Here is a 55358-nt window from a genome sequence, read left to right on the forward strand (position 1 = left end):
CTCCCCCTCTCCCCCTCCTCACCGCACCACATACGGGTCCCACCCCCAACTCAGCGTGATGCAACACCCGCAGAAGCACTCGGCCTACGAGCGCGAGCGGTTCGACGACCGCTAGGCCGCTCTCTGCCTCTCGTCATCATTTCTCCCAAACCTCGACCTCGTCCACTGACCGTTAGTATTGGGGTCACCAAAGCGTCTCGCGAGCACGACGCCGAGGAGCGTGGCTTTTTATTGTCGCTGCGGGTAGCAACCCATCATGACCGAACGATCGCGTCGGGAGTGGCTGCGGGTGCTCGGTGCCGCGAGCACCGCGAGTGTCGCGGGACTGGCCGGCTGCTCCGCCCTCGACACCGGCGGATCCGGCGAAGACGACACGCCCGGGAACGGCGGTTCCGGAGGCGGGAGCGACGGGGGAGACGAAGATGGGAGCGACCGCCCGACCGAAGCGCCCGACGACGGCGTGAAGACACAGTTCCGGAACGGACTCCGCAACACCGGGTACATCGACGCGGCGATCCCCGACGCGGTCGAGACTGCGTGGGAGGTGCCGGCCAACCACGGCGATCACTCGGCCTCCAAGGGAAGTCCCGTGGAGGCGCCGAACGGGGCGATCGTCCTCGCCGACGACACCGGTCGGGTGCAGTCGATCGCGCCGGACGGGTCGGTGAACTGGGAGACCTCGATCAGCGACGACGACCGCGGCAGCCACGGGACGCCGGCGATCGCGGACGGGAGCCTGTACGTCGGTACCTACGACGGCGTGGTCTCGGCGGTGGCGCTCGACGACGGCGAGATCCTGTGGCAGACCGACGCCGGCGACGCGGCCGCCGCCAGCCCGACCTACCTCGACGGGAAGCTCTACGTCGCCATCGAACACGCCACTCCGAGCGGGAGCGTCGTCAAGATGGACGCGGAGAGCGGCGAGATCGAGTGGCGCGACGAGCGCCCCACCAACCACCCGCACTCGACGGTCGCGATCGACCGCGAGCACGGGCGCCTCATCTTCGGTTCCAACGACGGCAACTGCTACGCGTGGTCGTTCCCCGACCTGGAGCGCGAGTGGGCCTACGACACCGGCGGCGACGTGAAGCTCCCGCTCGCGATCAGCGACGGGATCGCGGTCGTCCCCTCGTGGGCGGGGACCGTCACCGGGCTCGACGTCGAGGACGGTTCCGTGCTGTGGGAGTTCGAGACCGACGGCGGCGAGACGTCGACGGGCGACCCCAGTCCGGCGGACACGGGCGGCGTCATGTGCGCCCCCGCGGTCCACGACGGCGAGGTGTACGTCGGGAGCCACGACAGCAACGCCTACGCGATCGACCTCGAGAGCGGCGAGAAACTGTGGTCGACCGAGACGGGCGGCTGGATCACCGGGAGCGCGGTGGCCACGAACGACCACGTGCTCGTCGGCTCGTACGACGCGAAGCTGTACGCGCTCGACCGCGACGACGGATCGGTCACCTGGACCGCCGAGGGCCGCGGCGACGTGACCAGCGCGCCCATCGTGACCGACGACGGGATCTACTACGCGGAACGCGCCCCGCAGGACTCCGACGAGGCCGGGATGTGCTACAAACTCGTGGCGAGCGACTGACGCCCGCCATCACCCTCCGCACCGCCCCGACCCCGCCGACTCACCGCTCCGGGTGGGTCTGGGCGTCGAACCCCCCGCGGACCAGCGGCTTCGCGACGTGTCGCCGGGCGCTCGGCGGGACCTCGTACCAGCCGGCCTCCAGTTCCCGGTCGATCGGCTGCTCGACCTTCCCGGGCGCGTCGGTGCCGCAGTCCCGGCAGCGGTACCCCTGTCCCCTTCCCGCCGAGGACATCGACCGCCCGCAGTCGGGACAGGTCGGCACGGCGGGCTCCGTCTGGACGAGACTGCGAACTGCGAGCTTCTCCACTTTCAGCGTCGCTGTCGGTTTGTCGCCATCGGATCCCCCATCTTCGGTGTCACCCTCAGCCGCCCGCACCTCGTGCTCGCCGCACACCGTCACCCGGTCGCCGGGGCGGAGAGCGCGCACGCGGTCGCGGAATCGCCCGGTCGGTTTAAATGCGACACACCGGAGGCGCGGGGAGGAGCCGTCGCCCGGCGCCGCCGCGTCGACGTGGACGTGTCCCCCGCGTTTCGTCTCCGGCTCGCCCTCGACGACGGCGTCGAGGCGGTAGCCCGCGCCGTCGCGGAGGCCGCCGATCGCGCCGGGAGCGAGGTGCGCGTCGGTGCCCTGATTCGTCAGGAACGTCGCGGCGCGCTCGATCGGCTCGGAGGCGATCGCCGCGGCGACCTCGCGGCACGCGTCGGCGTCGTCACCGCGGATTCCGTGGAGGATCGGGCCGGGGGCGTTCGGAACGCAGACCGCCTCGCCGGTCCCGCGGTCGACGGTGTCCCAGACCGTCGGGTACTCCCGATCCGCGGCCGCGAAGACGCTCTCGATGTCGACGTCGCGGGGGGTGCCACAGCGGTCCAGCTCGCGGTAGGAGATGCGCTCGACGGTCCAGTCGTCGAACGCGGCGGGGGCGCCGACCGCCGCGAGCGCGCCGATCCGGCCGCGACCGAGAACTGCCTCCGCGTCGGTCTCTCCGCCGGACCCGAACGCCGCGTGGTGGAAGCCGTGCTCGTCGGCCAACTTGAGCGCCTCGTCTAGCGAGAGGCGGTGCCGGAGCGCGCGGCGAGCGAAGTCGGCCACGTCGGCGGGAATCGATGTGGGGCTCGGATCGAACGGATCGCCGCCCGCGTCGACGTCGGCGACCACGACGCCGGGCGAGGTCCGGGGGTCGTCCGCCGCCGCGAACTCCCGGACGGTCTCCGCGGCGAGGTCGAACGCGGTCTCCGCGTCGACGCCGGAGACGTGGAGCGCGACCGCGGCGTTGCCCCGCGTTTTGTGTTTCACTGCGGGGTTGAGCCGGATCAGGAGTCGGCGGCGGACGCGCCCGCTAGCCGCGTCGAGCCGCTCCGCCAGCCGCGCGCCGACGTACGTCGTGCACATCCCGCGCTCGCGGGAGTCGGTGTCGTCGACGGCGACGATGGGCATACGCGCCCTTTCGCGCTCCCGGACAAACCGGTTTCGGGGCGGGACGGCGCGGGCAGAGGGGGGAGCGCCGATTAGCGAGTATATAACTGCTCCGGCACCTCGATCGAGAAAATCGCAAGCTGGCGCGGGTTTCGAACGTATTCGACTGACACAACGCATATATACGGCGAGCCGCTTATCTTGACTATGTCCCGGACTGCGCTGATCGAAAACGTCACCGCAATGCTGGAGGACGCGGGCTTCCTCGTCAGCGACCGGTGTGCGGTCCGGCCCAAGAGCTTCGACGTGGCGGCCCGGCGCGACGAGGACCTCGTCCTCCTGAAAATCCTCGGGAACGTCGACGCGCTCGACGCGGAGACCGGCGCCGAGATGCGTCGGCTCGGCGAGTACCTGCAGGCGACGCCGATGGTGATCGGGGTCCGGACCCGCGACGAGGAGCTGAAACCCGGAGTCGTCTACTTCCGACACGGCGTCCCGGTGATCAACCCCGACACGGGGTACGACCTGTTCGTCGAGGGGATGCCCCCGCTCATCTACGCGGCCCCCGGCGGGCTCTACGTGAGCCTCGACGGCGACCTGCTGGCCGACGAGCGCGAGGAGCGCGGCTGGTCGCTCGGCCGCCTCGCCACCGAGCTCGGCGTCTCGCGACGCACCGTCTCGAAGTACGAGGACGGGATGAACGCCTCCATCGAGGTGGCGATCCAGCTGGAGGAGTTGTTCAACGAGCCGTTCTCCAGCCCGGTCGACGTGCTGGAGGGTGCCGACGACGTCCGCGACTCGGATCCCACGCCCTCGGCGCCCGAGACCGACCCCGACGACGAGCACGTCCTCCATGTCCTCACGAACGCGGGGTTCACGGTGCACCCGACCGCACGTGCCCCGTTCAAGGCCGTCTCGGAGGACGAGGGGAGCGCCGTGGCGCGAGTGCTCACCGGCCACTCGGCGTTCACCCCGGCCGCCGAGAAGCGCGCCCGGATCATGTCCTCGATCGGCGAGGTGGCGCAGACCCGCTCGGTCTACTTCACCGAGGAGGACGAGAAGCGCGAGTCGGTCGACGGCACCGCCCTCGTCTCCTGTGAGGAGCTCGCCGGCATTACCGACCCCGAAGAGATCCGCGAGCTCATCCGCGACCGGGCCGAGGCGCCCTCAGAGGCCTGAGCGGCCCTTCGGCTCTCGTTCCGTATCGATACTTCACGAACTGACCGCCGGGAGCGACGCGCTCGCTACCGACCGAGCAGCCGGCTGAAGAAGCCGCCCTTCTCGTCTTCGTCGTCCTCCTTCTCTTCGGAGAGAGCGGTGTTCATCGTCCCCGTGTCGTCGTCGCGGAACGGGACGCTGCCGGCGAGTTCGTCGTCCGGATCGGGTTCCGGCTCCTCGTCTGGTTCCGCTTCCTCGCTCGGCTCCGGGTCCTCGCTTGGCTCCGGTTCTCCGTCTGACTCTGGCCCGTCGGCCGGCGACGGCTCTGCGGAACGCTCGGTGCCTGACGGCTCGTCGACAGTGACTACCTCGTCCGCTGGCTCGTCGTCCGCGGTCGGTTCAGCGGTCTCGTCGTCTTCTTCGTCGAACTGGTCAGATCCGATATCCGATTCGATCATTGCTTCGAGGTCGTCGCCGTCGACGTGGCCCTTTCCCACCGTCTCCGTCTCGCCATCGACGGCGTCGACCTCGGCCGCCTCCGGATCGCTCGCGGTGTCGGTCTCTGGATCGCCCGCGTCGCTTCCGGCGCTACCGGGGGCTTCGACCGCCGTATCGTCCCCGACAGGCTCGGTGTCCTCGACGGGCGATTCCGCCGCGACGATGATGTCCTCCTCGTCACCCGGCTCGCCGAGACCGGCTCGCTCGGAGTCGGCGACGATGATGTCTTCCTCGTCCAGTGCAACGTCTTTCCCCCCTGAATCCCCGGTCTCAGTCGCTTCGGCCGGCTCGACCGTCTCGTCCGTGCCCTCGGTGTCGGCGTCCGCGGGAGCGTCGTCCTCTCCCGCGTCCGTCTCCTCGTCGACCTCCGGATCGGTAGATGACGCCGCGTCGGGCGTCGTCTCTCCGGGTTCGGTATCGCCGGTCTCCGCGTCGTCTACCGCCGCGTCGCCGGCGGCGAGTCCCGGACCGTCGATCGGCGCGCCGGTCAGCGCCCGCGTCAGGTCCCGGTACGCGCGGGTCGCCGGGGCGTCCGGGGCGAAGGCGGGGAGCGGCTGACCCGACTCCACCGCGCGCAACACCGCGTCGTCCTCGGGGATGCGCCCGATCACGGGGGCGTCGAGTGTCTCCTCGACCGCGTCGATCGGGTCGTCGCCGGCGGCGGTCGCCGGGTCGAGGCGGGTGATCGCGGCGCCCGCGACGGAGCCGCCGAGCCGCTCGGTCAGCTGTCGGGTCTTCTCGGTGTCGCCGAGGGCGCTCCGCTCCGCCGTGGAGACGAGCAGGGTCTCCTCCGCGATCCCGAGCGGGAGCGTGGAGTCGTGCGAGAGCCCTGCGCCGGCGTCGACGAGCACGTAGTCGGCGTCGTCGAAGGCGGCGACGACCTCGCTGAGTCCGGAGGGATCGGCCGCCGCGTACGCCTCCAGATCGGCCGCGCCCGGGACCACACGGAGGCCTGACGGCCCCTCGTGAACCGCGTCAGTGGGGTCGGCCGCCCCCGCCAGCACGTCGTGGAGAGTGATCCCGCTGGCGGGCACGCCCACGGCCGCCGCGAGGTTCGCCATGCCGAGGTCGGCGTCGATCGCGACGACGTCGGCGCCCGAGTCGGCCAGGAGCGTCGCCACCGCCGCGGTCGTGGTGGTCTTCCCGACCCCACCTTTCGCCGACGCGACCGCATACACCGTTGCCATACGGTGAGGGTCCGGCGACTGGTACTTAAAGGTACGCGGCGACGGCGCGATCGCGAGGGCGTTTCGACGCGATCGGCCGCCTGAGTTTGCGGAACCCCGCGCGCACTTTCGCAAACACCTTATACGTCGCTTGTGGAGTTTCAGGCGATTAGTAGCATGGCGAGACCAGAGGTGCTCGACCGGATCAAAGAGGCTGAAACGGAGGCGGACGAGATCATCGCGGCGGCGGAATCGGACGCCGACGAGCGCCTCGCCGAGGCTCGACAACGCGCGGAAGAGATCCGCGCGGAGGCCGAGGAAGAGGCGGACTCCGAGGCCGACGACCGGCTGGCGGCGGCCCGCGAGGAGATCGAGGAACGCCGCGAGGAGATCCTCGAATCGGGTCGTGCCGACCGCGACGAGCTCGAACGCGAGGCCCGCGACCGCGTGGACTCGGCCGTCGACTACGCCGTCGAACGGTTCGAAGAAGCGGTGAACCAACAGGCCGAGGAGGCGGTGGATGCTCAGGCCTGAGCGGATGAGCAAGGTGTCGGTGACGGGCTCGAAGCGTGTCATCGACGACGTGATCGAGGCGACGTACGAACACCACTCCCTGCACGTTACGGACTACGACGAGCGCTACGAGGGCTTCTCGCCCGGCGAGTCGCTGGACGGCGCGGAGACCGTCAACGAGAAGCTCGTCACCGTGCGCTCGCTGGAGAGCATCCTCGACGTCGAGGGCGACGAGGTCGACGGGGCCCGCGCGCTCGACGACGAGGCGCTCGAAGCAGAGCTCGACGACGTGCGCGAGCGCGTCAACGATCTCAACGACCGGCGCGACGATCTCAAGGCCGAGATCCGCGACCGGGAGGAGGAGATCGACCGAATGGAGCCGTTCGCGGATCTGGGCATCGAACTCGACCTGCTCGGCGGCTACGACTCGCTCGAGGTCGTCGTCGGCGAGGCGAAGCCGGAAGCGGTCGAGGCGACGCTCGCCGACGCGGACGGGATCGACGCGTTCGAGGTGTTCGCCGGGAGCGACGTCGTGGCGATCTTCGCTCGCCCCGCCGACGGGGCCGACGAGGGTGTCCTGCAGGACTCGCTCGTCGGCGTCGACATCGCGCTGCTCGAGGTGCCTAGCGCGGACGCGAGCCCAAGCGAGTACGTCGCGGAGCTGGAGCGTGAACGCGAGGAGCTCCAGAACGACCTCGACGAAGTCGAGGCTGAGCTCGCGGCGGTGAAAGAGGAAGCGGCCGGCTTCCTGCTGCGCGCCGAAGAGCAGCTCACCATTGAGGCCGAAAAGAAGCAGGCGCCCCTCTCCTTCGCGACCACCGAGAACGCCTTCATCGCGGAGGGGTGGGTTCCGACCGAGACGTTCCCCGACCTGCAGGCGGCCGTCGCCGACGCGGTCGGCGACCACGCCGAGGTCGAGGAGCTGGAGCGCGCCTCGTTCACGCCCGACGGCGACCACCACACGGAGGCGGTCGCTGACGGCGGCGCTGAGGCCGCGACCGCGGCGGGCGACGATACCGAGCGCGAGGCGGCCACGGACGGCGGCCACGCGGCTCACGGGAGCGACGACCCGCCGGTCGTTCAGGACAACGGGGGCGCGGCCGGCCCCTTCGAAGTGCTCGTGCGAGGCTTCGGGCGGCCGAAGTACTCGGAGTTCGACCCAACGCTCCTCGTCTTCCTCACGTTCCCGCTCATGTTCGGCTTCATGATCGGCGACGTGGGGTACGGCGTGCTGTACGCTGCGATCGGTGCCTTCCTGTACCGCAACTACGAGGGGACGTTCCGCGAACTCGGCGCCGTCGCGCTGTGGGCCGGCGGCTTCACGATCCTGTTCGGGATCTACTTCGGGATCGACGTGTTCGGCTACCACGCCTACCAGCTGCTGCCGGGCGATGTCCACTGGCCCGTCTCCGGGAAGGGCCTCTCGCCCGCCGACATCGACTGGGCGCTGTCGTTCCTGGTCGCCAGCGTGCTGTTCGGACTCGTGCATCTGAACGCGGGGCATATCCTCTCGTTCGTGAGTAACTACCAGCAGCACGACCTGAAACACGCGATGTACGAGGGTGGCTCGTGGCTGCTGATCCTCAACGGCGCGTGGGTCTGGATCTTCAGCCAGCACCTCCCCGGTCCGAAGCCGGACTTCCTGTTCGAGTCGTTCTCGATCCTCACCTTCGGGGCGGTGTCGTTCGCCGGGTTCCCGATCGCCGTCGGGTACGCCGCCATCGCGGCCGTCGTGCTCGGCGTCGTCCTGCTCGCGATCGGCGAGCCGCCGGAGCTCGCCGAGGTGCTCGCGCCGATCGTCAACGTCATCTCGTACGCCCGGATCATGGCGGTGCTGCTCGCGAAGGGCGGGATGGCGCTCGCCGTGAACCTGCTGGCGTTCGGGGCGTACATCGGCGAAGGCGGTGAAGGGAGCTTCCACTTCATCTTCTCCGCCGAGTACCTCGAGTACATCCGGAGCCACCCCGAGGAGTACGAACTCGTCTTCGCCGGGATCACGACCGCGTTCGACCCGGCCTCGATCGGGGCGGTCGGCGTCCTCGCGCTCGTGGGCGGGATCGTCGTCGCGGTCGTCGGGCACATCGTCGTCCTCGCGCTCGGGGTCACCTCCGCCGGCATTCAGGCGGTGCGTCTCGAGTACGTGGAGTTCTTCGGGAACTTCTACGAGGGCGGCGGGAACGCGTACCTGCCGTTCGGCTACGACCGGCAGTACACCGCCGACGAGGAGTAACGGTCGCGGTCCGACCCGCGACCCGTCTCGCGGACGCCACGCGGAGTCCGAAAATTGCCGTCGTTAGTCGCACTTTTCTCCCGCGTCAGGGGCGCTCTATTCGGTCGTTTTGGGAAGCTTTATGACCACTGTGGCGGCAAATAGCAACTGTTCGGAGACGAGCAACCGCAACTACTACCAATGCTTGAAGCTACCAACGAACTCGGGAACGTCGCACTGCAGGCCGGTGGAACGCTGACTGACGCCAACGCCGCGGCAGCACTCGCTGTCGGGCTGGCGGCGCTCGGTGCGGGCTACGCCGAGCGGGGGATCGGTTCCGCGGCCGTCGGCGCGATGGCCGAGGACGACGATCTGTTCGTCAACGGGCTCATTCTGACGGTCCTCCCCGAGACGATTGTCATTCTCGCACTCGTCGTCGTCTTCATCGTCTAAGCGGCACCCCCTTTCCACACCAATGAGTTTGGACACTGTCGTTGAGGACGTTCGAGACGAAGCCCGCGCGCGTGCAGAGGAAATCCGTGAGGCGGCGGAGTCCGAGGCGGACGAGATCGTCGCCGAGGCGGAGGCCGATGCCGAGCGCATCCGCGAAGAGCGGCTCGCCGAGGTCGATCGACAGATCGACCAGGAGCGCGAGCAGACGCTCTCCTCGGCCAAACTCGAGGCCAAACAGGAGCGGCTCGGGGCCCGTCGTGACGTCTTAGAGGACGTCTACGACGACGTCGAGGCCGCCATCGAGGGGCTCGACGGCGACCGGCGCCGCGAGCTGACCGAGACGCTGCTCGACGCGACTCTCGCGGAGTTCGACGACGACGCAGATGTCGCCGTCTACACCCACGCCGAGGACGTCGAACTCGTCGAGGAGCTCGTCGCCGACCGCAACGCCGAGGTCGACGGCGAAGTTGACTGTCTCGGCGGCGTCGTCGCGGAGAGCGACACCTCTCGCGTTCGCGTGAACAACACGTTCGACTCGATCCTGGAGTCCGTCTGGGACGACGAGTTGAAGAACATCTCGGAGCAGCTGTTCGACCAATGAGCGCCGTCGGGAGCTCGAACCCAGAGTACGTCGTCGCGCGGGTTCGTGCCCGCCGCGGCAGCCTCTACGGCGACGAGGAGTACCGGAAGCTGACCCGGATGGGCCCGGCGGAGATCGCCCGGTTCATGGAGGAGTCGAGCTACGGCGCGGAGATCAACGCGCTCGGGAGTCGCCACGGCGGCGTGGACCTGATCGAGTACGCGTTGAACCGGAACCTCGCCGAGCAGTTCGACGACATCCTCGACTGGAGCGAGGGCGCGCTGTACGACCTGATCGCCCGGTACCTCCGGAAGTTCGACGCCTGGAACGTGAAGACGGTCATCCGCGGCGTCTACACCGACGCGGACCAGTCGGCGATCGAGGTCGATCTGATCCGCGCCGGCGAGTTCGACGACCGGCTGATCCGGCGGCTGCTCGAGGCCGACTCGATCGACGCGGTCGTCGAGGTGCTCGAAGACACCATCTACGGGGACCCGCTGCGGGAGGCGTACGCCGAGTACGAGGAGACGGACACGCTCGTGCCGCTGGAGAACGCCGTCGACCGCGCGTTCTACGAACGGCTCCTGTCGGGGCTCGGCGGCGACGAGCCGACCCGTCAGTACGAGGCGTTCCTCAGGGCGGAGGTCGACTTCCGGAACGCGATTAACGCCCTCCGGCTCGCCCGGTCGGGCGCGGACATCGACCCCGCGGCGTACTTCATCGAGGGCGGCGAGCTGTTCACTCGCGGGTCGCTCGCGCGGCTCGCGCGGAACCTCGACGAGCTCGTGGAGTACATCGCCGACAGCCAGTACGGTGAGGAGCTCGGTCCCGCGCTGCGCGAACTCGAGGAGGCGGACAGCCTCATCGCGTTCGAGCACGCGACCGACGCCGCCCTGCTGGCGTACGGTGATCAGCTCGGCACGATCCACCCGGTGTCGGTGACGCCGGTGATCTCGTACATCCTCGCGAAGGAGCGCGAGGTCGAGAACATCCGGGCGATCGCCCGCGGGAAGGAGGCCGGCCTGTCGGCCGACGAGATCGAATCGGAGCTGGTGATAACATGAGCCAGGAGATCGCCGTCGTCGGGAGCCCGGAGTTCACGACCGGATTCCGGCTCGCCGGCGTGCGGAAGTTCGAGAACGTACCGGACGACGAGAAGGACGAGCGGCTCGACGACGCCGTCGAACGGACCCTCGACGACGAGGGAACCGGCATCATCGTGATGCACACCGACGACCTCGACCACCTCTCGCGGGGGACCCGCGAGTCGGTGGAGGGGAGCATCGAGCCCGTGCTCGTGACGCTCGGCGGGTCCGGCGCCGGCAGCGGCGGGCTGCGCGACCAGATCAAACGAGCCATCGGGATCGACCTGATGGAGGAGGACGACTAATATGAGTAAAGCAGAATCCACGGAGACCACCATCAGCGAAGACGGTGTTATCCAAAGCGTGAGCGGTCCGGTCGTGAGCGCCCGCGACCTCGACGCCCGCATGAACGACGTCGTCTACGTCGGCGACGAAGGCCTCATGGGGGAAGTGATCGAGATCGAAGGCGACATCACGACCATTCAGGTGTACGAGGAGACCTCCGGGGTCGCCCCCGGCGAACCCGTCGAGAACACGGGCGAGCCGCTGTCGGTTGACCTTGGTCCGGGCATGCTGGACGCCATCTACGACGGCGTCCAGCGTCCCTTGGACGTGCTGGAGGGCAAGATGGGCAGTCCGTACCTCGACCGCGGGGTCGACGCGCCCGGCATCGACCTCGAGAAGGAGTGGGAGTTCGAACCCACCGTCGAGGTCGGCGACGAGGTCGGCCGCGGCGACGTGGTCGGCGTCGTCGAGGAGACGGTCACCATCGACCACAAGGTGATGGTGCCGCCGGACGCGCTCGAGGAGGGCGAGACCACCGAGGTCACCGCCGTCGAGTCGGGCTCGTTCGACGTCACCGAGACGGTTGCCGAGCTCGCCAACGGGACGGACGTCTCGATGCACCAGGAGTGGCCCGTCCGCGAGGCGCGCCCCTCCGAGAACAAGAAGACGCCCCGGACGCCGCTGGTGTCCGGCCAGCGCATCCTCGACGGCCTGTTCCCCATCGCGAAGGGCGGAACGGCCGCGATTCCGGGGCCGTTCGGCTCCGGGAAGACGGTCACGCAGCACCAGCTCGCGAAGTACGCCGACGCGGACATCATCGTCTACGTCGGGTGCGGCGAGCGCGGCAACGAGATGACCGAGGTCATCGAGGACTTCCCCGAGCTGGAGGACCCGGCCAACGGCAACCCGCTGATGGCCCGCACCTCGCTCATCGCGAACACCTCGAACATGCCCGTCGCGGCGCGTGAGTCCTGTATCTACACGGGGATCACGATCGCCGAGTACTACCGCGACATGGGGTACGACGTGGCGCTGATGGCCGACTCCACCTCGCGGTGGGCGGAGGCCATGCGCGAGATCTCCTCCCGGCTGGAGGAGATGCCCGGCGAGGAGGGGTACCCCGCGTACCTCGCCGCCCGGCTCGCGCAGTTCTACGAGCGCGCCGGCTACTTCGAGAACGTCAACGGGACGGAAGGGTCCGTCTCGGCGATCGGCGCGGTGTCGCCGCCCGGCGGCGACTTCTCCGAGCCGGTCACCCAGAACACGCTGCGTATCGTGAAGACGTTCTGGGCGCTCGACGCGGACTTGGCGGAGCGCCGCCACTTCCCGTCGATCAACTGGAACGAGTCGTACTCGCTGTACAAGGATCAGCTCGATCCCTGGTTCGAAGACGAGGTCGCCGACGACTGGTCCGAGAAACGCCAGTGGGCGGTCGACGTGCTCGACGAGGAGACCGAGCTGCAGGAGATTGTCCAGCTCGTCGGGAAGGACGCCCTGCCCGACGACCAGCAGCTCACCCTCGAGGTCGCGCGCTACCTGCGCGAGGCGTACCTCCAGCAGAACGCGTTCCACCCGGTGGACACGTTCTGTCCGCCGGAGAAGACGTACCTCATGCTGACGACGATCGAGACGTTCAACGACGAGGCGTTCAAGGCGCTCGAAGCGGGCGTCCCCGTCGAGGAGATCGTCGACACCGAGGCCGCCCCCCGGATCAACCGGATCGGCGTCCAAGAGGACTACGAGGAGTACATCGAGGAGCTCAAAGCGGACATCAGCGAAGAACTCCGGAGCCTCTACTAACATGAAAGAGTACCAAACTATCACCGAGATCAGCGGCCCCCTCGTGTACGCCGAGGTCGACGAGGCGATCGGGTACGACGAGATCGTCGAGATCGAGACGGCACAGGGCGAGACGCTGCGTGGACAGGTGCTCGAATCCTCGGAGGGCGTCGTCGCCATCCAGGTGTTCGAGGGCACCTCCGGTATCGACCAGAACGCGTCCGTTCGCTTCCTGGGCGAGACGATGAAGATGCCCGTCACCGAGGACCTGCTCGGGCGGGTCCTTGACGGCTCCGGCCGCCCCATCGACGACGGCCCGGAGATCGTCCCCGAGGAGCGACAGGACATCGTCGGCGCGGCGATCAACCCGTACTCCCGGGAGTACCCCGAGGAGTTCATCGAGACGGGCGTCTCCGCGATCGACGGCATGAACACGCTCGTCCGCGGCCAGAAGCTCCCGATCTTCTCCAGTTCCGGCCAGCCGCACAGCCAGCTGGCGATGCAGATCGCCCGGCAGGCCAGCGTGCCGGAAGAAGAGGAGGGCGACGACGAGGAGGGCTCCGAGTTCGCCGTCATCTTCGGCGCGATGGGGATCACCCAGGAGGAGGCCAACGAGTTCATGCAGGACTTCGAGCGCACCGGCGCGCTGGAGCGCTCCGTCGTCTTCATGAACCTCGCGGACGACCCCGCCGTCGAGCGGACGGTCACGCCGCGGATGGTGCTCACCACGGCCGAGTACCTCGCCTTCGAGAAGGACTACCACGTCCTCGTCATCCTGACGGACATGACCAACTACTGCGAGGCGCTCCGCGAGATCGGCGCGGCCCGCGAGGAGGTCCCGGGGCGACGCGGCTACCCCGGATACATGTACACCGACCTGGCGCAGCTGTACGAGCGTGCCGGTCGGATTCAGGGGCGTGAGGGGTCGGTGACGCAGATCCCGATCCTCACGATGCCGGGCGACGACGACACCCACCCGATCCCGGACCTGACTGGGTACATCACGGAGGGGCAGATCTACGTCGACCCCGATCTGAACAGTCAGGGGCTCCAGCCCCCGATCAACGTCCTCCCCAGCCTGTCGCGGCTGATGGACGACGGGATCGGCGAGGGGCTCACCCGCGAGGACCACGCCGACGTGAAAGACCAGATGTTCGCGGCGTACGCGGAGGGTGAAGACCTCCGCGACCTCGTGAACATCGTCGGTCGAGAGGCGCTCTCGGAGCTCGACAACAAGTACCTCGACTTCGCTGACGCCTTCGAGTCCGAGTTCGTCGACCAGGGCTTCGACCAGAACCGAGACATCGAGGAGACGCTCTCGATCGGCTGGGACCTGCTCTCGATGCTTCCGAAAGACGCCCTCAACCGGATCGACGAGGAGTTCATCGAGGAGTACTACCGCGAGGACGACTCCGAGCGCGAAGTCGTCGAAGCGGCCGACTGATCGCGGTTTTTCCTCTACTCTTTCGCAATACCGGCGAGCAGCCGCGCCGAGCGGCGACAGAAGACGGCACCAGCAGAGCGTCCGGCCGTCGGAAGCGATCGCCCGCCGCCGTCAGAGGCACACGATCTCTGTCCCCTCTTCCTGTTTGTCTACCCGACATGTTTTGGTCGTTCAACACGATACTACCGTATGGTACGGCCGGAGTTTTTGAAATCCGAGCCGAGAGCGGAACGGCCGACGCGCGGCCCCGGTTCGGGGACGTCGGCGAGCACCGACGCCGTCGGCGAGTCGCTGAAGACTCGCATGATGGACGAGGCACCAGTCGGGATCACGATCGCGGACGCGACCCAGCCGGACATGCCGTTGATCTACGTGAACGCCGCGTTCGAGCGCATGACCGGATACTCGCCGTCGTACGCGATCGGTCGCAACTGCCGGTTCCTGCAGGGCGAGGAGACTCGGGAGAAGCCGGTGCGTCAGATGCGCGTCGCCATCGAGGAGGGGGAAGCCGTGACCGTCGAACTCCGCAACTACCGCCGGAGCGGCGAACTGTTCTGGAACGAGGTGACGATCGCACCGCTCCGGGACGACACGGGGGATATCGCGTACTACGTCGGCTTCCAACAGGATGTCACGCGTCGCAAGCGGGCCGAACAGGCCGCTGCTGACCGCGCGGCGCGGATCGAGCACGAACGAACCGCACAGTCGCGTCTCTTGGAACGGTTGGACGGCGTCGTCGCCGACGTCACCGAAGCCGTAGCCCTGGCGTCGTCGCCGGGAGAGCTCCGACAGGAGGTCGTCCGGAGCATCGCGGACACCTACACCGGCGCGTGGATCGGGACGTACGATCCGGCGACTGAGACGGTCGAACTGCGAGTCGCGGACGGTAAGACCGGGTCCGAGATCGAAGCGATCCCCGTCGCAACCGGAAACACCGGCGCCCGATCGACGAACGCGGTTGTCGCGGCGGCGGTCGACGATCGGCATGTGCGGCTCGAATCGATCGGGCCGGACGAACCGAACGAGCCGGCGGAGGCGGCTGCGGTCGCCGGCGTCCCGCTCTACTTCGGCGAGGCGACCTACGGGGCCATCGCCGTCTACGCACAGACCGAGGAGCTTCGGCGGCACGAACGCGACGTACTGACGGCGCTCGGACGAACCGTCGCGATCGGCATCAACGCGCTCGAGAGCCAGCGGACGCTCCGCGGCGAGAGCGTTGTCGAGTTCCAACTGACGCTCGGCGATCATCCGTTAGGTTCGTTCGCCGAGGCGCTGTCCTGCTCGCTCCAGCACATCAGTACCGTCGGCGACCGCGGCGAACGGTCGTTGCTGTTCGAACTCGACGGAGCGCCGGCTGTCGATGCCGAACGCATCCACGCGGCCGCCGAGGCGACGGGCGTTACGGTCCACGCGGTCCTCGTCGCGGAGACCGACGTCCCCGTGGTCGAGGTGTCGGTCGACGAGACGCCGCTGGAGGAGTTGCTCAGGGAGTACAGCGGTGAGCTGTGCGGCTGGGCCGTCGAGGACGGCACCGCGATCGCGACGATCGAGGTCGGACGGGAGGCCTTGGCGCGCTCGCTCGCGGCCGACGCGATGGAGCAGCTGGCGAACGTAGACCTCCGCAGCTATCGTCGGCGGGAGCAGACGCACGAGACCCGCCGCGAGTTCGTCGCCGAGATCGAGTCGCGGTTGACGGAGCGACAGCGAGCTGCGCTGATCCGCGCGCACACGAGCGGGTACTTCGAGTGGCCGCACGAGACGAGCGGAGACGAGCTCGCCGACTCGATGGGTGTCACCCGATCTACGTTCCACCAGCACCTGCGAGCGGCACAACGCAAGATCGCGGCCGCGATCCTCGACCGCTGAGCGGACTCCCTCGACCGCGACGCCCTCCCTTCACGGAGATTCTTCCGGCTCTCGACGACGGACCACACCAGTTGTGTACGCCGTTTAGTATCGATCGTTCCGTATATTTACTTGCGTCATGATGGCACAACCCGGTAGCGAAGGGATTTGGCTCTGGATCGGGACGCTAGGCATGTTCCTCGGGATGCTGTACTTCATCGCGAGGGGTTGGGGAGAGACCGACAGACGGCGGCAGGAGTTCTACATCGTGACGATATTCATCACTGCCATCGCGTTCGTCAACTATCTCGCGATGGCGCTCGGGTTCGGGTTGACGACGGTGACGCTCGGCGGCGAAGAGGTGCCGATCTACTGGGCCCGGTACACTGACTGGCTGTTCACGACGCCGCTCCTGCTCGTCGACCTCGGGCTGCTCGTCGGGGCGACACGGAACCAGCTCGCCTCGCTGGTCGGGCTCGACGTGTTGATGATCGGCACCGGCGCGATCGCGACGCTGTCGACGAGCGCGGCCGTGCTCTCCGCGGGCGGGACCCGGCTCGTCTGGTGGGGCGTCTCCACCGGCTTCCTGCTCGTGCTCCTGTACATGCTGTACGGCTCGCTCGACGAGAAGGCGTCGCAGCTGTCCGGCTCCGCCGCGTCGACGTTCAGCACCCTCCGGACGCTGATCGTCGTCGTCTGGCTGGTGTATCCCGTCTGGTGGCTCCTCGGGACCGAGGGGTTACAGATCGTCTCGCTCAACATCGAGACGGCGGGGTTCATGGTGCTCGATCTGGTCGCGAAGGTCGGATTCGGGTTTATCCTGTTGTCGAGCCGAGAGGTGCTCGACGCCGCCGGCTCGGCGATGGCGGAGCCCGGAGCGGCCGACTAGCCGGGACAGCGGACGAGCCGAGACCGACGGACGCGGGAGTCCGTCGAGAACAATAAAAGGTTAACAGGCTCGGTTCGTTACCTCCTTCCAATAGATGGCCAAGGACGTCAAACCGACGCGCAAGAACCTGATGGCGATCGAGGACCGCATCGAGCTCTCCGAGCGCGGTCACGACACGCTTGAACAGAAGCGTGACGGCCTCATCATGGAGTTCATGGACATCCTCGATCAGGCGCAGGACGTCCGCTCGGACGTCTCCGAGAACTACGAGACGGCCCAGCGCAAGATCGACATGGCCCGCGCGATGGAGGGCGACGTGGCGGTTCGCGGCGCGGCCGCGGCGCTGAAAGAGCACCCCGAGATCACGACTCAGTCGAAGAACATCATGGGCGTCGTGGTCCCGCAGATCGAGTCCTCGAAGGTGAAGAAGAGCCTCGACGAGCGGGGATACGGGCTGCTCGGCTCTTCCGCGCGGATCGACGAGGCCGCGGACGCCTACGAAGAGCTGTTGGAGAAGATCATCCTCGCCGCTGAGGTCGAGACGGCGATGAAGAAGATGCTCACGGAGATCGAGACGACCAAGCGCCGCGTGAACGCCTTGGAGTTCACGCTCCTTCCGACCCTGTACGAGAACCAGGAGTACATCGAGCAGAAGCTCGAAGAGCAGGAGCGCGAGGAGATCTTCCGGATGAAGAAGATCAAGGCCAAGAAGGAGGAAGAGGAAAAGGCGGAAGCCGAGGCCGAAGCCGCCGAGGCCGCCGCGACCGAAGAGCCGGAGCCCGCGGACTGACGCCCCCGAACCGATTCGTTCTCGCGTCTCTCAATCTCATCTTCGGTTTCATGTCCTGTCCCCACTGCGACGCCGCCGTCGTCGCGTTCGTCGTCCCGCCCGCGCTCCGCGAGCACGCGCCGGACTCCCTGACTGCGATCTGCACTCGCTGTCTCCGGACGTTTCCGGCCAGTGAGGCCGGTGTCGCGCCCGAGAGGCGTTCCGGCGACGAGCCTCCTACCGACGCCGACACTGATCCCGACTTTTCGGCGGTCGACCCCGCGTTTCCCGCCGGCGAGGCCGGCGTCGCCCTCGCGCTCGCCTGCGGCCGGTTGGAGTCGCTCGCGCTCAACCGGGCGTCGATCGCGGCGCTCGTCGAGCACGCGGAGCGGTCGGGGGCAGACGCCTTCGCCTTCTTCGAGCGGCTCGACGCCCCCGACGCCGCGTTCGACCTCGAACGGCGGCGGTCGGCGCTGCTCGATATGGTGTAGCGGCTCCGTTGCAATCTTCAGCGAGTGACACTCCGATCCCGTGGCGATCAGTGCGGACACAGCGGTGATCGATAGCGGGAGTATGTGTGTCAGTGCGGTTGATCGGCTATTTATAAGTGATCGAGTGGTGTTGCTGTCGGCTGTTTATACGTGGTTGGTGGTGCTGTGGTGACGGCTTTCAAAGCCCCAGTCGGCGAGGCCGGCGCACGCTCGCTGCGCTCCTCACTCGGTCACGTTGCTCCCTCGTTGCGGTGCTTGCGTCGCCTGCGCCGGCCTCGCCGACTGCCCCTTTGAGTCCCGCCCGCCCCGCACAGCACCGCACCTCACGCCTCCCCAGCCTCGTCGCTGGCGGCTGTCGCCGCCAGCGACTCCCTCGCGCGACGCTCCTCGTAGCCGCCGATGGCGGCTACTCGGAGGCGCGCGCCACCGCACATCTCTTTATAAATAATCGTCGCTGTCACTTATGTACTTTTAAATAGCGTCTTGCCACCATCGATCTGCAATACCCACTCCCGACATCGATCGAGAAGAGCCGTTCAGTGGCCAGCCGTTTCAGCCGGCTCTGTTCTCGTCTCGGTCGTCGTCGATATCGATCCCGTCGGGATCGTTCCACTCGTTCGTCTCGTCGGCGTCGTCCGCCTCGGTCCCGGCCGGCCCGAGCCCCTTCTCCCCGCGCCGTCGCTCGTGGACGGCGAGGCCGGCCTTGCGCGCGTCGCTCTCCGGCGCGTACGGGTCCTCGGACGGGTCGTAGTCGCGCTCGCCGCGTTCGAACACGTACGCGAAGAAGCCGAACAGCGGGACGAAAAAGCAGATGAGCGCCCACTTCCGCCGGTCCATTCCGTGGTTCGGCGCGTCGAGGTAGGCGTAGGCCGCGAACGCGACGAGCCACGCGAGCGGGACGCCGACGAGGATGACGGCGACGAGCGGTTGCATACCCTCGCTTCGACCTCGACGACATAAACGCACGGGTGGGATCATCGACTCTGTGCCGATCGACCGCCGAAGGACACTATCCGGCGGAGCCCGTACCGGTCCCATGCAGCTGTTCTGGCACCGGCGCGATCCGCGGACTCGTGACAACGCGGGGCTCGCGGCGGCCGCGGAGAGAAAGGGAGAGGCCGTCGTTCCCGTCTTCGTCTACGACACCGACCTGTTCGGGGCGACGGGCGCGCGCAAGCGGGCCTTCTTCCTTCGACACGTCAAGCGACTGAAGGCGCGCTACCGTGAGCTCGACAGCGACCTGATCGTTCGGGCGGGCGACCCCGAAGATGTCCTCGTCGAACTCGCCGACGAGTACGACGTCGAGACCGTGTTCCACAACGAGTACTACCGACCGGCTCGCCGGAACCGCCAGCGAGCCGTCGAGGAGGCGCTCGCGAACGCCGGCGTCGCGACCGAGGCCCGCACCGACGCCGTGCTGGTCGATCCCGGCCGGCTGGAAGAGCGCTACGCGAACCACAGTCGGTTTCACAGCGACTGGGAGGCCGTTCCCACGCCCGAGCCGTACCCGGAGCCGGACGCGGACGCGCTGGTCGACGTGCGGGATGGGACGGCCGTCGCTGAGCCTAACGCCGACACGGACGTCGACCTCGGGAGCGACATCGACCTCCCGGAAGCCGGCTACCGGGCCGCCCGCAAGCGATTCGACGACTTCCTCGCTCACGGGATCCGGTCGTACGCCGACACGCGAGACGACCTCGCCCGCGCGGTCGAGGCGCCGACTCACGCGGTCTCGCGTATGTCGCCGTATCTCGCGGTCGGGGCGATCGGGATCCGAGAGGTGTGGACGGGCGCGAGCGACGCGTTCGAGGCGGCGACGGGCGAGGAGCGCCGCAACGTCGACAAGTATCGGTACGAGCTGTCGTGGCGCGAGCAGATGTACCACCTGCTCTACTACAACCCCGACCTTGCCGTGGCGAACTACAAGTCGTTCCCCAACCGAATCGCGTGGCGCGATAACGACGAGGACTTCGAGGCGTGGACGCGCGGCGAGACCGGCTACCCGCTCGTCGACGCCGGGATGCGCCAGCTGAACGCGGAGGGGTACGTCCACAACCGCCCGCGACAGGTGGTCGCGAGCTTCCTCGCCAAACACCTCCTGATCGATTGGCGACGCGGGGCGCGCTACTTCGCGAAACGGTTGATCGACCACGACCACGCCTCGAACCACGGGGCGTGGCAGTGGACCGCCTCTACCGGCACCGACTCGGTGGACGTGCGCATCTTCGATCCGGTGGCTCAGATGGCGAAGTACGACGCGAACGCGACGTTCGTGAAGGCGTACGTCCCCGAGCTGCGCGACGTACCGGCCGAGAGAATCGTCGACTGGCCGACCCTCTCGCGAGGCGAGCGCGAGGACCTCGCGCCCGACTACCACCACCCGATCGTCGACCGGGACGAGGGGTACGAGCGCGCACAACGGGTCTTCGAGGAGGCGCTCGGGAAGCGGTGAGGGGCGGTTACGCGACCCCTACGCCAACATCGCGGCCGCAAGGAACATCCCTCCGGCCGCGACGGGTGGGATGGTGAGGTTGTCGTCGACGGCAACGCCGCGGACGATCGGCGGGAGCCCGTCGGCAATCGCGGCGGGGATCGCGCCAGAGAGCGCGACGGCGACGCCGGCGCCGCCCCCGAACGCCGGGACGGTGAAGGGAAGTGCCAACGCGAAACTGACGAGGAACATCGCGATCCACGCGACGGGCCGCTTCGACTCGGTCGCGTCGTTGTCTCCGAGTGCGCCGCTGACGGGGTCACCGACCGACAGCATCCACATCGCGGGGATCGCGAGCGTCGGCTGCAACAGGAGGACCACGCCGGTCATACTCACCTGGTAGAGCGCGTAGCCGGCGACGCTGTCGGACTCGTACTCCCGGGTGAGGTGCCGGTAGACGGCGTGATCGAGCCCGACGACGAGCCGGAGGAACTCCAAGAAGCAGACGACGGCGAGCGCGGCCACGAGGAAGTACCGGGTCTCCGTCCACGTGAGCCAGCCGAGCAGGAACGGTGCGGGGTACAGCGTCCCGCCAAAGTGGACCAGCCGCCGCTCGAACTCCACTTCGGCCCGCCACTCCGCCGCCGGAAGGGGCACGGGTCAGTTGGTCTCGACGTCGGTCGCGACGGTCTCGTAGCGGTCCGCCAGCGCGTCGAACTCGCCGCCGGCGCGGAGCGCGGCCAGCTCCGCGGCCAGCTCCGCGGCCGGGACCCGGACCTGTGCCGCGGAGTCGCGCTCCCGAACGGTCACCGTCTCGTCGCCGTCGCCCTCGATTCCGTCGCGGTCGATCGTGACGCAGAACGGGGTCCCGACCTCGTCCTGTCGACGGTAGCGCCGCCCGATCGAGCCGGAGTCGTCGTACGCGACCGCCAGCCCCGCCTCGCGGAGGTCCGCGGCGACGCGGTCGGCCAGCTCGGTGAGCCGGTCGTCGTTGGTCACGAGCGGGAAGACCGCGGCGTCTTGGGGCGCGATCTCGGGCTCCAGAGAGAGGTACGTTCGCTCCTCGCCGTCGACCTCGTCTTCGCTGTAGGCGTGCGCCAGCAGGGTCTGAACCGTCCGGCCCACGCCGAATGAGGGCTCGACGACGTGCGGCGTGAGGTGCTCGCCGTTCTCGGTCACCGTCTCCACCGAGAAGTTCGCCACGTCGGCGTCGACCTCGTGGGTCTCCGCGTCGTCGCCCTCGCCCACGGTCACCTCGACCGTCTCGCCGTCGAACGCGTCGGGGTCGCGCTCGGCGAGCGTCTCAAGGGCCTCGGCGACCGCGGCGGCGTCACCGCCGAACTCGGGGCCGAGCACGGACATATCGGGGTCGACGGTCGCGCGCTCGACCGTCTTCGGCTCGTCGTAGCGCTTGAACACGGTGAACGCGTCGTCGCCGTGCTCGCCGTGCTTCGAGAGGTCGTAGTCGGAGCGGTACGAGAAGCCCGCGATCTCGATCCAGTCGCCGTCGACCTCGCTCTCCGCGTCCCAGCAGTCGGCGGCGTAGTGTGCGCGCTCGCCCGCGAGGTGCTGGCGGAACCGGAACCGATCGAGGTCGACGCCGACCCGGTCGTACCACTCCTTCGCGACGCCGAGGTAGTAGCCGACCCACGGGGAGCCGATGACCCCCTCGTCGACCGCCTCGCCGACCGTCGTCTCGACGTACCCGCCGTCCTCGGCCTCCTGTTCGGTCGCGGGGTACAGCCGGACCTCGACGTCGCGCACGCGGTCCAGCGGCGGCTCGTCCTCCTCGGGGTCGATGAACTGTTCGAGTTCGGCCTGCGTGAACTCGCGCAGCCGGAGGAGCCCGCCGCGCGGGGAAATCTCGTTGCGGTAGGCGGGGCCGATCTGGGTGATCCCGAACGGGAGGTTCCCGCGGGCGTACTCCTTCAGCCGCGGGAACTCGACGAAGATACCCTGGGCCGTCTCCGGTCGGAGGTAGCCGGGTTGGGCGTCGCCCGGGCCGATGTCGGTCGCGAACATGAGGTTGAAGTCCTCAACTGATTCGCCCGCGAGCGCGGTGCCGCAGGACGGGCAGGCGATGTCGTTGTCGGCGATGAGCTCTTCGACTTCCGACCCGGGCAGCGCTTCGGCGTCCTCGATCTCCGTGACGGCCTCGACGAGGTGGTCGGCGCGGTGGGACTCGCCGCACTCGGGGCACTCGACGAGCATGTCGTCGAACCCCTCCAGGTGACCGGACGCCTCGAAGACGGGCTCCGGCATGATCGTCGGCGCCTCGATCTCGCGGTTCCCCTCCCGGAGGGTGAACCGGTCGCGCCACGCGTCCTCGACGTTCTTCTTCAGCGCCGCGCCCTGCGGGCCGAAGGTATAGAAGCCGGCGGTGCCGCCGTACGCGCCGTTCGAGCCGAAGAAGAACCCGCGACGCTTCGCCAGCTCGACGATCGCCTCGGACGCCATTTATAAGCCCTCCAGCAGGTCTACGTCGCGCACGATGCCGTCGAGGTCGGTGCCGTTGACCAGCGGCACCTGCTCGATGTCGTTGCTGATGAGCTCCTGTGCGACCTCCTTGGCGGTCCGCGCCCCGCTGACCGTCACGAGGTCCTCGGTCATGAAGTGGCGTGTCGCTCCCACGGGCAGCTCCACGTTCCGGGTCGGGAGGTAGCGGGCGCCGGTCGCCTTGATCCCCTCCCACGACCACTCGGAGTCCTGTTCGGCGATGGAGTCGCCCGTGCTGGCCTCGCCCTCGACGACGCGGGCGACCTCCAGTACGTCGACCTCGGTGAGGATGCCGGCGAGCCCGGCGTCGTCGTCGAGCACCACGGCGTAGGGGACGTTCGCCAGCCCGATCTCCCGCTCCGCGACCGGCAGCGGGGTCTCGGTGTACGTCGCGTTGACCGCGCTGGTCGCGAGCCCGCCGACCTCGGTGTCGCCGTCGATCTCGCCGCGGGCGATGGCCCGCACCACGTCGGTGACGGTGAGGATGCCGACGAGCGAATCGCCGTCGACGACCGGGAGCCGGCGCGAGTCCTCGGCGGCCATCGTGGCGGCGGCGTCGCCGATCGCGGCGTCGGCGCCGATCGTCGGTACCCCGCGCATGAGCAGCGCGAGCTGGTCCTCGTCCGGCTGCTCGATCAGGTCGTCGCGGGAGACGAGCCCGCGGTACACCTCCTCGCCGTCGACGTCCTTCACGACCGGCACCGACGAGAAGCCGTACTCCTGGATGTACTCCAGCACGTCGTTCCGGCTCCCCGGGATCTCGACGACGACGAGATCCGACCGCGGCGTCATGGCGTCTGATACGTTCATGCACCGTCTTTCAGCGTGCCACCTCTTGTATACTGCGAAGGTGGTCCGCGAGCGGGCGGCGATCGACCGCGGTGTGTCACGGGCGATCGCGGGCCGTCGCGGGGCATCTCGCCGGGACGCCGGAGGTCGCGAATCGACGCTCTGACAACGAACCAATCAGTTCGTCAGATCGATGTCTCACTCCGTCACTTCCCCCGTGATCGACGACTGACACGGGCTCTCGTCACCGATTATCGCCTCAAAGCGCCGATCCGCCGACTGCGGACGCTCTTGGTCCGGAACGCTTATATGTACTGTGAACAATTCACAATCATGTCACGGAGTTCCACTCCATGGGACGACCCGGACCCCGATCACCGGCGGACGGCGCTGCCGACGGATCCGGCCCTCGACGCCGACGACTCGCCGGACGTGATGGCGTCTATCGACGACTCCTCGTCGTCGCGACCGGAGCTCGTGATCGCGGACGTCTCCCGGGAGAACGCGTGGGTCTCGGTCACCGAGACCGACGCCACCGTCCTCGAAGAGTGGTGCTGAATCCGCTGAAACGACCGTAGACGCTCCCGTTTTTCCGCCCGTTTGAGGTCACTCCGAGCGTGTTTCGTCAGCGTCCGCCCCGGGTCGAACCCCGGCACCGACCTCCCACCCTCGGATCAGCGACGCGATCGTCCGACACGTCGGCGCCGACACGCTGAACCGGTCGGCGCGCTCGGTCGCGGCGCCGTAGATGGCGTCGACCTCGGTCCGCCGGCCCGCGGTCACGTCCTCGCACATCGACGACCGGTTGGCGGCGGTGTCGGCGGCGACGCGCTCGACGGCCGCGACCGCCTCATCGTCGCCGAGGCCGATCCCGTCGGCCCGGGCGACGCGCGCGACCTCGCGAGCCGCCTCGCGCGCCGCCTCCCCGCCCGGCCCGTCGAGGGTCCTTCCGTTCGAGAGCCGCGCGAGCGCCGAGGGGCCGTTGATCCCCGCGTTGACCGCGAGCTTCTCGTACCGGCGCCGGGGCATGTCCGCGGCGACGATCGTCTCGATCCCGGCCTCGTCGAACGCGTTCCCCACGCGCTCCGCGAGCGGGTCGTCCCCCCCGGAGAGCGCCCCGACGACGACCTCGCCGATACCCGTACACGTGACTCGACCGGGCTCGACGAACCGAGCGCCGTAGCTCGCGGTCCCCGCGAGGACGGTCGGGTCGAGCGCCGCGACCAGCCGCTCCTCCGTGAAGCCGTTCTGCAGCGAGCAGACCGCGTCGTACTCGCCGGTCGCGAGCGCCCGCGCGGCCGCGTCCGTGTCGTACGCCTTCGTCGTGACCACCGCGAGGTCCGCGGAGCGATGCGTTCCGTCGGTGAGCGCCCGTGGATGAACGCGCGCGTCGACCTCGCCGTCGATCCGGAGCCCGTCCTGTCGGACCCGTCGCATGTGCGGGTCGCGCCCGACGAGCGTGACCTCGTGGACCCGCGCCAGTAACCCCCCGACGAGGCTCCCGAGCGCGCCGGCGCCGTAGACGAGGACCTCCATACGCTCTCTCACGGGACGAGACTGAAAAGGGATGGCGGTGGGAAGACCACTCGGCCGCCGCGATCGATCCTTCAGTTCCCGGCCGCCGCGGTCAGCCCTTCAGTCCGTTCCCGGTCAGGGGGACGACCACGTCGTCGTCGGGCGCGAGGGTCCCGCGCTCGCGGAGTTCGCGCAGCGCCGCCGGCGCCACGGCGCAGGTCGGTTCGGTATAAAAGCCTGCGGCGTGGAGTCGGTCGAGTTCGGTTTCGGCCGCCGACTGCGTGACCGCGATCGCGTCGCCGTCGGCCTCGGCGATCGCGTCGAGAATCTGCCCCCTCCGGACCGGTTCGGCGATCTGGATCCCGTCGGCGGCCGCGTTGACGCGCCCCTCGGGGTCGGCCGCGTCCGCGCCGTGGAGCTCGCGGACGATCGGCGCGACCCCGGCCGCCTGCGCGCCGAACAGCCGCGGGACCTCGTCGATCCAGCCCGCGCGCTTCAGTCGGCGGAAGCCGCGGTAGGCGCCGAGGAACAGGGTTCCATGGCCGAGCGGCGTGACGACCGCGTCGGGGGCCTCCCAGTCGCGCTGGTACGCGATCTCGTAGGCGACGGTGGCGGTCCCCTCGAAGAAGGCCGGGTTCCACGCGTGGCTGGCGTACCACGCGGAACCCTCGGAGCCGCCGCCGGAATCACCTTTGTGTCCGCTCTCGCCTCTCTCACCGCCTTCGCCAAGCGCGGCCACGCACGCCGCCGTCACGTCCGCGCGCGATCCCTCGATCCGGATCGGCTCGGCGCCGGCTTGGCGGATCGCGCGGAGCTTCGATTCCTTGACGTCGGCTGGGACGTACACCGCGGCGTCGATCCCGGCGCGCGCCGCGTACGTCGCGATCGCGGCGCCGGCGTTACCGGAGGAGTCCTCGACGACGCGCTCGACGCCCAGCTCACGGGCCCGCGTGAGCGTCGTCGTCGCGCCGCGGTCCTTAAAAGAGCCAGTCGGGAAGACGTACTCCAGCTTGAACGCGGCGTTCCACTCGTCCGCGTCGGGTGAGTCGCCTCCGTCTGCCCCCGCGTCCGCGTCGACCAACGGCGTCATCCCCTCGCCGAGCGTCACCCGGTCAGCGGGGTCGTCGCCGACGGCGAGGAACTCCTCGAACGCCCACAGGCCGTTTCGGGCGTCTATCGAGTCCCGATCCCCGCTCTCTGGGAGCGGTGGCTCCGCGAACTCCAGCGGGGCGCCGCACTCGCAGCGCCACCGGTCCCGGACGGTTGCGCCGCATTCGGGGCAGACGAGATCTCGGATCGCGTCGCGGTCGCCGGACATCAGTACGTGTCGACGTTGGTGCCGACCGAGCAGACGTACTCGCCGGCGGCGACCTGGGGGAGCCGTCGGGTGCGCCAGAAGACCCCGTCGTCGTCGGCGGTGACACGTCCTTTTAGCTCGCCGAACACGTCGGTTACCTCGAAGAGCACGTCCCCGGTGGAGACGCGCTCGCCGAGCTCGCGCTCGAACCGGACCAGCCCGCCCGCCGGCGACCCGTACTGGTCGAAGCCGCGCGCCCTCGTCTGCCGTTCGAGGTCGACGTCGCCGTCAAGGAAGCCGTAGTGGCGGAGCACGTTGAACGCGCCCTCGACGCCGTACCGGATCGACTCCTCGTCCCAGCCGACGGCGCCGCCGAGCTCGGGGTCGATGGTGGGGATGCCGTGTTCCGGGCCGGCGCGCGCGAGCTGCCCGTCCGGTCCCTTGATGTCGAGGACGTGACCGCAGCCGAAGACCTTCGCAAGCTCCAAGCAGTCGCCGTGGAGGTGGTGTCGGACTCCACAGCGGACCCGCGTCTCATTTATCATCCGGCTGGTCGACCCCTGATGAAGGTCTAAGATGAGGTCCGCCCGTTTCGCGGCTTGGAACGTCGCGTGAGCGATACGCTCGCTCGTCGTCCCGTCCTCGTCGCCGGGGTACCCGCGGTTCATCTTCCGGTCGTCGATCGGATTCCGATGTTCGGCGACCTGAAACGCGAAGTAGTTGACGACCCCGACGACGAGGACGGCTCCGGACAGCTCTCCCGGATCGAGCCGGGGGACGACGCGGTTGACGACGCCGAGCCCGTTGAGCTCGTCGCCGTCACTGACCGCCTGCATGTACAGCGTCTCGCCGTCTTCGGCGCCGTTAATGACCGCCACCGGCAGTCGGACGGGACTCCCGTCCCGCGTCTCGCCGACCTCGAGACGGCCCGTGTCCGTCTCGCCCGGCGGGGCGCGAGCCGTTCCAAGCGTGATCATTACGCGAACGTGGGCCGGCCGCCCCTTTATCCGTTCGGTCCGCGGCGATCCCCCGACACAACCTTTATCGCCGCATCGCCCAAGATGTCGGTAACGACGGCCGCGTCGCATCGCTGCCGCGTCGAGCCCTTCCGCGGCGACTCCGACGCCGACCGAACGCGGTCCACCTCATGAGTATCGACATCGACCCGCTGTCCGGCGCGGCCGGACTCGCCGTCACCGACCACATCGAGAACACGCAGTTCGAGGTGTACACGGACCGGCCGGTCGAGCCGACCGCCAGTCCCGAGGACGCCCACTACTTCCCGGTCGACGCGAGTGTGACCGTCGAGACCGGTACGATCGAGATCCCTCGCGTCGCGGTCGTCGAGACCCGATCCGCCGACGGAACGCTGCTCACCCGCGGCGACGACTATGCGATGCCTCCCGGCACCTACCACGTCGGAATCGACCCTGCGCCGACGAAGCTGTACCTCGCGTTCGCGTCGCCCTTCTCCGTGTCGACGACGGAGCGGACGACCCGGATCGATCTCGACGCCCCCGACGAGGTGACGCTCGGGTTCCGGTCGCTTCACCAGGTCCCCGCGGGGACGATCGAGACGCCCACCGACCCCGAGTCGCTGATGGACGCCGTCTCCCTGCTCGGCTCCGCGCTCCAGACGACGAGCCCGGAGCGGTCGTTCCCGACCCTCCGCGGGCACCCGCCGCTGATCGAGCCGGGCGAGGAGCTCCGCGTCCCCGACCGAGTCGAACCGCCCGACTCCGGGATCCGGATCGTCGTCCCCCCGGAGTACCGCTACCTCTACCCGGTGGTCTCGCTGGCGTACTACTTCGCCGCCGACGTGGTCCCCGGCGACGCCCCCCGGATCGAGGGAGACGGTTGGACACACTCTCTGGAGCCCGACTTCGAGCGGCGGACCGCCGAAGTGCTCCGGCAGGCGTTCCACTTCGACTGCCTCGCGCGCACGGAGGGATTCTACCCGGTCGACCTCCACGAGCGCGAGACCACCGACCTCGACCTCGACTGGGGCCGGCTGTACGACCTCCCGCTCGCGGAGCGGCTCGGAGAGTACCTGGCGGTCCCCTTCGATCGCGTCGAGCCGGAACTCCCCCAGTGGACGCTGACGACCGACGTGCGTCCCGATCCCGAGAACGTGGAGATGCTCCCGTTCGTGGCCGGCGAGCTGTCGGTCGTTCGATCGCCGGAGACGGTGACCCCCGCGACGGCCGGCGAGGGCGACGGGCTCGGGTTCTTCCGCGGGCCGGGGGCCGGTGCCGGCGCCGGCGACTCTCCAACTGACGCGGCGTCCCTCGGTCCGGACGAGTTCGTTCGGGGCGGTGCCACCGGCACCGAACCCACCCGCGGCGCCGACGCCTCGGCGGAGCGCGGCGCGGTACCAACCGACGCCGACTTCGTGCGACCGGAGCCCGTCGACACCGTCGAGCACGCGTGGGTCGGCGCCGGCGTCCCGCTCGACGCCAACAAGGCCACCCTCGACGCGTACCACCGACGGTTAGAGGCCGGGTCGGTCGAGCAGTCGCGGATCTCCGTGCTCGTCGTCTGCAACGACGAGCAGATGCGCGAAGAGGGTGAGGTCGCCGACTTATACGGCCTCCGCGACATGGTCCAGTTCGATATCGAGGTGCGCCACGACCTCACCCGCGAGGAGATGCGCGAGGCCCTGCAGTCCGACGTGGACTTCCTCCACTACATCGGTCACGTCGACGATCGCGGGATGCAGTGCACCGACGAGTACCTCGACCTCACGTCCGCCGACCTCGACGTCGGCGTCAGCGCCTTCCTGCTCAACGCCTGTCAGTCGTACCAGCAGGGCGAGGCCCTCGTCCACCGCGGCTCCCGCGGCGGCATCGTCACCCTCTCCGACGTGGCGAACTCGCCGGCGACCCAGCTCGGTCGCATCATCGCCCGCCTAATGAACAGCGGGTTCAACCTCCGCACCGCGCTCCACGTCGCCAAGCGGGAGCTGATAACCGGCAACCAGTACATCGTCGTTGGAGATGGAGGGACAACGATCTGTCAGAGCCGGAGTGGTGTGGCTTTGGTTCTTAATTTAACTGAATCCCAAAATGAAAGATGGGACCTGACTGTAGAAGGATTCCCCAATGGCCCCTATGGTACCGGTACGATGATGTATCTAAATCTAGATGCTGATGACAAAAATCATATTGTCCCGTCGAAAATACATTTTAACCGGCTGTGCTCCCCTGATATCGACGATTTTCTGAACCTAGAAAACACGCCGATCTTCTACGACGAGGAACTGACGTGGAATGATGAGTTCACGCAGCTCACGGACCGGGAGTAGCAGCTGCCTGGTTCGCCGCCGCGGGCGCCGCCTGCGTCAACAGGAGGAGCGCGGTGAACAGGACGCCGGCCATCTTCGGGTGCTCTGCCACGTAGTCTGCAACACTTTCGTGCATATTACACAGAATATCGCGTGATATTAACATCAAAACCGTTTTGCGTCAACTATTCTCAGATATTTGAATATTCAGAAATAGTAAATAAATAGGCCGTCGCGGAACGCTTATCGGTTCGATCGTTCCGCGAGCACCCGCAATCGGTGTCGACGAGCCGGTTTCGGGGTTCTGCCCCACCGTTTTTTCCGCCTCCTCGACGGAGGTAGAGCCATGACCGACATCGACGCCACGATTCGCGACGCGTTCGAGCACACCGACTACGACCTCGGCGACATCGCCGTCAACCGGCGGCAGGTCCGGGTACCCGTCCTCCAGCAGGGCGCCGACCCCGACGCGCTCACCGCGGTGATCGAGGAGGCGCTCGGCGCGGACGCGGTCGCCGCCGCGACCGTCACTACCGAGGCTATCGACGGCGAGGATACCATCGGTACCGTCGTCTCGTTCCGGTATCGGGCGTGAGTGGAGTGCGGCGCCGGGTAGTTCCGTCTGCCGCCTTTTTATCACCGCGTGACGCGGTACGGTTAAGCGTGCGGTGTCCGTACACACGGCTCATACGATGACGGGCGACGACGGACACGACGGCGCACAGTACCTCGCCGGGTCTCCCGTCCGGGTCGCGATGCTCCGAGCGCTCCGAGAGGAGCCGCGCCGCCCGGCGAGTCTCACGGCCGCGGTCGACGCGACGCGGACGACGGTCCAGCGCATTCTCTCCGGGTTCCGCGAGCGGGACTGGGTGGTCAAGCGCGACGCGGTCTACCACGTCACGCCGACCGGGAAACGGGTTCACGACGCGTACGAGGCGCTGCTCGACGAGGTCGAGCTCGCCGACCGATACGGGCAGCTTGCTGCCGATCTCGAACGCGTCGGCGCCGACTTCCCGGCCGCGGCGATCGACGACGGAGAGCTGACCGTCGCGGCCGATCGGAACCCCCTCGCCGCCGTCGACCGGGTCACCGAACTGCTACGCGAGGGATGCGGCTCGGAGATCCGCGCCGTCTCGCCCGTCGTCATCCAGCAGTTCAACGACGCGGCTGCCGAGGCACTGGAGGCGGGTGCCGAGATAGAACTCGTCATCGACCGCGACGTGGTCGAGGAGTCGATCGCGGCGTTCGGCCCCGCGACCGACCGGGCGCTCCGCGACGACGGCGCGACCGTGTACGTCTCCCCGGAGCCGATTGAATACGGGATATTCCGGTACGACGACGTCGCCTGCGTGACCGCCTACGACCGCAGGAACAACCCTCGATGCCTGCTCGAATCGACGGACCAAGCGGTGATCGAGTGGGTCGACGATCGGTTCGAATCGTTCGTCGAAGAGGCTCAGTGTCTCTCCGCGGTCGTCGAGAACGCCTGATTCCGGCTCTCGGTCCCGGTGGTTACCGGTCCGCTCGTCCGTCGTCTGCCGCGCTCGCCGGCTCGTCGGCGTCGGCAGCGCAGTCGACGGCCTCGGAATCGAAGTTGGCGGGGACGACCGTCGGGTGATCGATGCCGACGGACGGCTGGCTGTGTGCGCTCATGGCTCTACTTACGCGTAGGCGACCCATTCCCTAAAAATTACCCATGGGCATAACGCATCCGCGGTGCCGGTAGGTATGTTCGCAAGTTATTCGACGCGACGAGGGAGCGCGTCCCGAGCCCTCGGTCGGATCTACAGATAAGCAAGGCGAGTGCCTCGGGGCTTGACCCCGAGGCAGTTCACTGGAACTCCTCGTCGTAGAGGTCTTGCGCGTGTTCGATCGCGTCCTTCGCGGCCTGCTTGTCTTCCCACCCGAGCGTCTCGACTTCCTTGCCCGCTTCGAGGTTCTTGTACGTCGAGAAGAACTCGTCAATCTCGTCGAGCGTCTGCTGGGGGATGTCGTCGAGGTCCTCGATGTGGTCGAACCGGGGATCCTCGGTGGGCACCGCGATCACCTTGTCGTCCTGCTCGCCGTCGTCGTCCATCTTCATCAGCGCGACGGGACGGGCCTCGACCACGCAGCCGGGGAACGTCTGGTCCTCGACGAGCACCATCACGTCGAAGGGGTCCTCGTCGTCGTAGTACGACTGCGGGATGAAGCCGTAGTCGTACGGGTAGTGGACGTTCGAGTGGAGCACGCGATCGAGAACGACGCCCGGAATGTCCTTGTCGTACTCGTACTTGTTCCGCTCGCCTTTGAGACACTCGACGACGGCGTAGATTTCGTCCGGCGCGTTCGGTCCCGTCTCCAGATCTTCCCAGAGGTTGGCCATGTATGAGATATTCCGTCCATGGTTCGCAAAGTCCTTTCGGGTTCCCGTCGTGGACCCCGGCGTGGGCGGCCCATTCTCCTCAGCCGGGAGGCGGTTGGCCTCTCGTCTTTGATCAGCTCCGATAACTGTGTTCAATACACACAGAGACACACGCGTACAGATATTCACATATAGAAAATGTACACTTACTCACATTCACATATAGAAAATACACGCGTACGGACTGATACAATATGGTACCGCCTTTCGCGGCCACGGTACTGGTTGCTACGGACCGATGTCACGCGGCATCGCTCCGTTAGCTCCTCGTGAAGTGCGTTATTCCCCGAAAGATGCACCGCTTCTCGGATGACAATTTTGTCTCGATTACCCTGTTTCGTCGATGAATTGTCGTGGATCAGCACGCACAGTGAGAGATATTTGGATAATGAGATTCTGTCGGATCAGAGCGCTCGACGCTGTTTCCACGGGTAACAGTACATTTCGTCGGTTTTACCCCTGCTGAAGTATTTAAACGTTCGTGAACCTTGAGAAAGGTTATAAGTTCGGGTTCCCTTCATTAAGCTATGTCAGAGGCACAATCAGTCACTGATGACCCAACGACGCGGACAGCGGCAGACCTGACCGCATTCCAACAGAACATTCTCGGGATCCTCTCGGAGGAGCCCATGTACGGCCTCGCGATCAAACGCGAGCTGGAGTCGTACTACGGCTCCGAGGTGAACCACGGGCGGCTCTACCCGAACCTCGACGACCTCGTCGAGGACGGGCTGGTCGAGAAGAGCGAGCTCGACAAGCGGACCAACCAGTATGAGCTCACCGAGGCGGGCCACGACGCCGTTCTCGGCCAGCTGGAGTGGGTCCTCGATCGGTTCGCAACTGACGAGGAGCGCGCGGACGAGGTCCGCGCCCTGCTCGACGAGTAACGACGACCGCGTCGCCGGCGTCCCGCGCGGCAACCGACACTTTTGGCACACGCGCGCGGCGAAAGCCGCGCACGCTCGCTCGGCGAGCGACGGTTTCGTCTCTCGCTACGACTCCTCGGGACCGTCCACGTCCGCCGCGACCGCCTCGATCACGTCAAGCGACTCGTCGACGACGGCCAGCTGCTCGTCGGTCGGCCAGCCGTTCCGCGGGAAGTACTCCTCGCGGAACTCCTCGCGCACGTCGGGGGTCGCGTCGTCGACCGCGCGCACGTAGTGGTTGCTCATGAACGCCGCGAAACTCCGGGCGGTGTCGGCGTGTGGCTCGCCGTGCGTGTCCGCGACCGCGTCGGCGACCGCGTCGTTGTACGCGGCGATCTCGCGGTAGCGGTCGGCGTCGCCCGGCCCCGACAGCGACACCTCGACGGCCCGGTCGGTGGTCTCGATCCGGTCGAGCTGGACCGTCCCGTCGTCCATCCACTCGTCGGGGTACAACACGAGCGTGTCGTCGTCCTCGCGGAGCCGCGGGACGTAGTCGTGACCCTTGACGAGTTCGTCGCGGCGCTCGCGGTAGAACGCGGCGGCCGCCTCGTCCTCGGTCTGCCGAGCGAGCCGGGTGAGCCGCTCCGCCTCGTCGACGGTCTCGACCGGCACGTCGGGGACGCGGTCGTCGGCGTCGGATCCGTCGGCATCGCGGTCGCCCTCGCCGTCGGCTCCTTCCGTCTCCCCGTCTTCGCCCGATTCCTCGGCCGCCATCACTTCGCGCGCCCGTTCCTTCGCCCACTCCGGTGGTTCGTCGTCAGTTCGCGTCATCGAGTGCCTCGTTCGCCAGATCGTCGGCGCGTTCGTTTATCTCCCGCGGAACGTGCCCGATCGACCACCGGTCGAACCGCTCTAACAGCTCTCGGACGCGGACCCGCTTCTCGCGGAGTTCCGGGTCGTTAGCGTTCCACTCGCCGCGCACCTGTTTGACGATCAGCTGGGAGTCGCCGCGGACGTCGATCTCGTCGAAGCCGTACTCGTCGGCGGCCTCCAGCGCCCGGATCAGCGCGGCGTACTCGGCCTGGTTGTTGGTGGCGCGACCGATCCGCTCGCCGCCCTCGGCCGCGATCCCGTCGGACGTGACCAGACACCAACCGACTCCGGCCGGGCCGGGGTTCCCGCGCGAGCCCCCGTCGAAGTAGACGTGCGCGCGCCCGCCGCCCTCGCTCAGCAGGGCAGTCAGGCGAGTCGGGTCGCTCCCCTGCACCACGACTTTGTCGTCGTACGCGACGGCGACGGCGCCATCTCGCTCGGCACGCCACCGCTCGTGGGCCGTGTTCCCCTCGTCGATCCGGACGCCGGCGTCCTCCAGACGGGCTCGCGCAGTCGCCGGATCGCAGTCGATCGTCGGCATTCGATAAGGATCAGCGCTCGCGGGACAAAGGGCTGTCCGTCCGCCGTGGAGAACGCGCGATCGCCCGACGACGGAACTGTGTTACTCCGTCTCAATCTCACGAAATTTTAAGTCAATCCGTTCGGATAGTATATAAATGCGATGACACGGCCAACCCGGCAACGGGATCACGACCGGCAGCGTGTGCGGGACGAGGACGCCGACGAGTCCGAAACCGACGCCGAGGGGGTCGAGGGGGTCGACGCCGACGAGTTGGACCCCGAGGACTTCGACCCGGAGGAGCTCACCCGGACGGCCGACGGGGAGCTGATACACGAGGAGACGGGGATCATCATCGAGGAGGAACAGATCGATCCCGGCCCGGAGTGGCGCGCGTTCAACCACTCGGAGCGACAGGAGAAGTCGCGCGTCGGCGCCCCGACGACGAAGACGATGCACGACAAGGGGCTGACGACGACGATCGACTGGAAGGACAAGGACGCGTACGGGCGCTCCATCTCCTCGAAGAAGCGGTCGCAGATGCATCGCTTACGCAAGTGGCAGGAGCGGATTCGAACGAAGGACGCGGGCGAGCGCAACCTCCAGTTCGCGCTCTCGGAGATCGACCGGATGGCGAGCGCGCTCGGCGTGCCCCGGTCGGTACGCGAGGTCGCCTCCGTCATCTACCGACGCGCGCTCAACGAGGACCTGATCCGCGGGCGCTCGATCGAGGGCGTCTCCACCGCCGCCCTCTACGCCGCCTGTCGCAAGGAGGGAATCCCGCGCTCGCTCGAGGAGATCTCCGACGTGTCGCGGGTCGACCGCAAGGAGATCGGTCGCACGTACCGCTACATCTCCCAGGAGCTCGGCTTAGAGATGCGGCCCGTCGACCCGAAGAAGTACGTCCCCCGCTTCTCCTCCGAGCTCGAACTGAGCGAGGAGGTCCAGTCGAAGGCCAACGAGATAATCGAGACGACCGCTGAGAAGGGGCTGCTCTCGGGGAAATCCCCCACCGGGTACGCGGCCGCCGCGATCTACGCCGCCTCCCTGCTCTGTAACGAGAAGAAGACCCAGCGCGAGGTCGCCGACGTCGCGCAGGTCACCGAGGTCACCATCCGCAACCGGTATCAGGAGCAGATCGAAGCGATGGGGATCCACAGTTAGGCGTCGTCGACGGACCCGCTTTCTCTTCGCGTCGTCGCGCTCGCCAGCAACGTTCAAGCCGGCGCGGAGCCAACACCGATCCGAATGCGGCTCGACGAGTTCATCGAGTTCGAGGCGAACGAGCGCGCCGAGCGGCGGCGCCTCGCCGCCGAGAAGGATTACGGCATCCTCGACCACCTCGACTCCTTCGAGCGGCGCTTCGAGGAGCACGTCTCCGACGACGCCGTGGTCGGCAGCGTCTCCCCTTCCATCTTCGTCGGTCGCTCGAACTACCCGAACGTCTCGACCGGGTTGCTCTCGCCCGTCGGCCGCGAGGAGCGCGCCGCGGCGTTCGAGACCTCCGCGGCGTGGTACGACGAGGACGTCTCCATCGCGGACGTGTTCGACCGCCGGACCAGCCTCCTCAACTCGACGCGCGGGGTCGACGTGGCGGACGCCGGCGCGACCGGCGGCGTGAAGTCGATTGCCGGAGACGGCCCGGCCGAGAGCGTCCACGACGCGTGGAACGGCTGGCTCGGCGTTCAACGCGAAGTCGCCATCGCCGACCGCCCGGTCGACGTCGAGATCGGGCTCGACGGCACTCCCGACCTCGACTTCGATATCGGCACGCAGGACATCAAGACGCCGACCGGGCCGCGCGCCGCGGCCCGGACCGCCGACCTCGGAGAGAACCCGCACGTCCCGCGGCCGGTGAAGAAGACGCTCGAAGACGACGACTGGCGCGCCGAGGGCGCGATGACGTACCTCTACCGCCGCGGGTTCGACGTGTACGAGATCAACACGATCCTCTCCGCGGGCGCGCTCGGACAGGGCGAGAACCGCCGGCTCGTCCCGACGCGCTGGTCGATCACGGCGGTCGACGACACGGTCGGGCAGTTCCTCCGCGGCGCGATCCGAGAGAATCCGACGGTCGACCGGATCGAGGTCCACCGCAACGAATACTTGGGGAACGCGTTCTGGGTGATCTTGATCCCGGGACGGTGGGAGTACGAGCTCGTCGAGATGAAGTCGCCCGGTTCGATCTGGAACCCAGACCCCGAGGCGGGCGTCTACCTCGCGGCCGCGAGCGAGGGTCGCGAGGGCCGGACCGGCTACGTCGAGGAGACGGCCGGCGCCTACTACGCGTCCCGGATCGGGGTCTTGGAGCACCTCGACGACCGCGGGCGACAGGCGAAGGCGCTCGTCTTACGCCACGTTTCCGACGACTACTGGGGGCCGGTCGGCGTCTGGCAGGTGCGGGAGGCCGTCCGCAACGCCTTCGAGGGAGAACACGGGACCGCGGAGACGTTCGGGGAGGCGGTCCGCGGCGTCGCCGACCACCTCCCGGTCCCGCTGGGTCGTCTGCGTCGGAAATCGACGATGGCGGCCGGGCTGCAGGCGAACCTCGGAGACTTTGTCGGCGCGGAGTGAGAGGCGGGAGCAGCGTGGACTGACGTCGGCTTCATAGCTACTGCTTAAAAATGCAGTGCGGTGGCGCGCCTGCGAGCGCCCGGAGGGCGCGAGCAGCCCGCGAGGGGGTCGGCGGTCCGGAGCGAAGCGGAGGACCGCCGACGAGGCTGGGGAGGCGTGAGGCTGCCGTTTGCGGTGCGGGGTGGGACTCAAAGGGGCAGCCGCGAGGACGAAGCCTGACGACGCAAGGACCACAGGGAGCGAACGAAGTGAGCGACCGAGGACCGCAGCGAGTCATGCGAGTCCTCGCGGCTGGGGCTTTGGAGGCCTTCACTGGCGAGTCACCGATCACGTATATGTGTCGTGCTACCTACTACCACACTTATAAGGAATAAACGCGTACAGTCGCGCATGGCCTCCGAAGAACCCGTATTCGCCGACGTGAGCATCGGGCAAGCCGTGTACGACGAGGAGGGCGAGAAGCTCGGGTCGGTTCGGGGCGTCGACGACGACGGCTTCTACGTCTCGGCGCCCTCCGGCTCGGAGCCGCTGACGCTCACGGACGCCCGCGACGTGTTCGGCACCGCCTACGTGATGTGGCGCTGCTGGGAGTGCGGCGAGATGGGCGAGATCGGGACGGAGCTCCCCGAGAACTGCCCGAACTGCGACGCGCCCCGCGAGGAGCTGTACTACTGGGCCGAGGACTGAGACGACGACGGCGGGAACCCCGCTCCTGTTCTCGTCGTTTATTTATAAGTGGTCGACCGCGGAGGCGCGGCGAACACCACCGAAGCCCCAGCCGTGAGGCGGGCGCACGCTCGCTGTGCTCCTCACTCAGTCGCTCACTTTGCTCGCTCCCTCGTTGCGGTGCTTACGTCGCCTGCGCCCGCCTCACGGCTGCCCCTTTGAGTCCCACCCCGCACCGCAAACGGCAGCCTCACGCCTCCCCAGCCTCGTCGGCGGTCCTCCGCTTCGCTCCGGACCGCCGACTCCCTCGCGGGCTGCTCGCGCCCTCCGGGCGCTCGCAGGCACGCCACCGCACCGAAAATCGCGTGTTCACTCGCCAGTCGCACGCGTCGCTCCACGACTCCGAAAACCCCGACTCGAACGGTCGAAAAACGCGACTCAGGCGACCGGCGTGCGCTCGACGACGGTCCCGTCGACGGTCGGGTACTGCTCGACGATTTCGCCCTCGGCTAAGTCGCCGTCCTCGACCATCTCTTCGAGGAGCCACCACGCGACCTCGACGTGGTCCGACTTCACCGTGTAGAACTCCTCGGGGACGCCGAGCGCCTCGAAGCGGTCGGCGTCGGCGAACGCCTTCCCGTAGACGAGGGTGCCGTCGTCGGTCACCTCGTCGAACTCGCGCCGGATGTTCTTCGCCATCCGCTTCAGGCGGTTCCGGTGTTGCGCGGCGTCCTTAAAGACGGACGTACAGAAGTACACCTTCTCGTGGCTCGCCATCTCGGAGACGATCGCGTCGTCCTTCGACCCCTCGACGGCGGACATGTGGCCCTCCTGCAGCTCGAAGCCCTCCTCCTGCATCCGGCGGTAGTTCCCGTCGGACATCTCGAACTCGTTGATGTTGCAGAACTCGGCGGCGCCCTCGTCCAAGAACTCTAAGAACTCCGGCTCCGCGCGGATGCCGGGGATCTCGAAGGCGGGCGTGAGCCCCTCCTCGCGGGCGATGTGGAGGATCTCCTCCCACTCGGTGCCGTGCATGTCGCCCCACATCTCTAACGGCGGGTGGAAGCGGATCTCGTCGAGCCCCGCCTCCGAGAGGCGGCGCATGTTCTCGCGGCCGCCCGTGATTCCGGTGTAGAGGTGGGTGTGGTGGTCCTCGCCGAACTCGTCTTTCAGCAGTTCGAGGTACCGGCACGTCTTCGCCATCGCCTCCTGCGGCTCGCCGCCGGTGATCGAGGTGCCCAGCGCGCTCATGCGCTTGGCCTCCTCGATGACGTCCTCGTCGGACTCGACTTTCCGCTCGTTGGCGTACACGTCGGTGACGTTCTTCCGGTTCTCTCCGAGGGGGCAGTAGAAGCAGTCCCGCTGGTCGCAGTAGCCGTAGACGAACAGCACCATCTTCCCGCCCTTGGCGCACTGTTCACAGCCCTTGGAGATCATCTACCCCGTTCTACCGTCCCCGGCCTCAAAAAGCGTCCGAACCGCGCACTCCCGGGAGATTCGTTGACATGGTTACGGCTTGAGTCGCCCGTCAGGCCTGCTGATCGGGTCGTTCGAACACAAAGTATGTACCCCCGCCGTCGTCATTGGCGCCCATGAAACGAGGACCGACCGTCGACGAGCCAGCCGAGAACCGGAACGACGCGATCAGCCGTCGCCGGGCACTCGCGGCCGGCGGCGCGGTGGGACTCGCGAGCCTCGCCGGCTGCACCGCCCTCGACGTCGCCACGGGCGGCGAGCCCGCGGAGTTCGCCGCCGGCACCGCGACGGTCGGAGACGCGACGCTCGACGAAAGCGGGTACGACCTCAACGACGTGAGCGACGAAACGATCTCTCGGGAGGTCGAGGTGGCCGGACAGACCCGAGAGGTCCGCGTGACGAACACCGTCGCCGAGTACGACAAGGCCGTCGAGCTGTTCGGCGAGCGCTACCAGGCCGCCGTCTTCGCCGCGGTGACGACGCCGCAGATCGAGGTGCTCGGTCAGGAACTCAATCCGATCGCCGAGTTCAGCACCCGCGAGCGCGCCGAGATCATCCTGAGCCGCTACGAGGAGGTCGGGGACCTCGAACGCGGCTCGGAGTACACGACGACCGTCCTCGACTCGGACGCCGAGGTCGTCGTGTACAGCGCCGAGGGCCAGATCGGTGGAACGGGCGCGAGCACCGAACTGGAGCTGCATATCGGCGAACCGGTCGGCGTCGACGACGACTTCGTGCTCCCGCTCGCGGCGTACCCGGCCGCGTTCAGCGACGGCGAGAACGTCCGGCGGATGATGAACGGGATCGAACACGAGCCGAACGAAGAGAACTGACGGGGCGCGGCGACGCGGCCCCCGAAGTCACCGGACCGCGGAGCGAGCCGAAAACATATGCCGACCCCTCGCGTACCCTCGTACGATGCTGCTCGTCCTCTGTGTCGACCTTGACGACGACCTCGGTCGGAAGACGGGGATCCCCACCCCCGTCATCGGCGCCGACGAGGTCACCGAGGCCGCGGTCGCGCTCGCGACGGCCGATCCGGAGGACTCCGACGTGAACGTCCTCTTTCAAGGCGTCAACGTCTACGACGAGCTGGCGGCCGGCGGCGAGGCGGTCGAGGTCGCCGCGGTCACCGGCGTCGACGGCTCCGACGTGAAGGCGAACCGCGCGGTGGGGAAAGAGGTCGACCGCGTGCTCGCGGAGCTGTCGACCGGTGAGGAGGTCTCGGCGGTCGTCATCACCGACGGCGCGCAGGACGAGTCGGTCCTCCCGGTGATCCGCTCGCGGATGCCGATCGACGGGATGCGCCGCGTCGTCGTGCGGCAGGCGCAGGACCTCGAATCCCTCTACTACACGATCAAGCAGGTGCTCGGCGACCCGGAGACCCGCGGCACGATCCTGGTGCCGCTCGGCGTGCTCCTCTTAATCTACCCGCTCGTCGTCGTCGCCAACCTGTTCGACGTTGCGGGCGCGGCGGTCCTCGGGATCCTCTCCGGCCTCCTCGGGCTCTACTCGCTGTTCCGCGGGCTCGGACTCGAAGACACGGTCGACGGCGCGGCCGCATCTGTCCGCAACGTGCTCTACACCGGGCGGGTGACGCTCGTCACCTACGTCGTCGCGCTCGCGCTGATCGTCGTCGGCGGGTTCCAAGGAATGGAAACGATCGAAACCGTCCGCGGCGTCCGTGGAGGAGGAATCACCGCGGGCGTCGCGCTCGCGGCGTTCGTCCACGGATTCGTCCAGTGGCTCGCCGTCGCCGGGGTCACCTCCAGCCTCGGCCAGATCACCGACGAGTACCTCGCGGGGCGCTTCCGGTGGCGGTACCTCAACGCGCCCTTTTACGTGCTTTCGATCGCGGTCGTGCTGTACGCCGTCTCCGGGTTCTTCCTGCCGACGGCCCCGGGCGTGACCTCGCTCGGGCTCCCCGACCTCGCGATGGCGCTCGCGGCCGGGACGCTCACCGCGGTGTTGAGCACGCTCGCGTTCGCGGTCGCGGAGTCGCAGCTCCCGTCGGCTGATCCAGCTTAAAAGGGGACGGCTCAGGCGCTCGCTTCCGATCGGGTCACCGCGGCGTCCATTCCTCGCAGGCGTCCATGTCGTCCATCAGCGCGTCGTGGTGGCCGCAGTAGGGCTGCATCCCCTGCTCCGTTCGGACGTAGTCGAACTGCGCGCAGTTCCCGCAGTAGGTGTCGCCCGGGCCGTCGCGCGCCTCGGGCGAGACGCCGGGGGTGACCGGTCCGTCCGGGCCGGACGGGCCGGACGGACCGCCGGAGTCGTTCCCGCCGCTCGTCCCGTCAAGCGGGGACCGGATGTTGGTCTCGGCCGCGCCGCCGTCGCTCACGCCGGCGGGCTGGCCGCCTCCGGCCGAACGAGACCCACCAGCCGACCTGGTCGAACCGGACGACGTGGGCGATCCGGACGATCCGGGAGATCCGGACGAGCTCGGTCCGGATCCCGAGCCGGAACCACTGCTGCTCCCACCGCGCCGGTTCGTCTGCGTCTCCACGTTACCGTCGGGCGTGCCGCCGAGGAGGCCGACGCCGCCGCCGCGGTTGAGTTCGTCGCGGTCGACCTCGATCACCTTCGTCTCGCCCTTGTGGGTCACCTCCATCGTGACGGTGCCACCGGGATCGTTCCGGGTCTTGAAGTTGGCGACGCCGACGAACACGCTCCACAGCGTCGTGGCGGCGCCGACGAAGTATAGCCCCGCGGTCGGGAGCGTGAGGTCCGTGAGCTCCGGGTGCGGGCCGCCGACCCACTGGTCGGGGTACGCGTACGCGAACAGCGCGACGCCGAGACACATCACCGCCGCGCCGACGATCGCCGCGACGCGGGTGTTGCGGTCCGCCGGGAGGACGGTCATCACGCCGAGCAACACGAGGGGGACGCCCACGCCGCCGAGCACGCCGCCGAGCCGCCGCGCCTCGCCGGAGGTGTAGCCGTTCGGGAGGGCGACCTCCGCGGCCACGAGGATTCCGGCGACGAGGAGCAGCGTTCCGGCGACGAACGAGCCCACGCCTAGGTACAGTCGGCGCGGGTCGACCTCGGAGCGCCCCCGCCCGCCGTACGCCTCCGAGAGACTGGTCATAGGGCCCCTACGTCGTCCTCCCTGAAAACAGTATGTCAGACGTTCGCCCGCGGCGGGGGACGCGAGGGGGATCCCCCTCGCTCAGCGACCGGCTCCGACTCAGACCAGCGCGTCCACGTCGACGTGCGCGTCGAGCAGCTCCGCCATCCGGTCGACGGTGCGGGCGTCGCGGGTGCGACCGCCGCGGACGATCCCCTCAGCGCGGTCGATCGCGGTGACCGTGTCGGTGTTCACCGCGAGGACGGGCTTGCCGGCGTCGGCCGCCTTCCCGAGCACGGCGCCCGAGGGGCGGTGGCCGCCGGTGAGCACGAGGCAGGCGACGCCGGAGGCCTCGAGCGCCGCGGTCTGCACGTCGGCGCGGTCGCCGCCGGTGATGACGGCGGCGTCGCGGGCGCGCCGGAAGTAGCGGAGCGCCTCGTCGCCGCCCATCGCGCCGACGAGGAAGCGCTCGACGAAGCCGTCGGTCGGGGCGTCGGTGAGGAGTTCGGCGCCGAGCTCGTCCGCGAGCTCGCCGACGGTGACGCCGGCCAGCTCCTTCTCGGACGGGATGGCGCCGAACACGGTGATCCCCTTCGACTCGAGGAACGGGATCCCGTCCTGATCGAGCGACTCGAAGGCGTCGTCGGAGACCTTGTTGAACACGACGCCGGCGAGGCGGTCACCGAACGCGTCGGCGGCCGCGAGCACCTCGTCGAGGTCGTTCGGCGAGTCGTACCCGGCGACCAGCACGACCCGCGCGTCGAGGAGTTCCGCCACGTCCACGTCGGTGAGGTCGACGACGCCGCCGGTGGTCCAGCGGCCACCGCCCTCAATGAACATGTGGTCGCGGTCGGCGGACAGCTCCTCGTACTCCTCCCGGATCCGGTCGCGGAGCGCGTCGGCGTCCTCCGTGCCGCGGATCGCGCCCTCGACGAACGTCGGCGAGTAGACGACGGGCTCCATCTGGTGCATCTCCGCGTCGAGACCGAGCACCTCGCGGGCGAGCATGGGGTCCTGATCGAGCGTCTTCCCGACGTTCGACTGGAGCCGCGTCCCCTTCGGCTTCATGTAGCCGACGCTGCGGTCGCGGTCGGCGGCGAGTCGCGCGAGCGCGACGGTGATCGCTGTCTTTCCGGCGCCTTCTCCGGTCGCGGTGACGAGTGTCGTGGTTGTGTCTGTCATTGGTCGAGTTCCTCCGGGTCAACGGTGAGTCTCACGTCGACGGCGGCGGCGTTCGTGCCGCCGTCGGCGTCGGGCAGTGCGACGAGGGGGTTGATGTCGAGCTCTAAGATCGCCGGGAAGTCGGTCACCAGCTGTGAGAGCCGGCCGATCGTCTCGATCACGGCGTCGACGTCGACCGGGTCGCGGCCGCGGGCGCCGCGCAGCAGCGGCGCCGACTGGATCTCCTCGGTCATCTCGCGGGCCTCCGGCTCGGAGACGGGCGCGACGCGGAAGGTGGTGTCCTCCATCACTTCCACGAAGATGCCGCCCAGCCCGAACATCAGCAGGGGGCCGAACTGCGGGTCGCGGTTCATGCCGACGATCGTCTCGACGCCGTCGTCGAGGTCGACCATCTCCTGCACTTGGACGCCGAGGACGGTCGCGTCCGGCTGGTAGTTGCGCGCCCGCGTGATCAGGTCCTCGTAGGTGTCCGCCACCTCGCCGTCCTCGACGCCGACGGCGACGCCGCCGATGTCGGACTTGTGGAGGATGTCTGGCGAGACGATCTTCATCACCACGCCGCCGTCGATCCCGGCGGCGACCTCGCGGGCGCGCTCGGGCGAGTCGACGATCTCGCCGGCGGGCGTGGGGATGCCGTACGCGTCGAGCAGCTCCATCGCCTCGACGCCCAAGCGGTTGTCGTCGCGCTCGCGCACCGTCCCGAGTATCTCGCGGGCGCGCTCGCGGTCGACGTCGAACGACATCGGGTCGGCGTACTCGCGCGCCTTGATGTCGCGGTACTCCGCGAGCGTCGCGAGGCTGTCGATGGCGCGCGCGGGGTCGAAGTAACAGGGGATCCCCTTCGACTGGAGCCGCTGTTTCGGCTTCCGAGTCCGGTCGCCCCCCATCAGGCAGGCGGCGACGGGGGCGTCCATCTCGTCGCTCACGCCGGTGATCGCCTCGGCGAGCTCGTCGAAGTCGATCGTCGCGGTCGGCGCGGCCAACACGAGGGCGGCCCCGACGTTGTCGTCGGCGACGGTGATCTCCAGCGCCTCGCGGAACCGCTCCACGTCGGCGTCGCCGATCACGTCGACCGGGTTGTGGATGTTCGCCTCGTCGGGCATCGACTCGGAGAGCCGATCGGTCGTCTCCCCGGTGAACGACGCCATGTCGAGGTCGGCGTCGCCGACGGCGTCGGTCGCCATCACGCCGGGGCCGCCGGCGTTGGTGACGATGGCGACGCTGTCGGTGTCGGGGAGCGGCTGGCTGCCTAAGATTCCGGCCGAGTCGAACAGCTCGTCGACCGACTCGGCGCGGATGACGCCCGCCTGGTCGAGGCCGGCCTCGTACGCCTTGTCGGAGCCGGCGAGCGTGCCGGTGTGCGAGGAGGCTGCCTGTGCCCCCGCGCTCGTCCGCCCGGACTTCACGGCGACGATCGGGGTGTCCCGCGTCGTCTCGCGGGCGGTCTCGATGAACTCGCGACCGTCCTCGATCCCCTCGAGGTAGCCGATTATCACGTCGGTCTCCTCGTCGTCGCCCCAGTGGTCGACGAAGTCGGTCTCGTCGAGGACGGCCTTGTTACCCAGCGAGACCACGTCTTTGAAGCCGATCCCGTTGTCGTTGGCCCAGTCGAGGACCGCGGTGACGAACGCCCCCGACTGGCTCATGAAGGAGAGCCCGCCGGGGAGCGCGTTCTCCGGGCCGAACGTCGCGTTCATCCCCGAGGGCGTCGACATAATCCCCAGACTGTTGGGGCCGACGAGGTTCAGGTCGTACTCGTCGGCTATCTCCGCGAGGTGCTGCTCCCTCGCGGCCCCGTCCTCCCCCGTCTCGCCGAACCCCGCGGTGATCACGACGACGTTCCGGACGCCGGCCTCGCCGCACGCCTCGATCGCGTCCAACACGATCGACGGCGGCACGACGATCACGGCGACGTCGGCGTCGGCGTCGGCCACCGCGTCGACGCAGGGCGTGCCGAGCACCTCGTCGTAGTTCGGGTTGACGGGAACGGTGTCGCCGTCGAAGTCGTCGAGCAGATTTGACGTGACGGCGCGTCCGACAGCCCCCTCTCGGGATGTCGCGCCGACGACGGCGACCCGGTCCGGGTCGAACAGCTCGTTGAGCGTACCCATCGGTACGTGGCTATACGCACCGACGGCTTAAGATCGACGGGAGCGTTCTCATATCCTGAATATTAATGAACGACCGTCCGGATCCATCACGGTGAGTTCGAGGATCGGCGAGGTGATCGCCCGTTCAGTCGGTGTCGTCGAACTCCTCCGGCTCCGAGCCGCGGTCTTCCGAATCCGAAGGCGCGGACCCGTCCGTTCGCATCCGCGTCTCCGATCGCTCCACGGCGGCGGTCCGCGGGCGGTTCGAGGGGCTCGCCTCGCGGGAGTCCCCGTCGGTCGCACCGGTCCTCGCGTTCGGAACTGAGAGGGTCACGAGGTTCCCGTCGCCGTGGGTGTCGAAGGTCAAGTCGCCGCCCGACCGGTTGGCGACCCAGTACACGAGCCACAGGCCCATCCCGCCGGTGTGACGCAGGTCGTCCATCTCCCACCGGTCGGTGATGACGTACCGCTCCTCGACCGGGATCGGCGGGCAGTTGTCGCGGATCGACACCTCAATCGCCTCGTCCGTCCCACGCACGTCGATCCGGACCCGCGGCGTCGACTCCGCGTGTTCGAGGGCGTTCTCGACCAGTTCCGCGATCGCGTAATCGAGCTCCGGGTGCGTGAACGCCCTCGCGTCCGGCGGATACGAGACCGACACTTGGGGGACCGTCGAACCGTCGTCTTCCGTCCCCTCGCTCACCGTTCCCTCGCTCGCCGTTCCCTCGCTCACCGTTCCCTCGCTCGCCGTTCCCTCGTCGGTCATCCAGTCCGCGTTCTCGGCTTCCTCTCCGGGATCGGCCTCAGCCGCGTCGCCGTCGGCGACTGGATCGCGATACGTGATGTCTATCGCCTCGTCGCAGTCGTCGACGACCATGCCGAGCGCCTCCTCGACCACGGGCGCGACTTCGACCGCTCGGGGCGACCCGCGCTGTCGCAGCAGGTCGATCACGCCGCGCTGCTTCTCCGCCGTCGTCAACAGGTCGGAGGCGATCCGCCGGATCGTCTCCGCGTACTCCTGTAAGTCCGCGCCGAGTTCGGCGAGGGCGTCGGGGTCGATCCGATTGCCGTCGGCCTCTTGGTCCGTACCCGCGCCGCCGCCCCACGCCTCTGGATCGAACGCGTCCGAGCCGTCGATGGAATCGACGATGCGCTCCGCGGTCCCGTCGACGATATTCATGTCGTTGCGGATCGTGTGCCGCAGGAGGTTATCCATCACGGCGAGCTGTCGCTCGCGGCGGTACTCCTCGGTGACGTCGCGGGCGAATCCGGTGACTGCGACGACCTCATCGTTCTCGATCACCGGCTCGCCGGGCACGCGGACCCACTTCGTGGTCCCGTCGGCAGACCCGAGACGGTAGTCGATCAGCGTCGACTCGCCGCTCGAGAGCCGCTCCATCGCCCGCTCGACGTACGGGCGGTCCTCGGGGTGGACCGCGTCGAGGAACTTCGTGGGCCGCCGTTCGAGCACGTCCGACGACACGCCGAAGACATCGTCGACGGCGTCGTTGACGAACAGCAGCTCGTCCCACTCGGCGGAGAACATCCAGAACACGTCGGACGAGACCGACGCGATCGTCTCCAGTCGGCGCCGAGACTCGACCTCGGCGGTGATGTCCCGCGAGGCCACCACGTAGCCGTCGATCCCCGTCTCTCCGGGCGGGTGCACCGTCGTCCGGAGCCACACCCATTCGTCGTCGTCGGTGCGGTGCCGGTACTCCAGCGGCTCGGCGGCCGCCCGCTCCCCGGAGGCGATCCGCGCGAACTTCTCTCGGATCCGCCCCTCGTCGTCGGGGTGAACGAGCGCGAACGCGTCCGCCCCGACGAGTTCGTCCGGTTCGAACCCGATCAAGTCGGCGACGGCCGCGTTGAGGTGCCGGTAGACCCCGTCTTCGTCGAGGACGGCGATCTTGTCCCCCGCGAGATCCAGAAGAACTGCGGGATCCGGCGACTCGGCCATATGGGTACCGCTTTCCGAGGCGGATGATAAGACTGGCCGCCTGATTATCACGAGAGAAATTCTTCGGCCGTGCGGTCGGTCGACCGCGACAGGTGGTAGATCAGTCGGCCGAGACGCCGGTGGTGTCGAACGCGGTGTTCACCGGGTCGGCCGCCGAGTCGTCGACGGTCAGCGTGACGCCGCCCTCGTCGAGCTCGATGGTGGCGTCGGTCGCGCCCCGCGAGTACTCCGCCGCGTGGTCGCCGTCGGGGTCGAAGCGAACGCCCTCGACCAGCAGGGGCGTCTCGCTGAGTCGTTCGACCTTGCGGTACGCGGTCGAGAGCGCGATGTCGCACGCCTCGGCCAGCTCGCTCGTCGTCATCGCCGTGTCGGCGGCCCCGAGGATCGCCCGGCAGTCGGGGTCGGCGAGCGCGTCGAACGTGTCGTCGAGGGTCTCGTCGCCTTCCGTCGCGGTCGTCGGTCCGGTCGCCTGCGGCGCGTTTCGCTTCATGGATGTAGGTAACGGCTCCACCCTCCCCAACACCGGCCCTACATATGTGGGGTTTTTTATAAGGAAGCGCCGATCGCGGCGCCTGCGAGCGAGCGCTGCGTCCGGCGGCGATCCGGAGGTCGACGACACCGACGCCGACGCGACGACGGCGTCAACGTTTTGCCGGCCGGCGGACACGAACGGACGCAGATGGGATCCGGAATCAGGGCGGAGGTCTCGCTCCCGACGGCGGCGCCCTCCCCGTTCGACGGCGTGGTCGACGGGTCGACGCCGATCTACAGCGTCGCGCGCAGTACGTCGACCGACGACCCGGAGACGGTCGTCCTCGAGTTCATCGCCGACGCGGACCTCCCGGTCCCCGACGGGGTCGAGGTCGTGTTCGACTACGGCGCCAAGGCCGCCTACCGGTTCGAGGCGCCGTGGGTCGAGGCGTCGCCGTTCGCGGTGCTCGACCGACACGGCGTCCCCGCCTCGGAGACCACGATCCGAGACGGGCGGCTGCTCGTCACGTTCCACGCGACCGACCTGCCGACGCTCCGCTCCGTGCTTGACGAGTTCCGGGAGTCCTGTTCCGATATGCAGGTGTTGCGACTTCTCCAGTCGTCGTCGACGCCCGAGGAGTCGGACCTGGTCACCGTCGACCGGAGCGAGCTGACCGAGCGCCAGCGCGAGGTGCTCACCGCCGCCTACGACGCCGGCTACTTCGACCACCCGAAGGGGGCGAACGCCGGCGAGGTCGCGGAGTCGCTCGACATCGATCGCTCGACGTTCTCGGAGCACATGGCGGCCGCACAGCGGAAGCTGCTCTCGACGCTGCTCGACTAGGTCCGGCCGCAGTCCGGCGATCACCCGCCTTCGAGTCCGGTGATCAGCCGGATTCCTGTGGCCTCGGAATTCGAACTATCCTTCATGTGGGTTCGTGTCGTACTCTGCGGTATGAGCCCACGGACGCACACCTTCGTCTGCCCAGAGTGTCGTCGCTCGATTGAGGTGGACGACGAGATGCGGGCGACGCTGATCGAGACGGGCTGTGTCGTCTGCGGTGCGCCCATCAGCGAGGGCGACATCGGGAACACCCAGACCGCGTAGGGATCGTCGTCGCTCGGGGCCGTCCCAGCCTCTTGCTCTCGTCGCACCCACTGCGGGTCCCCGTCACCGATAGCCGTCGGCTCCCCCTCGCCCGGTCTCGTGTCCTTTATCCCCTCGTACCCAGAGAGGTAGCGTATGGCGACGAGAAGCGAGGTCGAGATGTCCGACGCGGAGGTCGACGCGCTCCTGTCTCGGCACGAGACAGGTGTGCTGTCCCTCGCGCGCGACGAGACCCCGTACGCGATCCCGATCTCGTACGGATTCGACGAGGAGTCGCGGACCGCCTTCCTCCGGCTCGTGTCGACGCCCGACAGCGAGAAGCGGGAGTTCCTCGCGTCCGACCCGCAGGCCCGGATCGTGGTGTACGAGGAGGGCGGCGAGGGAGACCGCGAGGAGTACGCGAGCGTCGTCGCCGTCGGCACCCTCCACCGGGTCGACCTCGACGATCTCACGCCCGAGACGATCGCGCAGTACGGCGAGACGCAACGGCCCTTATTCGAGATCTGGGCCGACGGGAAGGAGAACCTCGACATCGAGCTGTACCGGTTTGAGCCCGAGCGACTCACCGGGCGGACGGTGGTCGTCGACCGCGACGAGGAGTAGGAATTCGCCGATCGCTTATAAACAGTCGTTCGTGGATCGTCGATTCGGGTTTTGTCGTTCTCGATCGCTTATAAGCGGCCTCTAGCGGACTTGCGGTGAACACCTCCAAAGCCCCAGCCGGCGACGACTCGCGCGCTTTGCTGCGCTCCTCGGTCGCTCACTTCGTTCGCTCCCTGCGGTACTTGCTGCAGCGTGCTTCGTCCTCGCGGCAGCGAGGCGCTTCGCGCCTCTGGCAGCCGGCGGCGAAGCCGCCGGCGACTGCCCCTTTGAGTCCCACCCGCACCGCACAGTCCCGCACCTCACGCCTCCCCAACCTCGTCAGTCGCCCTCCGCTTCGCTCCGGACGACTGACTCCCTCGCGCGGGCTCCTCGTGGCCGCCAAAGGCGGCCACTCGGAGGCGCGCGCCGACCGCAGAACGATTTATAAGAAGTCGTTGGTGCCGTCGCTCGGCGGCTCCGTCGCAGGTCAGTTGCTTAAAAAGGCGCTCGTGGTTCGGTCGCCGCTCAGTCGTCTGCGGCCGCGGCGTCGGCGGTCGGCTCGTACAGCTCGCCGGCGCGCTCGCGCTCGGTGAGGTACTCGTCGACGTCGAGCGCGGCCTTCACGCCCATCCCGCTGGCCGTGGCCGCCTGCTGGTAGTGGAAGTCGACCACGTCGCCCGCGCCGAAGAGGCCCTCGACGCCGGTCGCGGTCTGGTTCCCGCCGCGGCCGCCCTCGGTGATCAAGTAGCCGTCGTCGTCGGTCTCGATCCCGGTGCCTTCGAGGAAATCGGTGTTCGGGGTGTGGCCGATGGCGAAGAAGACGGCGCCCACGTCGAAGTCGTATTCGTCAACCTCGTCGGCGGTGGCGGGGTCGTCGAGCTTCTCCTTCGGGTGCCCGTCCGGGTGTTCGACGAGGCTCACGTGGTCGATGCCGTCCTCGGGGGTGCCGTGGATCTCGGTGAGTTCGGTGTTGAGGAGGAGTTCGATCTCGCCGTCTTCCACCTTCTCCATCGTGCGCTCGATCCACACGTCCTCGGCGCGGAACTCCTCGCGGCGATGGACGATGTAGACGGTGTCCGCGAACTTCGTCAGGAAGTTCGCCTCCTCCATCGCGGCGTCGCCGCCGCCGACGACGAGCATGTCCTCGTCGCGGAAGAACGCGCCGTCGCAGGTCGCGCACGTCGAGAGCCCGTACCCCATCAGCTCGTCCTCGCCGGGAACGCCGAGGGTGCGGGCGCTGGCCCCCGAGGCGGCGATGAAGGCGTCGGCGGTGTAGACGTCGCCGTCGGAGAGCTCGACGCGGAAGTGGCCCGCGGGCTCTTTGGTGACGTCCACGATGACCCCGTTGCGAGTCTCGGCGCCGAACTTCGTCGCCTGTTCTTTCATGTTGTTGATCAGCTCCGGCCCGGAGACCCCCTCGGGGAAGCCGGGGTAGTTCTCCACGTCGGTGGTGAGCGTGAGCTGTCCGCCCGGCTCGTCGCCTTCGATGAGCAGGGGGTCGTTGTTCGACCGCGCGGCGTAGATCGCGGCGGAGAGCCCCGCGATCCCGGTACCGGCGATCATCAGTCGGCGGTGTTCGACGGTGTCGTCGGTCATGGATACCGCTTCGCCGTCGCGAACTATGTAGGTTGCGCCCTCGGGCGCACGGAGCGGGAAGCAGCGAACGCCCTCAGTCGGTCGGGAACTGCGGCAACCCCCCCGCCGGCGGCGAGGGGGCGTCGTCGAGCGCCTCGAAGAAGCGCCCGGCGACGAACGCCTCGACGACGTCTTCGAGCGACTCCTCCTCCGAGACCTCCTCGAGGATGCCGAGCGGGACCTGCGCGCCGGCCATGGTCGCGTGGCCCCCGGCGGAGCCGACCGGGTCGAGCGCGTCGCGGAGCAGTTCGCCCACGTCGAGGTCGGCGCCCCGAGCCCGCGCCGAGCCGTAGATCACGCCGTCCATGTAGCCGAACACGAACGTCACCGCGATCCCGTCCAGATCGAGGAGGCGCTCGGACGCCTGCGCGAGCGCGTCGCGGTCGCCGATTTCGCCGACGCAGGAGGCGACGGTTGAGCCGCGCACGTCGCGGCCCTCGATGGCGCGCGCGAGCACGCGGAGCGTCTCCGGGCTCACGCTCGGGCTCTCGACGCGTTCGAGCGTCGACTCGTCGGCGAACGCCGACAGCGACGCGGCCGCCTCGAAGTCCGGGATCGACGTCGACCGCGTGAAGTCCTTCGTGTCGATCCGGATCCCGTACAGGAGGGCGGTCGCGAGGGCCTGGTCGGGTTCGATGCCGAGCCGCGAGAGGTACTCCTCGATCAGCGTGCTCGTCGCGCCCGCGTCCGGCCGGATGTCGACGAACTCCCCGGCGACGGGTCCCCGCGGCGGGTGGTGGTCGACGACGATGTCGACCGGGTGGTCTTCGGGGAGGCTGTCGTTGATCCCGGCGCGCGAGTGGTCGACGAGGGCGACCCCGTCGTAGTCGTCGAGATCGATCTCGTCGAAGGTCCGCAGCGAGAGGTCGAGCAGGTTCACCATCGCGCGGTTCTCCTGATGCGCTATCTCGCCGCCGTAACAGGCGTCCGCGGGGACGCCGATCTCCTCGGCGATCCGCTTCAGACCGAGCGCGCTCGCGATGGCGTCGGGGTCGGGGTTGTCGTGCGCGACGACGAGGAGGGGACCGGAGAGATTCCGGAGGACTCGAAACAGCCGGACCGGCTCCTCGTCGGCGTCGACGCCGGTGGCCTCGCGGACTCGTGAGACGACGGCCTCAACGGGATCGACGACGCGGTCGGCGGCCGCCTTCAGCGCGTCCTGCTGGGCCGCGGTCGGGTTCGTGCCGACGTGCGCGACGATCATCGCGTCCGGGTAGCGGCGTCGCGCGGCCTCCGCGGCGGCGACGTTCCGCGCCGGGTCGTCGCTCGCGACCAGCACGACAGCGGCGCTGTCGGGGTACGTCGCGGGGTCGGTCGGATCGGCCTCCACGGTGGCGACGTTGCGGTCGCGCAGGGTCGAGACCCACCCGGTGTCGTCGGTGATCGCGACGAGCTCGCCGTGCGACTCGCGGGTGCGCTCGACAAGCGTGTTCCCGACCGCGCTACAGCCGAGCAGCAGACGCCGGGCCATACCGGCGCGAGGGGGTCGCGACGCAAAACGCTGCCGTCATTCGTCGGGTTCGCTCCCCCCGGGTTCGTCCCCCGACGACTGCCCGCCCTCGTGCAGAGAGCCGTTCACCGCGGCGGCGACGTCGACCGCGGCGCGGTTCTCGGCGACGTCGTGGACACGAACGATGTCCGCCCCCCGATCGGCGGCGAGCGCGGTCGCGGCGACGGTGGCGTGCTCGCGGTCGTCCGGCCCTCGGTCGACCGCGTCGTACATCGACTTGTGGGAGTGGCCGATCAGCACCGGACAGTCGAGCGCGTCGAACTCCCGGGCGCGGTCGATCAGCTCGAACGCCTCGGCGGCCGACTTGCCGAAGCCGATCCCGGGGTCGACTATCACCTTCTCGCGGTCGATCCCGGCGGTCTCGGCCAGCGCGAGCCGCTCGCGGAGCGCCGTGATCACGTCGTCGACGGCGTCGTCGTACTCGGGGTCGTTCGTCGGGTCGACGGGGGCTTCGAGGCTGTGCATCACCACGACCGGACAGCCGGCGTCGGCGACGACCTCGCGCATCTCCGGGTCCGCCAGCCCGGTCACGTCGTTGATGACGTCCGCGCCCGCCTCCAGCGCCGCCTCCGCGACCGCCGGCTTCCGCGTGTCGACCGAGACCAGCACGTCGCCGTCGGCGACCGCTGGCACCGACCGGATCGCTTCCAGCGTCGGGACGACCCGATCGATCTCCTCGTCGACCGGCACGGGCTCGGCGCCCGGTCGCGTCGACTCGCCGCCCACGTCGACAATGTCGACGCCGGCCTCGACCATCCGCTCGACGCCCGCGACCGCGTCGTCGAGGCCCCCGTGTCGCCCCCCGTCGTGGAAGGAGTCCGGCGTGACGTTGAGCACGCCCATGACTGCGGTGCCGTCGGTCCAGGGGTAGTCGTCTGGGTCGGAGTCGTCTGGGTCGGAACCGTCGGAAACGGTGTCGTCGGGACCGGAGGCGTCACGCGAGTTCCCGTCGATCCCGATTCGGTCGGCGATGTCGTCCGCGATCCCCGCGAACTCCTCGCCCTCGCGCTCGCGGAGCCGGCCGAGAAGCTCGCGGTACTCCGCCACCGTCCCCGCGAGCGTGACGGGCACGCGCTCGCCGCCGGGGACGCGCCCCTCGCCGCCGCCGAGCCCGCCGATCGCGGCGTCGCCGCCGACTTCGCGGATGGCGGCAGTGATACGTTCCGCGCGGTCGCCGCGGAGCCGGAGCGAGAGGACGCGGTGGTCGATCCCGTCGGCGTTCGCTTCGGCCGCGTCCGGCGGCACTCCGCCGGAGTCGAGCGCGCGGGCCGCTCTCGTGGCCGGGTCGGCCCCGCCCCCGACCGACCGCGGAGTCACGGTTCGCATGCGCGCCGCGCGGGCCTCGGCGACCGCGAACAGCGAGCCGACGAGCAGCACGCAGTCGCCGGGGGCGGCGCGCTCGACCGCGCTCTCGAGTGCGGCAGCCACGTCGCCGCCGGCGGTCACGTCGCCGACGCCGGCGGTCCGGAGCGCGGCGGCCAACACCTCTGGGTCCTCCGCGCGGTCGAGGTCCGGGCGGCAAGTGACCGCGGAGGCGGCGTCCGGGAGCGCGCTCGCGGCGCTCGCGTGGTCCTTGTCGTGCATCGCGCCGTACACCAAATGGAGGTCGTCGTAGTCGTACTCGGCGAGGGTCCCCGCGAGGGTCCGGCAGGCGGCCGGGTTGTGCGCGCCGTCGAGCACCGTGAGCGGGGCCGTATTGATAACCTCGAACCGGCCGGGCCACGTCGCCCGCGCGAGGCCGTCGCGGACCGCGGTGTCGGGGAGGTGGGTGGCGGCCTCGTCCGCACCGCCGAGGGCCGCCGCGGTGCGCCGGGCGAGCGCGACCGCGATCCCCGCGTTCGTCGCCTGGTGGTCGCCGACGAGCGGGATCCGGTAGGTCCCGGTCACCTCGCCGGACAGCGTCACCTCGGCGTCGGTCGGGCTCACGCGCCCCTCGTAGGCGACGGAGAGGGCGTGGTCGGAATCGTCGCCGTCGTCGTTTTCACCACTCTCTCTCACCCCCGCAACCGTCGCGACCGGGGCGCCAGCCTCGTCGGCGACCCCGCGGACGACCGACAGGGCCTCGCCCTCGCAGGCGGTGACGAAGGGGGCGCCCGGCTCGGCGATCCGCGCCTTGGTGCGGGCGATCTCTTCGATCGTGTCGCCGAGGACCGCGGTGTGTTCGAGCGAGACGTTGGTGACCGCTGTCGCGACGGGGTCGACCGCGCTGGTGGCGTCGTACTCGCCGCCGAGCCCAACCTCGAGGACGGCGGCGTCGACCTCGCGGCGCGCGAACTCGCGGATCGCCATCGCCGTGACGACTTCGAAGAAGGTGAGCGGTTCGCCGGCCGCGGCGCGCTCGACGAGCCACGGCTTCACCTCCGCGACGAAGTCGGTGATGGCGTCCTCGGT

The 55358-nt window shown here is 68.6% G+C and carries 52 protein-coding genes (1 of these 52 running past the window's edge); 28 read left to right on the forward strand and 24 right to left on the reverse strand.

All coding sequences use genetic code 11. From position 1 onward, the window contains the following. Window positions 1-256: 256 nt before the first annotated feature. Window positions 257-1594: an outer membrane protein assembly factor BamB family protein gene (locus ACP96_RS01330; protein ID WP_050025457.1), complete on the forward strand. Its 1338-nt coding sequence runs from the start codon at window positions 257-259 to the stop codon at window positions 1592-1594. A gap of 40 nt (window positions 1595-1634) precedes the next feature. On the opposite strand, the gene ACP96_RS01335 is transcribed toward ACP96_RS01330, so the two are convergent. Further along, on the reverse strand, window positions 1635-3029 hold the full coding sequence (locus ACP96_RS01335) for a tRNA(Ile)(2)-agmatinylcytidine synthase (protein ID WP_050031835.1): 1395 nt from the start codon (window positions 3027-3029) through the stop codon (window positions 1635-1637). Between the two features lie 186 nt (window positions 3030-3215). Between ACP96_RS01335 and ACP96_RS01340 the strand changes: the two genes are divergently transcribed. Continuing rightward, window positions 3216-4187: a transcriptional regulator gene (locus ACP96_RS01340; protein ID WP_050025455.1), complete on the forward strand. Its 972-nt coding sequence runs from the start codon at window positions 3216-3218 to the stop codon at window positions 4185-4187. A gap of 65 nt (window positions 4188-4252) precedes the next feature. On the opposite strand, the gene ACP96_RS01345 is transcribed toward ACP96_RS01340, so the two are convergent. Next, window positions 4253-5851: a nucleotide-binding protein gene (locus tag ACP96_RS01345; RefSeq protein WP_050031836.1), complete on the reverse strand. Its 1599-nt coding sequence runs from the start codon at window positions 5849-5851 to the stop codon at window positions 4253-4255. A 156-nt stretch (window positions 5852-6007) separates the two neighbouring features. On the opposite strand from ACP96_RS01345, the gene ahaH reads away from it, so the two are divergent. The 12 genes from ahaH (at window position 6008) to ACP96_RS01405 (ending at window position 18172) form a co-directional block, all read left to right on the forward strand. Then, the gene (gene ahaH, locus ACP96_RS01350) at window positions 6008-6364 is read left to right on the forward strand and encodes an ATP synthase archaeal subunit H (protein WP_050027189.1); all 357 of its coding nucleotides are present in this window, start codon (window positions 6008-6010) and stop codon (window positions 6362-6364) included. A gap of 4 nt (window positions 6365-6368) precedes the next feature. Next, the gene (locus ACP96_RS01355) at window positions 6369-8573 is read left to right on the forward strand and encodes a V-type ATP synthase subunit I (protein WP_050031837.1); all 2205 of its coding nucleotides are present in this window, start codon (window positions 6369-6371) and stop codon (window positions 8571-8573) included. Between the two features lie 180 nt (window positions 8574-8753). Further along, window positions 8754-9005 (forward strand): hypothetical protein, encoded by a 252-nt coding sequence (locus tag ACP96_RS01360; protein WP_004049078.1) that lies wholly within the window; start codon window positions 8754-8756, stop codon window positions 9003-9005. Window positions 9006-9027: 22 nt separating this feature from the next. Further along, window positions 9028-9606 (forward strand): V-type ATP synthase subunit E, encoded by a 579-nt coding sequence (locus ACP96_RS01365; RefSeq protein WP_050025110.1) that lies wholly within the window; start codon window positions 9028-9030, stop codon window positions 9604-9606. Beyond that, a complete protein-coding gene (locus tag ACP96_RS01370; protein ID WP_050025111.1) occupies window positions 9603-10649 on the forward strand; it encodes a V-type ATP synthase subunit C in 1047 nt (348 codons plus the stop codon). The genes ACP96_RS01365 and ACP96_RS01370 overlap by 4 nt, the downstream gene beginning before the upstream one ends. Next, window positions 10646-10975 (forward strand): V-type ATP synthase subunit F, encoded by a 330-nt coding sequence (locus ACP96_RS01375; protein ID WP_050025112.1) that lies wholly within the window; start codon window positions 10646-10648, stop codon window positions 10973-10975. Before ACP96_RS01370 ends, ACP96_RS01375 begins: the two co-directional genes overlap by 4 nt. 1 nt (window position 10976) lies before the next feature. Next, window positions 10977-12755, forward strand: a complete 1779-nt coding sequence (locus ACP96_RS01380; protein ID WP_050031838.1) for an ATP synthase subunit A — start codon at window positions 10977-10979, stop codon at window positions 12753-12755. Between the two features lies 1 nt (window position 12756). Next, window positions 12757-14178 carry a V-type ATP synthase subunit B gene (locus ACP96_RS01385; protein ID WP_050025113.1) on the forward strand — a complete coding sequence of 474 codons (1422 nt, stop codon included), beginning with the start codon at window positions 12757-12759 and terminating at the stop codon, window positions 14176-14178. A gap of 189 nt (window positions 14179-14367) precedes the next feature. After that, entirely contained in the window at window positions 14368-16044 is a 1677-nt protein-coding gene (locus ACP96_RS01390; protein ID WP_050031839.1) for a PAS domain-containing protein, read from the forward strand. A 121-nt stretch (window positions 16045-16165) separates the two neighbouring features. Further along, a complete protein-coding gene (locus tag ACP96_RS01395; protein WP_082222429.1) occupies window positions 16166-16912 on the forward strand; it encodes a bacteriorhodopsin in 747 nt (248 codons plus the stop codon). A 94-nt stretch (window positions 16913-17006) separates the two neighbouring features. Then, window positions 17007-17702 carry a V-type ATP synthase subunit D gene (locus ACP96_RS01400; RefSeq protein ID WP_050031841.1) on the forward strand — a complete coding sequence of 232 codons (696 nt, stop codon included), beginning with the start codon at window positions 17007-17009 and terminating at the stop codon, window positions 17700-17702. A 50-nt stretch (window positions 17703-17752) separates the two neighbouring features. Continuing rightward, the gene (locus ACP96_RS01405; protein WP_050031842.1) at window positions 17753-18172 is read left to right on the forward strand and encodes a DUF6276 family protein; all 420 of its coding nucleotides are present in this window, start codon (window positions 17753-17755) and stop codon (window positions 18170-18172) included. A gap of 323 nt (window positions 18173-18495) precedes the next feature. Here ACP96_RS01405 and ACP96_RS18355 read toward each other — a convergent pair whose 3' ends face one another. Continuing rightward, window positions 18496-18633, reverse strand: coding sequence for a hypothetical protein (locus ACP96_RS18355; RefSeq protein ID WP_154020374.1), 138 nt, complete (start codon window positions 18631-18633; stop codon window positions 18496-18498). A gap of 91 nt (window positions 18634-18724) precedes the next feature. Beyond that, window positions 18725-19105, reverse strand: coding sequence for a PLD nuclease N-terminal domain-containing protein (locus ACP96_RS01410; RefSeq protein ID WP_050031843.1), 381 nt, complete (start codon window positions 19103-19105; stop codon window positions 18725-18727). Between the two features lie 103 nt (window positions 19106-19208). Here ACP96_RS01410 and ACP96_RS01415 point away from each other — a divergent pair, with 103 nt between their 5' ends. Further along, on the forward strand, window positions 19209-20624 hold the full coding sequence (locus ACP96_RS01415; RefSeq protein ID WP_050031844.1) for a cryptochrome/photolyase family protein: 1416 nt from the start codon (window positions 19209-19211) through the stop codon (window positions 20622-20624). A gap of 18 nt (window positions 20625-20642) precedes the next feature. On the opposite strand, the gene ACP96_RS01420 is transcribed toward ACP96_RS01415, so the two are convergent. The 3 genes from ACP96_RS01420 to ACP96_RS01430 are packed head-to-tail and all read right to left on the reverse strand — an operon-like array spanning window position 20643 to window position 23909. Then, the gene (locus ACP96_RS01420) at window positions 20643-21260 is read right to left on the reverse strand and encodes a hypothetical protein (RefSeq protein WP_050031845.1); all 618 of its coding nucleotides are present in this window, start codon (window positions 21258-21260) and stop codon (window positions 20643-20645) included. A gap of 3 nt (window positions 21261-21263) precedes the next feature. Then, window positions 21264-23060, reverse strand: a complete 1797-nt coding sequence (glyS, locus tag ACP96_RS01425) for a glycine--tRNA ligase (RefSeq protein WP_050031847.1) — start codon at window positions 23058-23060, stop codon at window positions 21264-21266. Continuing rightward, entirely contained in the window at window positions 23061-23909 is an 849-nt protein-coding gene (locus tag ACP96_RS01430) for a CBS domain-containing protein (RefSeq protein WP_050031848.1), read from the reverse strand. Between the two features lie 312 nt (window positions 23910-24221). Between ACP96_RS01430 and ACP96_RS01435 the strand changes: the two genes are divergently transcribed. After that, window positions 24222-24446: a DUF7556 family protein gene (locus ACP96_RS01435; RefSeq protein WP_050025132.1), complete on the forward strand. Its 225-nt coding sequence runs from the start codon at window positions 24222-24224 to the stop codon at window positions 24444-24446. Window positions 24447-24494: 48 nt separating this feature from the next. Here the strand turns inward: ACP96_RS01435 and ACP96_RS01440 are convergent, their stop codons facing one another. The 3 genes from ACP96_RS01440 to ACP96_RS01450 all read right to left on the reverse strand — a co-directional run bounded on the left by ACP96_RS01440 (window position 24495) and on the right by ACP96_RS01450 (window position 27677). Then, a complete protein-coding gene (locus tag ACP96_RS01440) occupies window positions 24495-25424 on the reverse strand; it encodes a ketopantoate reductase family protein (RefSeq protein WP_050031849.1) in 930 nt (309 codons plus the stop codon). Window positions 25425-25515: 91 nt separating this feature from the next. Next, complete coding sequence (locus tag ACP96_RS01445; RefSeq protein ID WP_050031850.1) at window positions 25516-26721, reverse strand: pyridoxal-phosphate dependent enzyme; 1206 nt, start codon at window positions 26719-26721, stop codon at window positions 25516-25518. Further along, entirely contained in the window at window positions 26721-27677 is a 957-nt protein-coding gene (locus tag ACP96_RS01450) for a succinylglutamate desuccinylase/aspartoacylase family protein (RefSeq protein ID WP_050025136.1), read from the reverse strand. Before ACP96_RS01450 ends, ACP96_RS01445 begins: the two co-directional genes overlap by 1 nt. A 170-nt stretch (window positions 27678-27847) precedes the next feature. Between ACP96_RS01450 and ACP96_RS01455 the strand changes: the two genes are divergently transcribed. Continuing rightward, window positions 27848-30004 carry a caspase family protein gene (locus ACP96_RS01455; protein ID WP_050031851.1) on the forward strand — a complete coding sequence of 719 codons (2157 nt, stop codon included), beginning with the start codon at window positions 27848-27850 and terminating at the stop codon, window positions 30002-30004. Here the strand turns inward: ACP96_RS01455 and ACP96_RS19690 are convergent. Next, window positions 29988-30119 carry a DUF7503 family protein gene (locus tag ACP96_RS19690; RefSeq protein ID WP_272913212.1) on the reverse strand — a complete coding sequence of 44 codons (132 nt, stop codon included), beginning with the start codon at window positions 30117-30119 and terminating at the stop codon, window positions 29988-29990. The two genes, ACP96_RS01455 and ACP96_RS19690, sit on opposite strands and share 17 nt — an antisense overlap. A gap of 210 nt (window positions 30120-30329) precedes the next feature. Between ACP96_RS19690 and ACP96_RS01460 the strand changes: the two genes are divergently transcribed. Together ACP96_RS01460 and ACP96_RS01465 are read left to right on the forward strand one after the other, a co-directional pair. Then, window positions 30330-30578, forward strand: coding sequence for a hypothetical protein (locus ACP96_RS01460; RefSeq protein ID WP_050031852.1), 249 nt, complete (start codon window positions 30330-30332; stop codon window positions 30576-30578). Window positions 30579-30675: 97 nt separating this feature from the next. After that, window positions 30676-31473 (forward strand): helix-turn-helix transcriptional regulator, encoded by a 798-nt coding sequence (locus ACP96_RS01465; protein WP_050025137.1) that lies wholly within the window; start codon window positions 30676-30678, stop codon window positions 31471-31473. Between the two features lie 22 nt (window positions 31474-31495). Here the strand turns inward: ACP96_RS01465 and ACP96_RS19070 are convergent, their stop codons facing one another. Further along, a complete protein-coding gene (locus ACP96_RS19070) occupies window positions 31496-31636 on the reverse strand; it encodes a hypothetical protein (protein WP_202593899.1) in 141 nt (46 codons plus the stop codon). A gap of 178 nt (window positions 31637-31814) precedes the next feature. Beyond that, window positions 31815-32348 carry an inorganic diphosphatase gene (locus tag ACP96_RS01470; RefSeq protein WP_050025140.1) on the reverse strand — a complete coding sequence of 178 codons (534 nt, stop codon included), beginning with the start codon at window positions 32346-32348 and terminating at the stop codon, window positions 31815-31817. A gap of 566 nt (window positions 32349-32914) precedes the next feature. Between ACP96_RS01470 and ACP96_RS01475 the strand changes: the two genes are divergently transcribed. Further along, window positions 32915-33274 carry a PadR family transcriptional regulator gene (locus tag ACP96_RS01475; protein WP_050025142.1) on the forward strand — a complete coding sequence of 120 codons (360 nt, stop codon included), beginning with the start codon at window positions 32915-32917 and terminating at the stop codon, window positions 33272-33274. 105 nt (window positions 33275-33379) lie between these two features. Here the strand turns inward: ACP96_RS01475 and ACP96_RS01480 are convergent, their stop codons facing one another. Together ACP96_RS01480 and rnhA are read right to left on the reverse strand one after the other, a co-directional pair. Further along, the gene (locus ACP96_RS01480) at window positions 33380-34084 is read right to left on the reverse strand and encodes a DUF7108 domain-containing protein (RefSeq protein ID WP_050025144.1); all 705 of its coding nucleotides are present in this window, start codon (window positions 34082-34084) and stop codon (window positions 33380-33382) included. Next, complete coding sequence (gene rnhA, locus ACP96_RS01485) at window positions 34071-34667, reverse strand: ribonuclease HI (protein WP_050025146.1); 597 nt, start codon at window positions 34665-34667, stop codon at window positions 34071-34073. Before rnhA ends, ACP96_RS01480 begins: the two co-directional genes overlap by 14 nt. Before the next feature lie 141 nt (window positions 34668-34808). On the opposite strand from rnhA, the gene ACP96_RS01490 reads away from it, so the two are divergent. The 3 genes from ACP96_RS01490 (at window position 34809) to ACP96_RS01500 (ending at window position 37907) form a co-directional block, all read left to right on the forward strand. Beyond that, a complete protein-coding gene (locus tag ACP96_RS01490) occupies window positions 34809-35810 on the forward strand; it encodes a transcription initiation factor IIB (RefSeq protein WP_050025911.1) in 1002 nt (333 codons plus the stop codon). Window positions 35811-35894: 84 nt separating this feature from the next. Beyond that, window positions 35895-37220, forward strand: coding sequence for a DNA repair protein NreA (nreA, locus tag ACP96_RS01495; protein ID WP_050031853.1), 1326 nt, complete (start codon window positions 35895-35897; stop codon window positions 37218-37220). A 390-nt stretch (window positions 37221-37610) separates the two neighbouring features. Continuing rightward, window positions 37611-37907 carry a DUF7130 family rubredoxin-like protein gene (locus tag ACP96_RS01500; RefSeq protein WP_050031854.1) on the forward strand — a complete coding sequence of 99 codons (297 nt, stop codon included), beginning with the start codon at window positions 37611-37613 and terminating at the stop codon, window positions 37905-37907. A 417-nt stretch (window positions 37908-38324) separates the two neighbouring features. Here the strand turns inward: ACP96_RS01500 and ACP96_RS01505 are convergent, their stop codons facing one another. Beyond that, window positions 38325-39323 carry a radical SAM protein gene (locus ACP96_RS01505; RefSeq protein ID WP_050031855.1) on the reverse strand — a complete coding sequence of 333 codons (999 nt, stop codon included), beginning with the start codon at window positions 39321-39323 and terminating at the stop codon, window positions 38325-38327. Between the two features lie 155 nt (window positions 39324-39478). Between ACP96_RS01505 and ACP96_RS01510 the strand changes: the two genes are divergently transcribed. Both ACP96_RS01510 and ACP96_RS01515 read left to right on the forward strand, forming a co-directional pair. Then, window positions 39479-40195 (forward strand): DUF6517 family protein, encoded by a 717-nt coding sequence (locus ACP96_RS01510; RefSeq protein ID WP_050031856.1) that lies wholly within the window; start codon window positions 39479-39481, stop codon window positions 40193-40195. A gap of 85 nt (window positions 40196-40280) precedes the next feature. Then, window positions 40281-41390 (forward strand): DUF373 family protein, encoded by a 1110-nt coding sequence (locus ACP96_RS01515; RefSeq protein ID WP_050025917.1) that lies wholly within the window; start codon window positions 40281-40283, stop codon window positions 41388-41390. Window positions 41391-41424: 34 nt separating this feature from the next. On the opposite strand, the gene ACP96_RS01520 is transcribed toward ACP96_RS01515, so the two are convergent. From ACP96_RS01520 to ACP96_RS01540, 5 genes are all read right to left on the reverse strand, one after another. Next, a complete protein-coding gene (locus ACP96_RS01520) occupies window positions 41425-42450 on the reverse strand; it encodes a DUF7139 domain-containing protein (RefSeq protein ID WP_050025919.1) in 1026 nt (341 codons plus the stop codon). 99 nt (window positions 42451-42549) lie between these two features. Next, window positions 42550-43611, reverse strand: coding sequence for a phosphotransacetylase family protein (locus tag ACP96_RS01525; RefSeq protein ID WP_050031857.1), 1062 nt, complete (start codon window positions 43609-43611; stop codon window positions 42550-42552). Then, on the reverse strand, window positions 43608-45722 hold the full coding sequence (locus ACP96_RS01530) for an acetate--CoA ligase family protein (RefSeq protein ID WP_050031858.1): 2115 nt from the start codon (window positions 45720-45722) through the stop codon (window positions 43608-43610). Before ACP96_RS01530 ends, ACP96_RS01525 begins: the two co-directional genes overlap by 4 nt. A 124-nt stretch (window positions 45723-45846) precedes the next feature. Then, complete coding sequence (locus ACP96_RS01535; RefSeq protein WP_050031859.1) at window positions 45847-47661, reverse strand: PAS domain-containing protein; 1815 nt, start codon at window positions 47659-47661, stop codon at window positions 45847-45849. Between the two features lie 100 nt (window positions 47662-47761). Further along, window positions 47762-48151 carry a winged helix-turn-helix domain-containing protein gene (locus ACP96_RS01540; protein WP_050025925.1) on the reverse strand — a complete coding sequence of 130 codons (390 nt, stop codon included), beginning with the start codon at window positions 48149-48151 and terminating at the stop codon, window positions 47762-47764. Window positions 48152-48340: 189 nt separating this feature from the next. Between ACP96_RS01540 and ACP96_RS01545 the strand changes: the two genes are divergently transcribed. The 3 genes from ACP96_RS01545 (at window position 48341) to ACP96_RS01555 (ending at window position 49843) form a co-directional block, all read left to right on the forward strand. Continuing rightward, window positions 48341-48976 (forward strand): helix-turn-helix domain-containing protein, encoded by a 636-nt coding sequence (locus ACP96_RS01545; protein WP_050025931.1) that lies wholly within the window; start codon window positions 48341-48343, stop codon window positions 48974-48976. 111 nt (window positions 48977-49087) lie between these two features. Continuing rightward, window positions 49088-49240 (forward strand): DUF7560 family zinc ribbon protein, encoded by a 153-nt coding sequence (locus tag ACP96_RS19075; protein ID WP_200895710.1) that lies wholly within the window; start codon window positions 49088-49090, stop codon window positions 49238-49240. 135 nt (window positions 49241-49375) lie between these two features. Beyond that, window positions 49376-49843: a pyridoxamine 5'-phosphate oxidase family protein gene (locus tag ACP96_RS01555; RefSeq protein ID WP_050025930.1), complete on the forward strand. Its 468-nt coding sequence runs from the start codon at window positions 49376-49378 to the stop codon at window positions 49841-49843. A gap of 504 nt (window positions 49844-50347) precedes the next feature. Here ACP96_RS01555 and ACP96_RS01560 read toward each other — a convergent pair. From ACP96_RS01560 to folP, 3 genes are all read right to left on the reverse strand, one after another. Then, entirely contained in the window at window positions 50348-51418 is a 1071-nt protein-coding gene (locus ACP96_RS01560; RefSeq protein WP_050031860.1) for an NAD(P)/FAD-dependent oxidoreductase, read from the reverse strand. Between the two features lie 73 nt (window positions 51419-51491). Beyond that, window positions 51492-52928, reverse strand: a complete 1437-nt coding sequence (locus ACP96_RS01565; protein ID WP_050031861.1) for a DHH family phosphoesterase — start codon at window positions 52926-52928, stop codon at window positions 51492-51494. 36 nt (window positions 52929-52964) lie between these two features. Then, a protein-coding gene (gene folP, locus ACP96_RS01570) for a dihydropteroate synthase (protein WP_050031862.1) crosses the window boundary here: on the reverse strand, window positions 52965-55358 show its 3' portion. It continues 270 nt past the right edge of the window; 2394 of the gene's 2664 nt are visible here — the last part of the coding sequence; its start codon lies beyond the right edge, outside the window — the gene reads right to left on this strand; its stop codon occupies window positions 52965-52967.

The organism is Halorubrum halophilum (assembly GCF_000739595.1).
GTDB lineage: Archaea > Halobacteriota > Halobacteria > Halobacteriales > Haloferacaceae > Halorubrum > Halorubrum halophilum.

What these genes read in the sequence shown, in the direction of transcription:
- ACP96_RS01500 (WP_050031854.1), top strand. Translation starts at nt 37,611, where the DNA reads ATGGCCTCCGAAGAACCCGTATTCGCCGACGTGAGCATCGGGCAAGCC.
- ACP96_RS01410 (WP_050031843.1), bottom strand. Translation starts at nt 19,105, where the DNA reads ATGCAACCGCTCGTCGCCGTCATCCTCGTCGGCGTCCCGCTCGCGTGG.
- ACP96_RS01545 (WP_050025931.1), top strand. Translation starts at nt 48,341, where the DNA reads ATGGGATCCGGAATCAGGGCGGAGGTCTCGCTCCCGACGGCGGCGCCC.
- ACP96_RS01530 (WP_050031858.1), bottom strand. Translation starts at nt 45,722, where the DNA reads ATGGGTACGCTCAACGAGCTGTTCGACCCGGACCGGGTCGCCGTCGTC.
- ACP96_RS01560 (WP_050031860.1), bottom strand. Translation starts at nt 51,418, where the DNA reads ATGACCGACGACACCGTCGAACACCGCCGACTGATGATCGCCGGTACC.
- ACP96_RS01450 (WP_050025136.1), bottom strand. Translation starts at nt 27,677, where the DNA reads ATGATCACGCTTGGAACGGCTCGCGCCCCGCCGGGCGAGACGGACACG.
- ACP96_RS01525 (WP_050031857.1), bottom strand. Translation starts at nt 43,611, where the DNA reads ATGACAGACACAACCACGACACTCGTCACCGCGACCGGAGAAGGCGCC.
- ACP96_RS01565 (WP_050031861.1), bottom strand. Translation starts at nt 52,928, where the DNA reads ATGGCCCGGCGTCTGCTGCTCGGCTGTAGCGCGGTCGGGAACACGCTT.
- ACP96_RS01480 (WP_050025144.1), bottom strand. Translation starts at nt 34,084, where the DNA reads ATGACGCGAACTGACGACGAACCACCGGAGTGGGCGAAGGAACGGGCG.
- ACP96_RS01360 (WP_004049078.1), top strand. Translation starts at nt 8,754, where the DNA reads ATGCTTGAAGCTACCAACGAACTCGGGAACGTCGCACTGCAGGCCGGT.
- ACP96_RS01405 (WP_050031842.1), top strand. Translation starts at nt 17,753, where the DNA reads ATGTCCTGTCCCCACTGCGACGCCGCCGTCGTCGCGTTCGTCGTCCCG.
- ACP96_RS01355 (WP_050031837.1), top strand. Translation starts at nt 6,369, where the DNA reads ATGAGCAAGGTGTCGGTGACGGGCTCGAAGCGTGTCATCGACGACGTG.
- ACP96_RS01370 (WP_050025111.1), top strand. Translation starts at nt 9,603, where the DNA reads ATGAGCGCCGTCGGGAGCTCGAACCCAGAGTACGTCGTCGCGCGGGTT.
- ACP96_RS01390 (WP_050031839.1), top strand. Translation starts at nt 14,368, where the DNA reads ATGGTACGGCCGGAGTTTTTGAAATCCGAGCCGAGAGCGGAACGGCCG.
- ACP96_RS01380 (WP_050031838.1), top strand. Translation starts at nt 10,977, where the DNA reads ATGAGTAAAGCAGAATCCACGGAGACCACCATCAGCGAAGACGGTGTT.
- ACP96_RS01365 (WP_050025110.1), top strand. Translation starts at nt 9,028, where the DNA reads ATGAGTTTGGACACTGTCGTTGAGGACGTTCGAGACGAAGCCCGCGCG.
- ACP96_RS01395 (WP_082222429.1), top strand. Translation starts at nt 16,166, where the DNA reads ATGGCACAACCCGGTAGCGAAGGGATTTGGCTCTGGATCGGGACGCTA.
- ACP96_RS01330 (WP_050025457.1), top strand. Translation starts at nt 257, where the DNA reads ATGACCGAACGATCGCGTCGGGAGTGGCTGCGGGTGCTCGGTGCCGCG.
- ACP96_RS01460 (WP_050031852.1), top strand. Translation starts at nt 30,330, where the DNA reads ATGACCGACATCGACGCCACGATTCGCGACGCGTTCGAGCACACCGAC.
- ACP96_RS01475 (WP_050025142.1), top strand. Translation starts at nt 32,915, where the DNA reads ATGTCAGAGGCACAATCAGTCACTGATGACCCAACGACGCGGACAGCG.
- nreA (WP_050031853.1), top strand. Translation starts at nt 35,895, where the DNA reads ATGCGGCTCGACGAGTTCATCGAGTTCGAGGCGAACGAGCGCGCCGAG.
- ACP96_RS01505 (WP_050031855.1), bottom strand. Translation starts at nt 39,323, where the DNA reads ATGATCTCCAAGGGCTGTGAACAGTGCGCCAAGGGCGGGAAGATGGTG.
- ACP96_RS01375 (WP_050025112.1), top strand. Translation starts at nt 10,646, where the DNA reads ATGAGCCAGGAGATCGCCGTCGTCGGGAGCCCGGAGTTCACGACCGGA.
- ACP96_RS01540 (WP_050025925.1), bottom strand. Translation starts at nt 48,151, where the DNA reads ATGAAGCGAAACGCGCCGCAGGCGACCGGACCGACGACCGCGACGGAA.
- ACP96_RS01490 (WP_050025911.1), top strand. Translation starts at nt 34,809, where the DNA reads ATGACACGGCCAACCCGGCAACGGGATCACGACCGGCAGCGTGTGCGG.
- ACP96_RS01415 (WP_050031844.1), top strand. Translation starts at nt 19,209, where the DNA reads ATGCAGCTGTTCTGGCACCGGCGCGATCCGCGGACTCGTGACAACGCG.
- ACP96_RS19075 (WP_200895710.1), top strand. Translation starts at nt 49,088, where the DNA reads ATGAGCCCACGGACGCACACCTTCGTCTGCCCAGAGTGTCGTCGCTCG.
- ACP96_RS01470 (WP_050025140.1), bottom strand. Translation starts at nt 32,348, where the DNA reads ATGGCCAACCTCTGGGAAGATCTGGAGACGGGACCGAACGCGCCGGAC.
- ahaH (WP_050027189.1), top strand. Translation starts at nt 6,008, where the DNA reads ATGGCGAGACCAGAGGTGCTCGACCGGATCAAAGAGGCTGAAACGGAG.
- ACP96_RS01515 (WP_050025917.1), top strand. Translation starts at nt 40,281, where the DNA reads ATGCTGCTCGTCCTCTGTGTCGACCTTGACGACGACCTCGGTCGGAAG.
- glyS (WP_050031847.1), bottom strand. Translation starts at nt 23,060, where the DNA reads ATGGCGTCCGAGGCGATCGTCGAGCTGGCGAAGCGTCGCGGGTTCTTC.
- ACP96_RS01340 (WP_050025455.1), top strand. Translation starts at nt 3,216, where the DNA reads ATGTCCCGGACTGCGCTGATCGAAAACGTCACCGCAATGCTGGAGGAC.
- ACP96_RS01430 (WP_050031848.1), bottom strand. Translation starts at nt 23,909, where the DNA reads ATGAACGTATCAGACGCCATGACGCCGCGGTCGGATCTCGTCGTCGTC.
- ACP96_RS01535 (WP_050031859.1), bottom strand. Translation starts at nt 47,661, where the DNA reads ATGGCCGAGTCGCCGGATCCCGCAGTTCTTCTGGATCTCGCGGGGGAC.
- ACP96_RS01455 (WP_050031851.1), top strand. Translation starts at nt 27,848, where the DNA reads ATGAGTATCGACATCGACCCGCTGTCCGGCGCGGCCGGACTCGCCGTC.
- rnhA (WP_050025146.1), bottom strand. Translation starts at nt 34,667, where the DNA reads ATGCCGACGATCGACTGCGATCCGGCGACTGCGCGAGCCCGTCTGGAG.
- ACP96_RS01400 (WP_050031841.1), top strand. Translation starts at nt 17,007, where the DNA reads ATGGCCAAGGACGTCAAACCGACGCGCAAGAACCTGATGGCGATCGAG.
- ACP96_RS19690 (WP_272913212.1), bottom strand. Translation starts at nt 30,119, where the DNA reads ATGCACGAAAGTGTTGCAGACTACGTGGCAGAGCACCCGAAGATGGCC.
- ACP96_RS01510 (WP_050031856.1), top strand. Translation starts at nt 39,479, where the DNA reads ATGAAACGAGGACCGACCGTCGACGAGCCAGCCGAGAACCGGAACGAC.
- ACP96_RS01445 (WP_050031850.1), bottom strand. Translation starts at nt 26,721, where the DNA reads ATGTCCGGCGACCGCGACGCGATCCGAGATCTCGTCTGCCCCGAATGC.
- ACP96_RS01435 (WP_050025132.1), top strand. Translation starts at nt 24,222, where the DNA reads ATGTCACGGAGTTCCACTCCATGGGACGACCCGGACCCCGATCACCGG.
- ACP96_RS01465 (WP_050025137.1), top strand. Translation starts at nt 30,676, where the DNA reads ATGACGGGCGACGACGGACACGACGGCGCACAGTACCTCGCCGGGTCT.
- ACP96_RS01345 (WP_050031836.1), bottom strand. Translation starts at nt 5,851, where the DNA reads ATGGCAACGGTGTATGCGGTCGCGTCGGCGAAAGGTGGGGTCGGGAAG.
- ACP96_RS01440 (WP_050031849.1), bottom strand. Translation starts at nt 25,424, where the DNA reads ATGGAGGTCCTCGTCTACGGCGCCGGCGCGCTCGGGAGCCTCGTCGGG.
- ACP96_RS01520 (WP_050025919.1), bottom strand. Translation starts at nt 42,450, where the DNA reads ATGACCAGTCTCTCGGAGGCGTACGGCGGGCGGGGGCGCTCCGAGGTC.
- ACP96_RS01335 (WP_050031835.1), bottom strand. Translation starts at nt 3,029, where the DNA reads ATGCCCATCGTCGCCGTCGACGACACCGACTCCCGCGAGCGCGGGATG.
- ACP96_RS01385 (WP_050025113.1), top strand. Translation starts at nt 12,757, where the DNA reads ATGAAAGAGTACCAAACTATCACCGAGATCAGCGGCCCCCTCGTGTAC.
- ACP96_RS19070 (WP_202593899.1), bottom strand. Translation starts at nt 31,636, where the DNA reads ATGAGCGCACACAGCCAGCCGTCCGTCGGCATCGATCACCCGACGGTC.
- ACP96_RS01555 (WP_050025930.1), top strand. Translation starts at nt 49,376, where the DNA reads ATGGCGACGAGAAGCGAGGTCGAGATGTCCGACGCGGAGGTCGACGCG.